The sequence below is a fragment of the Flavobacterium caseinilyticum genome (genome assembly GCF_004349085.1).
GTDB classification, from domain to species: domain Bacteria; phylum Bacteroidota; class Bacteroidia; order Flavobacteriales; family Flavobacteriaceae; genus Flavobacterium; species Flavobacterium caseinilyticum.
On sequence record NZ_SMFM01000007.1, the window covers coordinates 1 to 57,671 of the forward strand.

Genomic DNA, 57,671 nt, shown 5'->3' on the forward strand with positions numbered 1-57,671 from the left:
CAGACTTTCTACGGGTTGAACTTTATATTTTACCCAAAGAAATAATAAAAAGAAAACCAAGGTAGGACGTGCTGGATGAGCCTGTCCAAAAGACTACGGCATAATGGTTTGCTCGTTCCTCACAAACCACCCTTCGGGACTTATTCCGTTTCCTTTTGTCCTGTCTGCATCCCGTCCTTTGAAATTGCTTTCTTTTTCTTTTTTCCGATTTTCTGTTTTCTTTGGAAAAGATATTTTTATTGGTTTTGTGAGGCTCAATTATCTTTTCAAGGTTTGTCTGAAATAAAATCGCAAAGTTTTTTGAAAAACCATAAAAGCATTTTTACATTTTATGCTTTTAAAAACACTTATGCAAATAGGCAAATACCTGCAGGCTTGCACACCTGAATACCTGCAAGCCTGCAGTCCAACATACTTGCATGCTTGCATACTTGAATCCCTGCATACTTGCATACTTGTATACTTGAATGCCTGTATTTCCTCATGCTTGCTTACTTGCATCCCTGCATACTTGAGCCTTTTCTTGAAAGAAAATATTTTAAGATACAACTCAATTATTGCATCATATAACTCTCCGCAGTCTGCTGGCTTAAACAATAACACTGCCGTATGAGAAGGATCCGATTTATTTAGATATATCTTTAAAATAAATTACTTTATAACCATTACAATAAAAAAAGGGCCTCAAGCCCTTTCCATTAAAACCATATCCAATAATATTTTCGCAGGAAAATAGCAAGTTGTGTTTTGAGCTGCTTGAAATACTTTCCGCAGCTCAAAACCACTTGCCCTTGCAGGGAGCTGGAAGACGCCTCCAAAGTCGGCATTTTATTAAAATTATAAATGGAAACAGGTTAATTGGAAGCGTTATTATTGTTTTCATTTAAATGTTTTCTATAAAGTATGTCCAGTAGTTCTGCCTCTTCCAATGGAATCAGCATTTCTATTATTCTCAAAAGACTTCCAATATATCTTTCAATATTTACAGTACTCACTGTACTGAGCTCAATTCCGTCTACAGCTAATCTCGTTGTTTGAAGTAAATCCGATAGTATACAAAACAGGTCTCTATATCCTTCCACTTTTAATTCAATAGTGTGATTGTCATCTCTAGCTTCTAATGATGGCTTGAGTAGTACAAAATATTGCTCTGGGTTCTCTATGAGCTCATTTAATTTGATTTTATCATTTTCCATAATCTTTATTTTAACAATTAATTATTTATCCAGTGATAATGCATCAGTCTTTTCAAACTCTTTAGTTTTTAAAACAAACTTATGAACTGCATCAAATACCTCTCCTTCGTTAATCGGCAATAATTGCACTGCTATTTCCAACAGGGTTTTAAGATGCTTTATAGGATTTTCAACCTCTGTTGCGTTTCCATTCTCATCATTATAAATAGTATTAAGACAGGTTTTTAATAAATCCTGTACCGCAATAAGCATAGAAGAGTACCTATCAAAAATTATCTTTGCGTTGAAGAGATAATTTTTTCTATCATCAGGTTTCAAAGTAGTAAAGTAACCATATGTGGTTATTTCTTTAATAAAAGCGTCTAGTTCTTTATTTTTATGCGTTTCCATATTATTTATTTTATTTCTCGGCTTCATTTTCAACTTGGTTTTGTCGATTGATTTCATTTTGAATCAAAATTTCCGCTTGATTTTTAAAATTTTTACATCTTTCTTCCACTACCTGATAATATAAATAATCAACATCGTTAGTCTTACTAAAACGCAAAGTGTTGGGCTGTTGCTTAAGAAGTTTAAATATGGCTTTGTCTTCCCGTGTTTGTCGGGGGAAAAAATCTGCAGTTATGGTAGTAAAGTATTCGCAGAGATTAAATAAATATTCTAATGCAAAATGATTAGGAGTATAGCCTACAAAGACACGGATCAAAGACAAACAGATTTGCTCCACTATTTGATGAAGAGCGGACATTTTTACTTCATCCGAACTAGAAGCATCATCATCATTATATACCCAGCCCCAGATTGTAGCAATATTATTCCTCCTCCATGCTATGTAATGCGACGTTGATTTTAAATTTCTTTTTGGAGTTTCGCTAATATTTAAATAAGGAGGCTTGTTAATATCTTGAAATAATAGCTCTGCCTTCTGCATAATCTGCCAAAAGAAAAACTGCTGGTCTTGCCAGAGGTCTTTTAGACTCTGCACGTGGTGTATAAGAACAGTAGCGGTCAAAGTACCCTGAGTCTTTGCTATTATCTTATCACTTATATCACTGACAGCATTATCTTTGGTCTCCTGTACAAAAACTAAGAGGTATAAATGACTATGTTCTTTTTGCAGTTCTTTATCAGGATAAATTTTCCTGCTCGAACTATAAGCTGTTGCATGCCTGCCAAAACAATAAATCGCAGATGTTTTAATGTGGTCTGTAATTACTTCCTTCAATTCTTTTTGCTGTGAAAATTCAATTGCATTCATAATTTTGCTTTTTTAATTAATACTTATCCGAAAAATTGTATTTTTGTTTAAAACACATTGCAAGTAAACAATAGATTGTACCGTACCGAACTAATCGAAATTGTATCGTACTAATTCAAGCTTGTATTTTACCGATCTGAAAAAAATTAGAGAATTTTAAATATCTTTGAACTATGAGTACAGCAACAAAACCGAAACATATAGGCAGAAATATCAGCCGAATCAGAGAGCTTCGAGGAATGAAACAAGAAGCGTTGGCTATTGCAATTGGTGTAAGCCAGCAATCAGTTTCTAATATTGAGGGAAGTGAAATTGTAGAAGAAGAAAAATTACAGGTAATTGCTGAAGTTCTTGGAGTGTCTGCTGAAGCAATTAAAAATTATAGTGATGAAACGGTCTTAAATAATATTCAGAATAATTACGAAGGATCTGTTATTAATAGTGGTCCAACAGTAAACCATAATTGCACATTCAATCCCCTTGATAAAGTTGTAGAACTTTACGAACGTTTAGTTCAAGCCGAAAAAGATAAGGTTGAATATTTGGAAAAATTATTGAAGGCTAAATAAACCTTTTATAAAAGATATAATTAATTCCAAAAAGAGACCTCACAAGTCTCTTTTTTGTTTGTAGAATAGAAAGTAAATCAAGTTTTATTAATGCATCATATTATTATTGTGCGTTAAATGAAAATCAACAAATAAACCGATGGATAAAACTATTAAGCTAAGAGTTAAAAAAGAAATTGATAATAGCAGTGAGCTTAAAGTTTTGAAATTAAAAGGCACTCTAATTTCGAAAGGCTACACTGAAATTATTCATATTGCTGATGAAAATACAGAGTATTACCTCAACTCATTTTCCACTCCACCTGAGAATAAAAAAGAGGTAGAAGATTTTGTCTTAGACTATATCACAAACCATAATCTTGACGATATTATTACTCTCGTTAGCACAAAGAATTAAAGATTTTTTGATTGCGGTAATTTTTTTCAAATCATATGCAAGAACCTTCCTGAAAACAGTTAGAATTTTGCACATTAATTAAAAACTATTCTTTTGAAAAAGTACGCTCCCTTATTCAAGATCTGATAATTATTTAGGAAAATTTTCTTCCGTATAGGAATAAGGGAGCGTACACTTTCAAAGACCGCTTAAATAAGTATTCTTAAAGCAATATTTAATAAAAAAAAAATTATTAAATATATTTTTTACTTCAATTATGTTCATTACATTTGAATGTTCATTGCCAATGAACTATTAAAAAAAATGAACGCTATGTATAAAGACAATGATTTTATTTACGAAGCTTTTTCTAATTTACAAGAGTTAGTAAAAAGTGAAATTACAATTGATAGCAACAGAGAGCCTTATGATGCTGTAATACAAATAAACAATCAAACGTTTTATTGTGTTGCAAAGAAAAATGCACGCACATCTAATTTAGGAATAGTAATTAATCAAATTAATAACTTCCAAAATTCTCTTAAAAATGAAAAGAAAATACTTTTTGTTGGAGAATATATAGCTAAAGAAGTTGCAAATACATTAATTGAAAAAAAGATTAATTTTTTAGATGTAGCTGGTAATTGCTATATCAATACAAATGATTTAAAAATAATTATTGAAGGCAAAAAACAGGCAAAACAAAAAAATGTTAATCAAGCTAGAGCATTCCAAGAGGCAGGATTGAAACTCATTTTACTGCTTTTGACTGACAAAGATGCTTTAAAATACTCATATAGAGTACTTGCGGATAAATCTAATATTGCATTGGGTTCAGTAAGCCAAATAATGAAAGAATTAGAAGAAAATAACTACATCCTAAAGGCAGCAGATAAAAGAAATCTAAAAAACATCGATGATTTAATTGAAAGATGGGTTGTAGCTTACAATGATGTTTTGAAGCCTAGATTATTAAGGAAAACATATAAAGCATTAAATTATGATTTTTTGAGGAAAACCGTAATGAATAACGAGCAGAATGATATATTTTTCGGCGGTGAGCCTGCGGCAAAAATAATGACAGATTATCTTAAACCATTAGATTATACAATTTATTCAAATGATGATTTAAGCATATTGGGGAAAGAATTGATGTTGATCCCAGACAACAATGGAAATGTAAAAATTTTCAACACTTGTTGGTCAAATAGTATCACAAATAAATATAAAAATATTGCTCCACCATTAGTTGTGTATGCAGACTTAATAGGTAGTGGAAATAATCGAAATATCGAAACAGCTAAAATGATTTTAGAAAATGAGTTATAATATTAGTAGCGAAAAAATAGAGCATCCATTATTGAAGCCCTTATTAGAAGAATTGATTCCTTTTTTTGAAAAAAGAGGGGTTAAATTTTTTGTTATTGGTGCAACAGCAAGAGATATTATATTAGAAATTAACGGAGAACAATCAGGTAGAAGAACTCAAGATATTGATATAGCAATCACAATTAATAAATGGGAAGAATTTGAAAAAATTTCAGAAGAACTTACAGAACTCGAAAATTTCTCTAAGGATAAAGAACAAAAACAACGCTTTTTATATCTAGATAAATTTCAATTAGACATAGTTCCATATGGTGGCATTATGGATGAAAATGATAAAATTTATTGGCCTCCAGACCAAGACTTTGCAATGAATGTTTTGGGGTTTGAGGAAGTACAAAAAGAGACTATTTCTATAACATTAGACGAGAAAATTGAATTTGAGGTTGTAAGCCTTATAGGTATAGTACTTTTAAAAATTATAGCTTGGAAAGACAGAAATCATAAAGGAAATAAGGATGCAGATGATCTATTATTCATTTTGAAAAATTACTTAAATATTAATCTTGACAGAGCTGTAGAACAACATTATGAGGAAGTCTATCAAATTGAAAATTACACAGAGCTAAAGGCAAGTGCTAGTTTGATAGGAATTGATTTAATAGAATTAACATCGGATAATTCTAAGTTAAATGATTTTTTAATTCAAATACTAAACATAGAAATTGAAAAAAAGGAAACAAGTATCCTTTTAAATCAAATGATAGAAACACATACGGGTTCTAATTTTGACGAATTATACGAATGCGTTCAAATAATTGTAAATACACTAAAAAAATAATCAAACAATATATGTCATCAGAAGAAATAATTTTAGAAGACAATCAATTAGTATGTATATTAACTAATAAACATAAAAAAGCCACTTCACAAGAAAAAAGCATCCAGTCTATCATTAGAATGTTAAATGAAGAATACGATTTTGATTTAAAAAATATTGATAGAGATGTTAATATAACTTTTACAGATCCTGATACAGGAAAAGTGAAAAAACAAAAAATTGAAGTTGTCATTTATGAAGAAAACTCTAAACGAAATCAAGAAGATATAACCAGAATAGGGATTGTTCAAGATGAAAAGATTAAGGATAACGACAATAAAAAAGGAGTTACTATTACTTTAGAAAATGCTTTAGCTGCTCTTGATAACTGTGAATTTGGTTTATGGACAAATGGAAATGATCTTAAATATCTTCAAAAAGAAGATGATGAATATAACTTTGATTTTAAATTTTCTGATTTAGCTGATATTCCAGGATACGGAGAAACTATCGAAGATTTGGACCGTGCAGACCGTTCTAATAGTCGTAAACCTGCAAACGATTCATTAATTAAAGTTTTCAAGCGATCTCACGATTATATTTATGGAAATGAAGGACGAAAAAAAGATGCTTTTTGGCAACTTTTATATCTTATTTTTTGCAAGCTATATGATGAAAAAAGACGATTTATTTGCATAGAAAAGGGAGAATCATATCGTAGAAAATTTTGGGTAGGTATCAAAGAGAAGAATAGTGACGCAGGACGAAAAAATGTTGCAAAAAGAATTAAAGATATTTTTGAAGAACTTAAACAAGAAGGTACTTTTTCCGATGTTTTTGATGGCAATGAAGCCATAGACTTAACGGATAAAGGTATTGCATTTATTGCTGGAGAATTAGCCAAATATTCATTCCTTGATGCGACAGTTGATGTTAAAGGTATGGCTTATGAAACTATTGTAAGTAATACTTTAAAGCAAGAAGCAGGCCAGTTTTTTACACCTAGAAATATTGTAAAAGCAATGGTCGAAATGCTTAACCCAAATGAGAATACTAGGGTTTTGGATCCTGCCTGTGGTTCGGGAGGATTTTTAGTATTGGTATTGGATCATGTTAGAAAGCAAATTGCAAAAAAAATGTACCCCGATTTAGAAGATGTATTATTAGCTGAAAAGTTTAATACGTATGAAGTAAATGAAAAAGTGCGTCAATATGCTGAAACTAATATTTTCGGATTTGATTTTGATCCTGATCTAAAAAAAGCGGCTCGAATGAATATGGTGATGGCAGGAGATGGTCATGCTAATATTTTTCACGTTAACTCATTAGCTTATCCAAAATGGGAACACCCATCCGAAATTGAAAAGATAAATTTAGCTATAAATAACAGTTTAGCAAAAATGAAAGACATTGATAGTAATTATACTAACGATGCACGTGGTAAATTTGATATGATTTTTACAAATCCACCGTTTGGGGCAAAGGTAAAAGTGGAACAAGAAATAGCTGAAAAATATTTTCTATCCAAATATTCAGATGCTCCAGAAATTTTATTCATCGAAGCTTGTTACGATTTTTTAAAACCAGGTGGGAAAATGGCAATTGTATTGCCCGATGGAATTTTAGGCAATCCGAATACGTTTCCCGTAAGAGAATGGATTCTAGAAAATTTCAAAATATTAGCGTCCGTAGATTTGCCAGTAGAGGCTTTCCTTCCACAAGTAGGTGTTCAGGCATCATTATTATTTTTAGAAAAAAAGACTGATTTAGATAAAAATATAGCTCATGAAAGTGACGAAGATTATGATGTATTCATGGCGATTGCTGAAAAATTAGGTAAAGACCGTAGGGGGAATCCAGTTTATATTAGAGATGAAGAAGGAGCTGAAATGTTATTTACAATAGAAAATAAATACGTTTCTACTTCAAAAGATGGAACCCAAGAAGTTAAATCACGTGTTGAAAAACAAAAAATGGTAGATGATGATTTGCCAAAAATTGTTTCGGCTTTTCTTAGTAATAGCAAATAATATAATCTTTTATGAATACACAAATAGTATCAAGTAGGTGGTTAGTTGAGAATGACAAAAGATTAGACTCTAAATCTTATTTAAATGAAGGTAGATTATCACATATAAAAATGTTGAAATCTCCTTATAGAATTGAGAAATTAAATACTTTGGCAAAAGATATTTTCAATGGTGCAAGATTCAAGAGATATTATGTTGAAAATGAAGATCATGGAATTTCGTTCATGGGTAGTTCAGATATGCTTAAATTACATATTAATGATTTAAAAGATATATCAAAAAAATATACTAAAAACATTAATAAATTACTACTAGAAAAGGATTGGATATTAATTTCGTGTTCTGGAACTATTGGAAATACAGTATATACAAATCAAGATTTTGTAGGTAAAACGGCATCGCAACATGTTATGAGAGTGATTCCTAACAATATTGTAAAATCAGGTTTTTTGTATGCTTACTTAACATCAAAATACGGATACAGTTTTTTGACTCAAGGTACATATGGAGCAGTTATTCAACATATAGAACCACAGCATATTAAAAATATTCCTATTGCCGTTTTTCCAGAAAATAAACAACTTTTTATACATGATTTAATAAGTGAATCTTCTAATTTAAGAGTTGAAGCAAATAACTTACTACTCAATGTTATTTCAGTTTTTGAAGATAATCTTAATAAGCCAAAAGTTTTGAAGGGATTTAAATTTGATACAATTTCTTCAAAAAAAATATTTGAATTTCATAAAAGATTTGATAGTCAGTACCATGTACTATGGAAAAGCATTAAGGAAGAATATACTGACGTTCAGTATACAAGACTATCTGATTTAGCATCTAATATTTTTGTAGGAGGAAGAGGGAAAAGAATGTATGTTAAAAAAGGTGTTCCTTTTTTATCTTCCTCAGATATGATGCTATTTAATCCAGTTCGTTTATGTAAAAAGGTTAGTAGTAATACTCATGGAATAAATCAAATGAAAGTTAATAAATATGACATCCTTATATCAAGATCTGGAACAGTTGGAAATACCGTTTTGGTCGGAGATAGTTTAAAAGGAGTCGCTGTTTCCGAACATGCCTTAAGGCTGATAATAGATAAAAATAAAATTTCACCAAATTATGTTTACGCATATTTAAAAACAAAAATCGGGATAAAAAAAATGGAGGCTTCGTCTTTTGGTTCTGTTATAATCACTTTGAATGAAGACTTAATAGGAAATATTGAGATACCCATTTTTAGTATCGATATTCAAGCTTATATATGCGAAAAAATAGATTTATATCTTATGAAAATGGATTTAGCAACTATGAAGGAAAACCAAGCAATTGATTTAATCGAAAAAGAAATTGACTCATGGCAATAATCAAAAAACCAACCTATTTTGACTCTGTTGTTAATGCAGGCGAGCAAAAGCTACTAGATTTTTTAGAAGTTCATCTTCCTGATGATTTCTATTTAATTCCAAATGTCGAACTAATTTCGACCAATACGAAAAACAATCTCACGCAATATTGGGAATACGACCTTATTGTAGTAGCACCTCATGCAATCTTTAATATAGAAAATAAAGATTGGAGAGGTCGTATAGAAGGTGATGACAATGCTTGGTATTTAAACGACCAACCGCGTCGCAATCCCTTACGAACTAACCGTCAAAAATCTGCCATTTTAGCCTCTAAACTAAAAGAACATAATTTTAATTGGGGCAGAGCATGGATTCAAAATGTCGTTACACTTTCGTATGATAATTATGCAGTTCCTATAATTTCTCCTGAAGATAATAAATTAACCTTTCAATTAAACAAAAGGTTAATCAATTTTATAACAGATGCTGATGAGCTAAATAAAAAAGAAGATGCAATTGAAGATATTCAACAACCTATTCTAAATTATCTAACAGGTCAGCAAAACCAAAGAAGAGCTGAAGAAAAAAAACGTATTTATGAGTTTGAAATTGTTAAAATATTACATCAAGAAAACAATTTTGTAGAATATTTGGCAAAACAAATTGGAGCAACTTCCTCTAATAGAAGAATAAAAGAATACGCTTTACAAGTAGTTGGCTTATCTCCTTTAGAATTAAAAAACAGAGAAGATAAAATTAAAAACCAGTACAATGCACTCAGAAACATAAAAGGTAAACCTTTTATTCTTAATGTTGAATTTAGAATTGACGAGGAAAATCATTTATTCTACGAAATATCAGATTTCTTAGAAGAAAACTCACTTCGTTCAGAATCAAGAATTAAAACATTTACCTTCAAAGAAAAGGTTGATATTATAAAAAATATTATGGTTGCTTTAAAAGAAGCACATAAAGAAAACATTTACCATAGAGACATTAATCCTGATAACATCTATTTAAACAGTGGTTATGCTTATCTAGGAAACTTTGGGAAATCTTATTTTATGGATCACTCTGATGAAGGCTATACAGTGATGCCAACCATCAATCAAAGTAATGCTACAGCATACCATCCATTAGAGTTAACAATAGGAGATGCTTCTATAGCATCTGACATATACTCATTGGGTATACTAATTTATTGGCTTTTTACAGACAAAGAACCTTTTTCTTCTCCATTTGAATTAAACAATTTCGGAGGTAAATTACCGGAAACGCTTATCCCATCTCATACAAATACAAACCTTCCTAAATGGATTGATGAAATTTGTTCAAAAACTATAATTACAGACGAGTTTCAACGTATTGATAGCATTGAAAAAATTCAGGAAATAATTGATAATGCTATAACTTTAAATACAACGAAAGGTAGTAATGATCAGGAAAAAAACGAACCATCCAAGATAATATCTTTTGAAGAAATCAAAGAAGGAAATACAATTGGTGACTTTGCTATTCACAAGGTTTTAGGTAAAGGTGGTTATTCTAAAGTTTTTAAGGTAAAGCACCGCCTACAAGATAATTTTTATACGTTAAAACTTTTTAATGAAAGTGTAAATATAAATTCGGTAAAGGATGAATATGCAGCATTAATAGAATTACACCATCACAACATTGTAAAGTTTAGATGGAATGGCGAAACACCTTCAGGACAGTTTTATACTTTGATGGAATACTTAGAAGGTGAAAATTTAAGACAATATACTTCTACAGACATAAGTATTCCAATTCATCAAGTTTTTAACGTTGGTATAGATATACTCGCAGCATTGGTAGAAATGCAAAACAGGGAAAAACCAATAATTCACAGAGATATAAAACCTCAAAATATCATTTGGGATAATGGAGAACGTTTTGTATTGATAGATTTTAATGTTGCTTCTACTATAAATCAAAACAAAGATTTTGTTGGTACCAATCCATATTTGGCACCAGATTTAATCGAAAGTAATTATAAAGTGAACTGGGATTTATCAGGTGATTTATTTGCTTTAGGTGTTACTCTTTTCGAATTGATTTGCAAACAATATCCTTGGTATCCTAATAAAATGCCCATGAGAGATAGAAAAGCCAACAATCCAAAAACAATTGAGCCTCGTATTTCAAATAAATTTGCAGAATTTATTTTAAAAGCAATTGAAACAAATAAAGAGGATAGATTTAAGACTGCAGAAGAAATGTTATCGGCTTTGAAAGTTATTGAATCAAATTTATTAGAAGAAATTGCGTCAGATACAACCGAAGCAAGTTCTAGAAATAAATTATATCATACACAAATTTCCATCATTCAAGCACCTAATTTCAATCTAAAATTACATAATAGTAACAACACCTATGTAGATTTACATTCGGCTATAGAAAATGCTTTAGGACGTTTTAAAGTCAATATTGAAAAATACAAAACATCATTCGACTTAGGACAAAAGATTAAATTGGTTCTGAAAGTCGATGAAGAAATGATTATCAATGAGATCTTTTGGAATGGTGGTGCTCGCAATTTTAATCATGGCAATGTGGATAGGGTTTATAATGCAATTAAAGATTTATTTGAAAATAATAAAGATAAAATAAAGGCTCATAAAATTTCTGTTGAAGGAATAAATATGGTCGATTACGTCAATTCATTATATAGCCAATCCAAGTATGGAAATTTTGGAACAAGAGTAAATATCAAAACAAGTGAGTTGGATGACGAAACCTACACCCCAACAAAACTGGATAAAACTCTCTTACCTGCAATTATTGATGGTAAATATAAATTAGTAATTATTACTGGGAATGCAGGTGATGGAAAAACTGCCTTTGTAAAAAAAATTGAGCAAAATCCTTCCGTTAAAAATATTCAACATTTTGAACATAATAATGGTGCACGATTTATGATAAATGGTGTTTTTTATGAAAGTAATTATGATGGATCCCAAGATGAAAAAGATATAGATAATACTGCTGTTTTGGATAAATTTTTTAATCTATTCGAAAACTTAACAAATTACAACAGAGCACCTGAAGGAAGGATAATAGCAATTAATGAAGGTCGTTTAGTTGAGTTTTTAACGACATCAACTAAACATAAAAAATTATCAAAAAGTATTGAAGATTATTTCTACGAAGAAGGAAATGTAGATTTGCCAGATGGGATATTAGTAATAAACCTCAATCTTCGATCAGTTGTTTCAGATAATGATGAAATTGGTAGTTTATTTAAAAAACAAATAAAACAACTTACCAGAAAAGAACTTTGGAGAAATTGTGAAAGTTGTGAGATGGCAAACTCTTGTTTTATAAATTATAATGTAAAAACTTTTAACGATGATGTATCTGGTGAGGCTGTAATTAATAGATTAGAATGGCTATTAAGAACAGTAAGCTTAAAAAGGGAATTACACATCACAATGCGTGATGTAAGATCTTTTATTGCTTTTCTCTTAACAAGAGATATTTCTTGTGAAGAAATTCCAAATTTAATAGAAAACAATAAAAATGATAATGAAAAATTATGGCAATATTATTATTTCAATATTTCGAATCCTAAAATTATAGACTCGGGTAATAAAGACCGTCTTATCAAATTAATTAGAGAAACAGATATTGGTGAAGTTGCAATCCCAAAATTAGATAGAGAATTGTTTTTCAATAAGCATTTTCAAAAAAATTATTTGCTGTTTGAAGATAGAAATTATAATATTTTAGAAGAATTCAATGAAGTTAAAAATTATGTTCGAGCATTTGAGCAAGATGAAGATTATATTGAAAAAATAAGAAATAGGCAAAAAGTGTTTATTAGACATCAATTTTATGAGGGGAAATTATTGGCGCAGATAAATTCAGTAAATAATGAAAATAAAAACATAGCATTTGGCAAACCAGGATACTTACTAAGATTACCATACAAATCAGTTTACGATTTTGTAAACGTATTAGGTAACTCTGAATTAAATGATACAATAAAAAAATCTATCTCGCGCGCAGTTTCTTTAAATGAAGGTTGTAATAATCAAGATCTAGATGAAAAAAACTTGGTATTAGCTTCTACTGAAATTAAAGATCCTCATGGGAAATCTTTTAAACTTTTCCCTTTAGATGAATTTGACTTATTTGTAAATAAATCGGAACATCTAACTAAATATATAGAATATGAACCAGATAGTTTAATTTTTAGACATAAAAAGCATAAACATATTAGCTTAACAATATCCTTAGATTTATATGAAATGCTTCATTTCATTCAAAAAGGGTTCAGCCCATCATTGAATGACTTAAAAGGAAAATTTGTGGAACTTATAGTGTTTAAAAATTTATTAGAAAATCTTAAATATGATGAAATTGTAGTTACTCCAAATAACAAAGAGTTCTACTCCATCAAAAAAATAGGTTCTACTAAAATAGCAATTAATAAAGTAATAATATAGGTATGGCTATAAATTTAAATAAAGATGAAGGCATTTTTCGTAATGAATTAATATTTACAGCTGATGCCAAAGTAAACAATATTGATAGTACACTTGTAAACTTGTTTATGCTTTTAAAGCATAATGGAGTAAGGCCTAAACAAAGAACTAGAAGAGGTGAAAACGTATTCATTGAACTTGGAAAGCTAAAAAATATATTTCAAAAACTCGAGGAAGAAGGCGATTTATCTGGTTTCTCTGAGAACCCAGAGGCAGTTGAACTATGGTTAAGAACTAATCTAACAAATCTAGTAAATAGAGGTAATTCAGAAAAAGAAAAAGTATCTTCTTTAAGACCAATTCATCTTGAAAGTTATAGAGTTAGAAATGCACCAAACACAAGAGATTATTATAGTGCTGATCAAATCTATTTAATGTTAAGTCAAAAACCAGCAGTAAAAAATGAATTAAAAAACTTTTTGATGGAGGGTTGGGATGCGACTCAAAGTCAATTTCTTAATGGAAATAATTTAGATGTTGATAGTTTAGGAATATTACACTTGATAAAAAACATGAATCCTGGTTTTTTAGAAAGTTCATCAGAACTTAATAAAATAAGGCCGATAATAATGGAGCAAGCAGAACTATATTGCGATGATGTTCATAAATTATTAGTTTACAAAAATGAAATACCAAGGAATGTATTAATTGATTATCTTAAAACAATTACATCTTTTCATTTGTCTTTATACGTGAATAAAGTAATTTATTTTTTACCAAAAATGATTGAATCAGGTAGTTTTACAATAGAAAAGGATTGGAATATTGTCGTAGATGTCACTGATAATTTTGAAAGTAAAATATCGTCAATAGCTATTGAAGATGCAGCAAAAAATTATAACGCATTATATAATTATATAAAATCTACATTTCAAATAAATTCTGTAATTACAAGGTATAAATTAGATAAAACAGACTCTGATTCATTAATACAAGCATTAAAAATATTAGAGGAACGGAATGAATCGTTTGATTTAAAGTTTGAAACCCATTGGGATTATATTTTTGGGAATTTCGATGCAGAAGATAAAGATTTAGTATCTGAAATGGTAAAATATGAATCTACCTATTTTGATAGATATGTAGAACTTTTAATGAAAATAAAAGGACCGTATCAATTGAAATATTATCCTCAATTTATGGATAGTATTGCTCAAAAAAATAATGAAAGAGGGTACTTGGCACAAGGACGAAGTAAAAAACATCCAAGGAGATATGTTTTAGGAACTCGATTATTAGAAACACTAGTTCAAATTCAGGTTTTACATTTAGAAAATGATCATTTTGTTACAAAAAGCCTATCAATAGAAGAATTGACTCAAAATTTAAGAGAAAGATACGGATTAATTATAAACGGTTTAAATGAAGAAAGGTTTAGTAATGCAGACGTGAATACAATATTAGCATTCAAAGAAAATGTAGAAGCATTTAAATATAAATTGAGACAAATAGGTTTCTATAATGATTTAAGTGATGCCTATATTCTTCAAAAAGTTAGACCAAGATATCAAATGGATTAAATATTTGAAAAATGAAAAACAACTATAGAGAAATATATTATATAAGAATAGTAAGCTTAATAACTAAACTACACAACACTGAATTTGAAAGTGCAAAGCCAGGACACTGTATGAAAATTACAGGTCTAGGTGAAGATCAATTAAAAGTACTTTGGAAAGAACTTAAATTTAGTTTTCCTAACATTGATATTTTTATCATTAATGAATTTGAAGAACAAGAATGCTTTATTTCAGCAACTAAATTAATAGAGTTAAGAAATAATCAAAGTAAACCTCTTTTGATATTAATTCCAGCCAATAATCGAACTGCTGCTGAAGATTCTTACGGTAACGCTACTTTTAAAGAAATTGCTTTAGACAATATAGAAAATGAATTATTAAGAGAATTAGTATCTGACATTCCTTCTGAATTAAAAATTGTTATAAAGGCTATCGAAGACATAGTAAAGGCTTCAAAAAATAATAAATTTAATTATATATTATTTTTGATTGGGATTAAAGAGAACTCATATGACAAAATTTCATTTGGTAGACTTCTTAATTTCATTGAAATTTTACCCGATGAATTATTATTGGAGGATTATAATTTAATAAGATCAAGGCTTACTCTAAATTTGAAAAGTTGTCAGATATTATCAACTTTTAATAAAACCTTATATGAAAGAGTAGAAAGTTTAGAAATTGAAAAAGATTCTATTCAAAAGGACATTGTTGAAATGTTTAAAAAAGAAACAGAATTAAAATCTATTTCGGACTTAGTCAATATAATTTCTAGTAGGTATTCAAATCTGTGGTTTAATCATTGGAAAATTCCAAATTTAAATTTCGAGGAAATAAAACTAAAAGTGTTAGAAGTTCGTTCAACAGATTTTGCTGAGGAAGAAGGAAGCAAAGTCTTAAAAGCCAAAGAGAATTCCAATTCTAATATAACTATACGTTTTAGAACAACTCCACCACCAAATCAAGTAAATGATTTGAAATTCTTTAGGGTTATCTTAATGGCTGTAGACGGGTTTGCTGGCGTAGAAATAAATACGTTAAGAAAATTAGGAAATTCAAATGCTAAACAAGAATATCGTGAGGCTACTGTACAATTAAATCCAAATAATTTAGAAGAAGGTTCTTATTTTTTTAAAATAATTGCTGAAGGGGAGAATGGTAGTATTTTAAATACAAATGATGATTTTTTAAGTGACAAAGTCCAAGATGAATGGGAAAAATCTGGAAAATCTAAAGAAGCAAAACAGAATTTAAATTATAAATTAACTTCGGATACCGAAGATTTTATATATGAAATAAATGAAAATCCAGATAAAGAAGAAAATCAAAGAAAAGATAAATTAAACAATGTTCTTCAAGGTCACTTCAAATTTAATATTGAATTACTTAAGGATAGTGTAGAGTCAGATTTTCCAATGCCGAGTGAAACCTCAAATATTTGGTTAAATGATGAAAAGCAAAAAACAAATTCAATATTCCATATAAATTACAGTCAGAAACATAATTATCAAATAATAGTTTCTTCAAAACTTCGTCAAATCGAGGAAGAGTTTTTAAGAAACAGTAAATCTATTGGTTATGTAAACGCTAAGATTAGTAATAATCAAACTTCATTAGGGTTTGAAAAAATTGAATTTTTACAAAGTAATTTAAATGAAATTGCACCAAAAAAATTATTAATTGCAAGGGAAACTGTATTTAAAAAAATCTCAGAATCTAATAATAATTCAAATGGGATTTTTGAAACTGCAAATATCGCGGAGTTTAAACAAGAAATTAAAGAATATTTAGACAGATATAATAATTGGATTAATGATTTAAATAAAAAAATTAGCAAGACTGATTTTGAAGAAAGTGATAAAGAAAAACTTAAGCTTGTTTATTCAGAAATTCAGTTTTTAGATTTAGTAAAAGTTAAAACTAAGTTACCAAATAATGAAAGTGTCAGTGCAGTTTTAATATCGCCACTACATCCATTAAGACTAGCTTGGTTTTATAACTTAATTGAAGTCTTTGAAAGCTGGCATAGTAAAACTGTTAAGTATAACGATCACGCTAAGGATTGGAGTAGATTGCAAGATATTTTTCTAGGTAAAATACATCCTAACAATAATCCATATGTATTTGTTGATCCTTCAAATTTTACTAATTATGAATATGCTGGTGAAATGACTTTTGGGTGGGGGATTTATTTTAATATTGAAAATTTAAAAGGTAAAGACAACCTAGTGCCAGTGACTCATCAATTAAAAAATTATTATAAATCAATTCTAAATATATCTAAGGACAACTACACTGATAATGAAGTTAGTAGAGCTTTATTGGTAAAGCATCTTAAAAACTTTTTGTTCCAACATCCATACACGGATAAATTAGTTGTTAATTTATTTAATGTTGGAGATGCGGACAAATTTGCCGATGCTTTCGTGGATTTAAGTAGAATAAATGAATATTCAGATACTAAATTTGAAGTTCGTATTTTTATTGGAAACGTATCTCTCATTGAACCAGGAAACGCATTAAAAGAATTAATAAATCCCGAAACTAATATATCAGAAGAAGCCGAATTATTTTCGCAAGCTTCGGACAATAGACTCTTTCCCAAATTAAGATTTTCTATCAATAATATCGAAGATTTTCTAATTAATCCGGAAGAATTCAATGCTCACCTTAGTTTCTTAGTAAATCCTTTTACATCAAAAATCACATTAACAAAGCCAAATTTAGATTTTAAATCAAATTTCTTAAATGGTTTATTTACAATAAATACTACGGAAGCATTTTTTGATAAAAAAACAGATATAATGCGTTGGATAAATTATATTGATGTAACTAAAACAAAATCAAATCTTTCAGCATCAATTTTTACAAATTTCCAAAAAAATATTGCTTGTGCGTTAGCTTCTCATAATACAGATGCAATACCTGCAATTCAATTAGATTTAAATGATAGGGATAAAGTATTAATTTCTCATTTACATGAATACTCTGATTGGGTTATTACTTTTGATAAAAATTTAGGACCTCAAATTTTCGATCAACCTTCAGTTGACAATGAAATACCTTTTTTATTAGATTATATACCAAGTGAAAATATTTCTGGTATTTCCTCATACTTAACCACCAAACCTTCATCTGAAATTATAGGATTACTAAGTCCTCATTTTGAAGAGTTTGGTTTAGATATAGCAAATGAAAAAGATGTTTTATGTATTAAAACACTTTTAGAAGATTTAAGAGCAATAAGTAGTACTTTGGTACTTCAATTAAATTCTTCTAAGAATAAAGCATTTGAAGTTATTGGTTCTGCATTTTCAAAAAGAATCCTTCAAAAGAAAGGTCTTTTAGAAAATGCTTTTATAGTTCCGATAGATTTACATCAAGAATTATTTGAGAATTTAAGTTCTAATTCTAAAAGTAGAGCGGATAACTTAGTTTTTACTGTCAATACCCAGTCGAGAGAAATAAATATTTCTGTTTTAGAAATAAAATGCAGAACATATTTAAGTTCAAGTGAAAGGGAAGAACTTAAAAACAAAATGATAGAACAAATTGAAAACACAATACTTGCTTTAAAAACCCATTTTGATCCCAATAACTATAAATCAGAAGACAGATTAGATAGAGAAATAAAAAATTTAGAATTTAAAAGAATTTTGGAGTTTTACATTGAAAGAGCTTTTCGATACCAGTACCTTTCTTACAATGCATACAACTCCTACATCAATTTTATTCAAACTTTAAATGAAGGTTATATATTAAAATTTAATAAAGTTGGATTTATATTTGATTTTTCGTTTGACAAGAAACATTTAAAACAAGTTTTAGATGAAAACACTAATATTTTTACTTTTGGGCACTCATTAATAAAAGAAATTTTAGATACAGATTCGGACTTAAATACTCAAAGATTAGAAGATCTTGAATTATCTAAAGATTTAGCTATTAGTATTAACGCAAATGACAAGCTAAAGCCCTTTTTAAAAAAATATGAACCTAAATTAAAACCTTCTAACGATGAAGTTACTAAAACTAGTAACAATGAACTCGAAGTTAATGTTCCAACTTCAAAAAATCAAATAGTGAATAACGATGATACTATTGAAGAATTTGAAAAAACTGAAACTCTGGGATTAGAGAATGAAACTGATGTTAAAATTAATGAAATCAATAAACTTGATAACTCTACATCTCCCGAAGAAATTTTTATAGGAAATACAAATATTGAAACCTTTTTACCTCCAGCGTATGATCTATTGATAGGAAAATCATCTTCGTCAGAACAATTCGGTTTATTAGGTACATCAATACATAACAAAAAGATCGCCATTGATTTATCTGAAACAAATACTATAAGCTTGTTTGGAGTTCAAGGAGGGGGGAAAAGTTATACGATCGGAACAATTTCTGAAATGGTATTAAAACAAGTTCAAAATGTTAACATTTTAAATTCACCATTGGCAAGTGTTATTTTTCATTATAGTGAAAGTATGGATTATGAACCAGAATTCACTTCCATGATTTTTGAAAATGATGAAAAACGAGAACTTGCTATTTTAAAAGAAATATATGGTGCAAACCCAAGTTCCATCAAGGACGTTATCCTTCTCACTCCAATAGATAAAGTTGAAGAAAGAAGAATTGAATTTCCTTCAATAGAAGTATTGCCTATTTCATTTAATTCTCGTGAATTAAATGTCCAAGATTGGATGTTCCTTTTAGGTGCAATTGGAAATGATTCTGCGTATATCAGGCAACTTAAAGCTATAATGAGAGCACAGAGAAATAACCTTTCATTACTTGGCTTAAGGGAAAGCGTAGAAGAATCAGAATTACTCACATCTTCACAAAAAGCCTTAGCTCGTCAAAAATTAAACTTTGCACAAGAATACATCAATGATGAATTTTACATTAAAGATCTAATACGACCAGGTAGGTTAATTATTGTAGATTTAAGAGATGAGTTTATTGTAAAAGACGAAGCTTTAGGCTTGTTTGTTATTATGTTAAATATCTTCTCTGGAGTGAAAGTTTATAATGAAAAACCGTTTAATAAGTTTATTGTTTTTGATGAAGCTCACAAATATATGGACAACAAAGATTTGACAAATAATATAGTTACAGCGATAAGAGAAATGCGGCATAAGGGTGTAAGTATAATGATAGCAAGTCAAGATCCACCTAGTTTACCAAATGAAATTATTGAATTAAGTTCGATTGTATTGGTGCATAAATTTAATTCTCCGCAATGGTTGAAGCATATTCAGAAGTCAATAAATCAGTTAAGTAATTTATCAGCTAATGATCTTAGTATGCTAAAACCTGGAGAGGGTTTTCTTTGGGCTTCAAAAGCTACAGAAATAGGCATTACAAACAATCCAGTTAAAATTTTAACCAGACCTCGCTTTACAAAACATGGCGGGGCAACTTTAAAAGCTGATAGAAAATAATGAACATTATATCTCATACAGGAATTGGCAAAAGAAATGAAAATCAAGACATAATTCAAATTTCTGAATTACAAAATCATATGTCATTGTTTTTAGTTGTTGATGGTATGGGGGGGTACGAAAACGGGTATGCTGCCGCAAAAATTATAATAGAGAATATTGATTCGTATTTAAAAAGTTGTAAGGAAATAACCTCACTAGATATAGATGTAGCTCTTAAAAAAGCCAATTTGGCAATTAAACAATTTAATGAAGCTGAATTAGGTAAATCGGGAGCAACTTTAGCAGGATTAATTAGAAGTAAAGAAAAAACATTGATTTTTTGGCTAGGTGATGTTACAATTTGTCTCTTTAAAGATGATAATATTTCTTTTAAATCAAAAGCCCATACACTCATTAACTCATTAGTTGAAATAGGTAAAGTTATTTCTGCGGAAAATATAAATAAATACAAACATATAGTTACAAAATCAATATCTGGTAAAAGGGAAATTATTGAAAAAGGATTTTTTGAAATTTCAAATAATGATTATGAAAAGTTTGTAATTTGTTCAGACGGTGTCACAGAAACTATTTCATTAATTGACTTTATAAAAGTAGAAATAAGTGAACTAAATAATGTATTACAAAAAAGATCAAAAGACAATTACAGTTATATTATTGGAGAAAGGGAAGCTCACGGATAGCAAATTTAAAACGATAAGAAGAGGAAACATCTGATAAAAATTCAAAAACGCAGAAATGAAGAAGTAGTCAAATTCGCTAAACTTGTTGCGTTGTCAGAACAAAAAAACAAAACGCTTTTAGTCAGACAATATATAGAGGCAATCAAGCAGAAAGCCTTCCATTTATTGTAAATACAATCGAATAGCTGTCCATGCTGAACGGAACCGCTTTATATTATAGTTTTAAAGGCGCAAGATCTTCATAAAAGTAGCTATGATAATGATAGCTGGAGAAAGAAAGGTAAATAAGGAATACTATAAATTTAATCCAATACCACTGGGAAAAGATGCTGCAGCATCTTTTTTTTGTGGGTTGCTGTTAGGAATTTGTTGTAGAACAGCTGTATAGGTTAGCGTTTTAGTTTGAAAATATGTGGTAAAGGAAATACTTGTTTGGTGATTTGTAAAGGATTATTTATATATTTGAAATAAAATAATGCGTCACGTTTGTAACAAATACAAATGAGTTGTACGCAATATAAAACAACCGACACGAATGTTTAAAAATTTATTTTCTAAAAAAGAGTATAGCAGTAAAACAGGATTCTTTAAAGTTGAAGACAAGGAACTAATCCCAATAAATGATTTAGAAAAAGGTTCTATAAACGATTGTATCGAGAAAATAGGTTTTCCAACAAACCACATTTATACAATACATTCATTTGACTCAAACAAAATATCAGTATTAGGATTTAAAACCTTAACTAAAAGTCTTGAATTTGTATTGGCTGTAAATAGAACTAAAATTTCATTTTCGGATGTTTCAAAAGCTGTAAAAGGAATAGATTGGGAATTTGAATATTCTGATCTAAATGTTGAGGACATTTTACAAGAAGGTATTGATTATGAAAACTTTGACTTGGATTTTGTGAATTCTATTATTGACTTGACTAAAGAGGACAAAAATTTATATAAGTCACAAAAACTTGAACTTTATCTTCAGTTTGAAAAGGGAATACTCACAGCATTCACCTCGTCTGAATGGGAAAATTCATCTACGAAATGGCTAAAAAATATTAATCCAAATATGGTCGAAAGTATGGTTAGAGAAGCTAAACAACACCAAAGAAACGAAATTGAAGCTATGCAGGAAGTCAATAATCAAACAAAAGCTTTGATGAATGTGCCAGAAGCAATGAAAAATGAATTCTTACCATTACATAAAAACGGAAACGGAAATTTCAACTTCTACAATTTAGTAATAGCACATTATACTCAAGATTGTAATCTAGATGATTTTCTTTTTATGAACAAAGGAAGATATAAAAAGACCGATGATCGAACTTTTGGAGTTGGAAACTTCAACTATGAGTTTGGAAATAATAAAGAATTGAAAAATATTTACGAACAATAAATACTATGTACAACAACTAAGGGTTTCGTTACGTGAGAGTAGCACCAACAATTAAACTCGTGTTGAACGGAAGCGCTGAGATACCGCAACTATGTAGTTTTTAATAAAGTATAGAGTGAGAATATCAAGAGGATTTGAAGTCCTCTTTTTTTATACTTGTCTATTGGGGATTACTACTTGTCAAATCGGGAGTAACTGTTTTAAGAATGCCAACACTCCAATAGTTCTGTTCTTTTTTTGATGGATGGAATGGTATGAAATTTTAGGTTTTGTTGTAGCTTGGTTTTTAGGTCTTTATTTGAGAGGGAAGATTTATGAGCATGAGAATGGGTATAAGAGGAATGATAGTTGGAGGAATAGGAAGAAATAGATGCTTAGGCATCTTTTTTTGTTTATGAACTTGTCAATTCAGGATGGTTTGTAAGAAAAATAAATATATTTGATTATAATATAAAGGGAAACAAAGCTTCGTCAATGTACCTGATTTTGGGGATATATGCTAAGGTTTGTTTAGTCTATATGCTGCTTAGCACTAATTTTAAAAACCAATAATATGAACAGAAATAAAATTAACGAAGAAATGCAAGGATTTGCAGACCACTTGGAGAATCTCAAAATTAATTTCTCCGACACACCTCAATATTGCAATGGTAATTTAACCCCTTGGTCGGAAGTAAAAAAGGGAGAAATTGCCAGTGAAATAATTATGGCAGAAAAATATTATATGGATCCAAGAAATAATGAAGGAACATATGAAGAAAGAAGAGCAAAATTAAAAGAAATAATTAAGAGTGTCTTCACGAAATTTATAAGCGAAAGAACAAAAGAGTATGAATCGGTTGTTTGTCATTATAGAGGAATAGATTGGAATCAAGCGGGAAACTCGAGTTGGAAAGCATTAACTTGTAGAGAAGATTTAAGATTTGATCGTAATACTTTGGTACATACTACAAACGGTGATTGGAAAGGTGGTCCAAACTATTCAGACAACGATAGAGTAATAAGTTGGAAAACAGGTGGACATAGAAGAAGTGAAACTTTTGCCGAAATTGATGCTCGTTTTTATGAAATTGAAAAATTAGTTATTAACGAATTAAATACGGCAAGACAAGTATTACAAGAAAGAGGGATTTCAACAGATTTACCATAAAAACTAGTGCTAACAGCAAGAGTTTCGTTGCGTGCGTAGCACGAACAATGAAGCCCGTGTTGAACGGAACAGCTCTATATCATAGTTGTAAGGGGTCGAGATTTTCATAAAAAGAGGTACCCTAATGATAGCTGGAGGAAGAGAGCAAATGAGGAATACTATAAATTTAATCTAATACCACTGGGAAAAGATACTACGGCATCTTTTTTTGTTTTATAAGAAATTGAAAAATAGGTATTTATACGTAGTGGTAATGTTGTTTAAAAGGGTTGCTTTGGTTTTTTATAAATAAAAATTTTAGAATGTGGAAAGCCGTAAAATGGTTTTATTTGAAGTGGTTATTTTTGAAATTTCTTTAAGAATCAATATGTAACTATTAGTTTTTGTTATGAAGTAATTTAGAAAAAAATGATATTAGTTCGAAGAATCTAATCAATATTTGGCATTTAGTGTAATATTAAACTTTAAAAAAAGAAAACATGTATATAGACTTTCATAAATATAATTACAATTTGGTTCCAATCAGTAAAAGAGATGAATATATTGCACGAGATCAAGAAAGTTATAAGCAAATTTTGCGTAAGTGGTTTGAAAGTAACTTAGATAGCATTGTTGAAAGAAAATGGGAAGTTAGTGAAATTCATTATTTGAAGAACATTAGTGATTTTATAAAACTAATCCGTGAAGCTGAACAACTATTTGAGCTTGGCTTTTACACGGGATGCATAGCACTTGTTGGTGTTGCAAGTGAAGATTTTTTAAAATACTTAGCAATTACTTTAGGTAAACCACAGTATGAAAGCTTAACTCAGTTTAACAGATTGAATAGTTTGAAAGGAGACAATTTAATTTCTCCTTCAACACACACTTTGTTAGATAAGATTAGAGAAATCAGGAACGATTGTTTACATTATAATCAAAATTTTAAACAAAAATCAAATCTTGACTTAAAAGTAGATGCTTTAACTGCATTAAATAGCTTAAAGGAAACATTTAAAGATATTTTAGGTGATACAGTCGCAATTAATGCCAATGAATTCTCATCTATCATCACAGGAATTGGTTCAGGTGATGATATTAAAAATACAGACGAGATTGCTATTAAAGTCAAAAATGCTATTTCACACTTGTTGAAATTCCCAATTGCGTTTGACCCATCAACAAAAGTTCAGGTTAGAACCTCTATTTTTACAGTTAGAGAAGTAGATGAAGATTTTGATGAGATTTCTCTTCGAGATGATAGTAATGGATTTATTGTAATAGTAGAATTTCCTGAAACAGAAAGAAAATATTATCAAGATAAGAAACTAAAAGATAATGATACTGTAATTGCAACTTTATTTTCTTTAATTGACAAAAATGGCTTGACAGCTGAATGGAGACTTTTGGATATTGATACTTTATAAGAATTTAAAAACTTACTAAACTTTTTGTATTATGAAAATTTACTGTGATGAATCAGGTTTCACTGGAGATGATTTGCTAGAAACTAATCAACCTTATTTTGTTTATTCGGCAGTTTCTTTAACAGATGAAATATTGGATGAAATCATAAATTATATATATAATAATTATAATATACAGAATGGAGAAATTAAAGGTAAAAACTTGGTAAATAATAAAAAGGGGCAAAATGTTATAAAATACATATTTGAAAATTATAGTCAGTATGCAAGATTAGTTTATCACGATAAAAAATATGCACTAGCAGGAAAAATTGTTGAATATGCAGTAGAACCTTATTTAAAATCAAATTTTCAATTTTATCAAAGTAAGCTACATATATATTTAGCCTCAGGTTTCTATTTAGCTTTTTATACCAACGATTACTCAGCCGAGGCTTTATTTGAAGATTTTTTAGCTCTTGTAAGAAAAAAAAAGACTTACGAGGAGACTATATTTTATAGTTCTGAAAAAGAAAATGATTTTTTAAAATGGTTGTTTGATATAGTCTCACATTCTCCTGAAATAATGCTAAATGAAATTCAGCACCAAGACGAAAATCCACAAACGAAATGGATTTTAGATTTAACACTAACATCTTTATTTGGGTTACTTACGGAATGGTCTAAAAATGGGGAAGAACTCGAAGTAATTTGTGATGATTCAAAAGTTTTCAAAAATAGTAGTATTATTAAGTCATATAATTCTATGGGATTAAAAAATTCTAGAGCTGAATTTTTAGGGGCAACTATTGGTTTTAACTTAAAAAGAGACATTGTAAATTCAGATTCAAAATCTACAATAGGATTACAGATTGCAGATTTATTTTCTTCTACAATATTTTATTGTTTAAAAAATATGGATAGTGATTTTAGTAAATATATAATGGCAATTGTGTATAAAAAATGTTTATGTTCGCCAGAAACATTTTGTATAATGCCGACAATTATTGAAGACGTTAAAGAGTATGACAATGAAAAACTTTTATTCTATAGAAGGTTTATGGCTTTTATCTATAATGATGTAATGAATTCTTAACGATATTCAACCTTTATTATGATTTTAATAATATATTTGATAACAATATAAAGTGAAAGAACCTTCATTAATCTACTTATATTTGAGTGTATATGCAAGGTCCGTTTACATACAAGTTATAACTAATTTTAGACTACTTTAAAAATCATGAATCCATTATACAAGATAATTGAAAGAGAAAGTCTTTCTGACGTTGATAGAAATATTTTTGCAGAATTATTAAAAAAACAAGGAAAAGTAGAGGGAGATTTATCTTTAAAAGCAGACAGATGTAAAGAAATTTGTATTGCATATATTGATAATATTCCTGTTGCAATTGGAGGAATTAAGAAAAAAACGAAAAGTGATTTCGGAGAAAAAAAAGCGAATATTTTAATTTGCGAAAAAGATTTTGACTGGGAGCTTGGCTACATTTATACTGATGAAAATTATAGTGGGAAAGGAATATCAAGTTCAATCGTTAAGCAACTATTGGAAAGAAATGAGAATGAAAATTTGATGGCTTCAACAGAAGTGGAGGCAAATCCATTTATGGTTAAAATATTAGAAAAAAATGGGTTTATACAGAAAGGTAAAACTTGGAAAAGTGTAATACATGGAAAAAATCTTGGACTTTTTCTTAGAAATAAAACAATTATTAAATAACTAAAATTAATCATATGCAACCGAGAATAATTGCAGTTTCGCATAAAATGAATGGAGACTTAGATGATGATTATACTTTGTATGAAGATGGTAGTGTTCTTCATGAATATGATAGACATAGATACCCTGGAGGTTATAATCTTAAAGAGACATTAGAAGCGAAAAACATAATGGACAGTGCTAAAGAGCGTCTTCTTTATGAAAGTAGTGAAGAAGATAAAGAATTGGTAAAAGAACTCTTTGGACTTTAAAAAACTGGCTACATCAGCTAACGGATTTGCTGCATACGCAATATGAAGCATTAGAAAACTATGAATTGAGTTAGGAAATTAGTTATTATAGTTCTTCCCAAACTATGCTTAAAACAGTATTATAGGTAGGTGTGATTATACAGTATTCAAAAAATTTATAATTATTATCATTTTCCCAGTTTTTTAATTCGAACCATGTTGATTTCCAAATAGGCTGTTTACTTTGTTCTTTTGAATAAATTTTTCTTTTTTCAAAGAACTCAGTGGCAACTGAATCGTCTGGAGGAGTTAGTTTTGTTCTGTCATTGATAAAATGAGGATAATTATCCGGACGTTTCCAATATAAAACCTTATTGTTGTGTGAATAAAATAAGCATATAGGATGAGATCCTAATTCAAAGTATTTATATGCTACAGAAGTGATACTAGTTTTAAATCTATCCGAAAGCTGTCTGAGTAAATCAGGGCTGAATTTTTTACCGGCACATTCCTTCTTGAATAAGTGTTCAGGCATTAATAGTTCAGAGGCAAACTCATTAGCTTCGGTTTCCTGATGACCATTTTTAAAGAACTCCAAAGTAGCATCAGTATCGTTATGAACCGTAATTACATTTCGATGCATTTCAAAATGACCCAATTCATGTGCGGTAACAAAGCGTTTCTTGCCTTCATAAGGTATATCAGAGTTTATTGTAATAATAGCAGAATTTTTCCCGAAAACGATTCTTCCCTCAGAGTTTTTTAATGATTTTTCAACAAGTGTGGCACCTCTACCAAAGACAATTAAGTCCAGCGGGATTTCTGTCGGATCATCTATACCGCAGTCATTCATTAATCTTTGTGCAGCTAACTTACCTTTTGACATTGAAACTACTTTTATTTTTTTAATTCTTCGATTAGTTGAATTAAGTCAACATCGGACAATACATCTCGAATTTCATCATCAGACCAACTTTCTAATTTTCTATAATGAATAGCCGGTGTTTTTGTATGTAGTAAATTGATTAATGCTTCAGACGCTCTTTCAGAATTCTCTTTTAATACTTCTTTTAGCCTATCGAATGCAACATCAAGTAGTTTTAAATCACGTTGCTTATTTGACATACCTAATGCCATAAATCGGATTTTTTTCATGAATTGCCCTGAGAACTCGATTTCTTTATCTGGATCAATACCCTCTTCCATTAGAAACTGCTTAGCATATTCCGTATCATGCTGCAGCAACTCTAATTCAACTTTATCCAGTCTATCTAAGATGGTTTTGTTTTTTTTATTAGTATCCATTTGCCGCTAATTTTTGTTTTATTGTATTTCTTTTTCTTTTGAACCGCCTCCACGCATTATGAAATTCATCTTCATTAAGTCCAATAGTTGACCGTATATCTTCTGGTTTTTCTATACCATCACATAAACATTCAAATATAAGTAACTCGTCATCTGTTGCGTTGGCTTCTTCTAATAGCTTATAGAGCTGATTTTTTAATTCCTTTCCAATAATAATCTGTTCTATTGAATGGTCAAATTCTGCATTTTCAACAGGGAATAAATTTTCGTCGTCAACGCTTATTTCTTTTTTTGACTTCTTTAATGTGTTGTTTATATGACTGTCAATTGCACCTACTATAAAATCTTCAAAATCTGGATAGTGGTCAATATTCCACTTTCGACTTCTTTTTATAAAGATTTGGTTTATAACTTCACTTATTGCATCACGGGAAAATGACTTTAGTTCATCATTTGGCCATTTAACTTCGTAACGCTTACGTAATATCCATGCACATCGACCCATCAACCGCAACCAGAATTTATCCCAGTCACGATTACTTAGCTGTTCCATTAACAGCTCGTCAGAAGCAATAACTTTTATCTCCTCCATAAAGCCTTATATATATATAATGCTATTCAAATAAAAAAAAATACCATCTCGTGGTAAATTTTTAAAACTTAATAGCATTTATTACTAAATGATTTCAAGCAATGTAAAAATAATAAAAATTAAATAACAAAAAGGCACTTAAATATTTGAGGCTAAAATAATTAAAACTAAAGTAAAATGGCAAAAGGTAAAAATCAACATGTTGTTCCTAAAGGAGACGACTGGGCAGTAAGAGGGGCGGGTAACGAAAAGGCTACAAAAATAGTTTCAACACAAAAAGAAGCTATAAAGATTGCAAGGGATATTGCAATCAATCAAGGTTCAGAAATGTTTATTCATGGTGAAAATGGGCAAATACGAGAACGAAACACCTATGGTAAAGATAATTTTCCTCCTAAAGGCTAGAGCAAATGAATGTTAAAGGAAAAATAAGTTTTGTTCTTGGCTGTGTAGGGTTGCTCTCTTGTTTGTTTCTCTCTAGTGGTGACGTGCAAAGTACAATTTTTAAAGTTGCTCTAGGTCTTGTTATTGCAAGTGCAATTGAACTTATAGTATTCATTTATGAAAACAAAAAAAAGTGGAAACTATTGGTAACCAAAATATGGAAGTATAATAAACCCGTTCGTGTCACGGTAGCATATCTGTTCAGGATTGAAGACAATGGAAAGTACATGCTTATAAAACGACATAAGAAAGATTTTGTAGGTTTTCAACCTGTAGGCGGTGCTTATAAATACTTTAAAGAAGAAAATCGAGAGCTGTTTGAAAGCCTGGGAATAACACCTTGCAATAATGTTCCTCGTGATAATAATACTGATAACGATTTAAGAATAATAGTAAATAAACGTAAAAAACTAGTTGAATTCTTCAAATGGTTTAATAGTAGAAAAAATAGAGAGATTGATCCTTGGCGTGAGTTTTTTGAAGAATTAATAGAACCTGGTCTGTTACCGGCAGAACAATTTAGGCATATCAAATACGCATATATCTGTGGACACCAAGAAGGCATACTCAAGACAGATGACTATCCTATTGATCAATTTAGACATGCAGACATATTTGAATTACGCTTAGAAACTGATGCTCAAAAAAAGGCGATAAAAGATTTAATTACTAACGAAAGTATAGCCTTTGTAACAGCAGAAGAAATTAAAAAGGGAGCAACAAATTCAGGAGCCAGAATATTACCTCACACATTTAAAATATTACCAAAATGATACCATTTCAAAATAAATACGTTCAGTTGGACGACTTACTCGACAGGATGGCTGAATCTTTGCAACTGGATAAAACGCGTTATGAATTAATGATTCAGCATTATGAAGCAATAAAAAAATGGATAGAAGCAGATGAACTGTTTTTTAAACCATTTAAATATGAACTATATCCACATGGTTCAGTTAGGATCAAGACAACTGTAAAACCCATAGGTAAAGATGAGTTTGATTTGGACATTGCTTTACATTTGAAAATACAATGGAGCAACCATACTCCCGAAAAAATATATTCTGAATTAAAAAGACGACTTTCTGAACATTCTATTTACAAAGAAAAAATGGAATTGAAGAACAGATGTATCCGCTTGAACTATTCAGGAGATTTTCATATGGATATTCTGCCTGGCATTCAAGAAAATGAATGGGATGAAGATAAGTTGCAAATTCCAGACCGACTTTTAGGTTGTTGGGTAAGCTCTAATCCTAGGGGATATGCTAAATGGTTTTTAGACAAAACCAATACTGTAAAGATTAGCTTATTAGAAAAAGCATTACGAGCTGAAAATTTACCATCCAATGACTATGAAGATAAAAAGCCTCTTCAACGAGCTGTACAATTGATTAAAAGATATAGAGATATTTATTTTCAGGATAATGACACTTTTAAAACATCAAGTATTGTTTTAACAACTATTGCGGGCCTGAATTACAATGGGGAAGAAAGTATTTTTTTAGCTGTTGAAAATATTATAAATCAGATTCGCCAGCATACATTCTATAATTCCACAAGAATTAAAGTTTTAAATCCTGTAAATTCTGAAGAAGACTTTACAGATAAATGGGAAAAAGAACCGAGATATTATCAAGCATTTCGAGCATTTTGTGAGCATTTATATGAGCAATGGCAAGAACTCAAAAAGGATAAGGGAATTATTTCTGAAGGACACATACTTAAAGGCTTATTTGGTGATGATTTGTATTCAAGGGCACAAATTTCGCAAGCAGATATTATTGAGAAAGCCAGAAATGAAAATCAATTAGGAATAAATAGAAATTCAGGAGTAATTGGTGGAATTGGAGCAGCTACAACCACAACGGTTAAATCAAACACTTTTTTTGGTAATGATGCGGATTAAAAACCTAAACAGAAACAAAACTATTGTACAACAGGTAAATGCTATTAGAGTAAAATATCCTGATTGGAAAGTAAATTTTGACTCATATCAACTTAAGGCCGCAGGCACATTACAACCTACACCTCGAAGTGAAATATACACTATTGAAATTAAGTTCCATATTTTGAAACCAATTCAAATTCGGGTACTTAATCCAGTTTTGATAAAAAATGAAAGAGGCAAGAAAATACCACATATGTATTCGCAGGAAACATTATGCTTATTTATGCCTAAATATGCAGAATTTACAAGAAAAATGTACATTAGTGACACAATTATTCCATGGACTTCTTTATGGCTATACTATTATGAAGTCTGGCATGCTACTGATAAATGGTTGGGTGGTGGTGAACATCCTGAATAAAATTCTAATTATGAGAAAACAAGACAAATATATTTTTACCGGAGTTACTATAGCAGCTGGAATTGTTGGGCTTATTGATTATTTTCAACAAAAAGAAAAGCTTAAGCTAATTGGTCTAAAGATGAATTGGGAAAATTATAATGCCCTCCATGCATTCAAGAAAATAACTATTTTTGGAATGGTAGGAGGAATTACAGGGAATGAAATATATAAATGGGAATTTAGAGAAGAGGGTAAGAAAGATTTTTCGAGCGATAATTTTCTTAGAAATTTGGTAAGGGAAGAGAATCCAAATTTAAACCCCATGAAATTGCAGGAATTAAAATCAATAACTAAAGGAGTTAAAGACAAACTTTATAATGAATTTTCAGATCAACTTGTGTGCTACCCTGAAAGCGTTGGTTCATTGAGTAAAAAGATAGCCATTTCCAATAACTATGACTCTGATATAGTCATGCCTGTTAAACAAAATAACCATTTCGGTAATATGCGAAATTTATCAAATGAAATTCATGATAAAATAGAAGATTTATTTGAAGGTAACGCAAAAGTGATAAAAAAAACACGAGCTACAAGTCTACTATTCCAGGGAAATGAAGGTACTCATAAAATTGATATAGTATATGGTAGAGAAATTGGAAACTATAAAGAAGATAAAAACTTAAATTTATACATTCGTCGCCCATTTTTTTGGCAAAAAGGGAAAACTTTTAAAACAAACATTGATATTCAGAAAAATCTACTCAGAAACAAGCCGAAAATTAGAGAGATAATAAAGTTATTAAAATCTTATAGAGATAAGAACAGGTTACTTATAGAGAACACACTTCTAGAACAGTTAGCTCTTGAATCTCTATCTGTTAATAATTATGGTAAAGAATTTTCCGTTACCGAAAACTTACTAGAATGCATGGATTATATTGTAGAAAGATTATCTGGAACACGAATTTTAGACTATGCGAATTCAAATAATAATCTATTAAACAGAATACATCTAACGGAGAGACAAATAGCTATTGAGCAGATTAATAATGATCTAATAAAGATAAAATCTACTCCCTATTACATTAAAGAAATGTTGCATCGATAATATTTTGCCATAATGCACCAAAGAATGATTCAAAATTAAATACTTAAAATTCAACTTATTTTTACATTTAGATTTTTAGGAGTAAACTTATTCCTAATTAAGAGCATATCTTCACTTACTTTTCTATCCAGGACTTTTCATAATGTTGGCTGATTCTTAAAAATATACTTTATGATATCTTCTTATCAGCCTTTGATTTTTCTAGTAGCGAGAACCGTACTCTAACCAAATTTAGTATAATCTAAATAGTCTGCTGTAGGACAGACTAAATTAATCATGAAAATTGTTTTACTATAATTGTGATTTGATTAACAGTATTATTTAAAGGTATCAAAAAATGTCAAAATAGGTATCATGTGTTCGATTGTAAACCCTGACAGCCCACAAAAAACTCCATTAGAAATAATGGAGTTTTTTTATGTCTTATAGTCTATGGAACGCGTTACTTACATCCTTTTTAGCGGAATTAAAAACAGATATTACATTGGTTTTACTTCTAATTTAGAAGAACGTATTGTTCGGCACAATCAAAAAAGCAAAGGATTTACCGGTAATGTAAATGATTGGAAAGTCGTTTATATCAAAAAACACGAAACAAAAGAATTAGCTCAACAAAGAGAATTACAAATCAAATCTTGGAAAAGCAGGATTAAAATTCAGGAACTAATTTCAAAAAAAGAGTAGTTCAGCTGGTTCTGAGCATTCCGATTCTATCGGAAGCGGTCGGGGGTTCGAACCTTCCGAAATTCGGAACAGGCTATCATCGCCCACCAATAATTACAAACCTCCAAAGTCATTTGATTTTGGAGGTTTTTTTTCGTTCGAAAAATTGACAGATATTTTATAAAATCTCTCAACACCATTGATTGCTATAATGGCAGGTTCGAATTGCGTAAGGTCCTAAGAAATAATCTAAATCAATAAAAAGCCCTACGGGAAGCAAAAATTTAGAATAAAAATGAAAAAGCCAAACAGTTGTTTAAAACAGGAATTTTTATTTTCAACGATGCAGCATATCACAGGAATTTACCGATTATAGGATTTGAAAACTATTTAGGTAAATAGACAATATTTCCTTTTTTCTAAAACGGAAGATTTTATTTTGATGCGTAGGTTGTTGTAATAATTGTTTATCGTTGAATTGCAACCAATTGAATTGTAAATTATCAATATTGAAGTTTTCCATTTTTATTTCATAGCTGGCAACAAACCCAATAGCTTTTTTTTCTACATAAATTCGGGACTGTAATCGTTTATAATTTCAGTTTTATTAATATTTTTTCAAGTTTTCACTAAATGTATTTATTTTAGTTTATTTAATTCTGGATATAGTACTTTAAATCTCCACTCCTTATAACCATAATTTGGCAGCCCTATTGACTTTCTTCTTTCTTTCAATATCCCTTCTTCGAAACCTAAACTGTTATCATAAGAACCATAATATTGCGGCTTGTCTTTATACAGTAAATATTGATCATATAAAGAGGCATACGTTTCCGGAAGAGCTTCACCAGTCTTAACAAATTCCAATATTTTTGGCATAAAGTAATTTAATCTAATAGAATCCTTTGTATGCAGTAACATTGCGTCCACATCAATAGGTTTGTTATCGACCGAAAAATTCCCAAGAATTCTTTCATTTGGAAAACCAAAAACATCAATAATTTTTTTTAATTTCTCCGCATTAATTGAATCTAAGCGATTCTGCAGAGTTATTTTTTTGGTGTAATTTTTATTTCTGTAAAGTTGATCGTCATTTTTCATTTGTATTATGGTATCTCGTAATTTTTTATTTATTCGTGACAAATACTGTTTTCTCAGTTGTAAATAATTATCATTTTCACTTAAAAATATAAAATATTTAGAAGTACTAAAATAGGAATCATTATTTATGTACTCGTCTGTATATCCAAATTCGGTTACCAATTTTTCAACTTCTTCTTTACTGATTGTATGATTAGTTTCTATTTTGCATTTTAAATATGTAGCAAATTCATTATAAATCTGCATATTTATTGGTTTATAGATCTTAAATAGACTATCAAGCTTTTCATAACTACGTTGATAGTTTCTTGTGATAAATAAACTATCAGCTTCATAAACTTTGAGATAATAAGGGATATAGTTCGCTTCTTGTTTTTGAGTAAAGTCGGTAACTTTTTCTGTTTTACATGAAGAAAATATTATACTAATAATTAAAATCATCAGAAATGATGAAATTACCTTAAATTTTTTTTTCATGTGATAATCAAGTTATATTTATCAAATATATAAATATATTCTTATATCGCGTTTTCTTTTTATAATAGATTACTTACGGTAATGTCATTTTTGATTATAAGACTTTCTAGCTGTATTATTATTTATATCAAATTGATTAATACTTGCGTACGCTTATAATATAATAATTCCAACATCGGCTACTGATCTAAAGAATAGCAATTTTCAGATGAAATATAGATCCTTTATATACATATGATTCTACTACGTGTTCATCAAAAAGCGCTATTTGTTTTGTACTGATCTCTTTCGGTGATTATGCTAACTAGATAAAACCAAATATGTTTAACATACAAATAAATTTGACTTGTTATTGAGTAATTCCAAAAACGAATAAAAAAAACAACTCACAGCAACTTTCAATTCTTACTCCTCCGAGTGCCATTATGACTGATTTTTTAAAACTTAGCAAACAGATTGGGACACTCTAATTACCTTTTTACTTAATTATCGATACATTTGATTTTTACTTAATATAACGATCCCGTAAACTCTATGACCAAGCTTTTAAATAGAAGGCAGTTCGACTTAATTATGACCATTATAATAAAATATGTACAATCCAGTAAACAGATAATTACAGCAAGTCAGGTTTATAAAAGTCTTAAAGAATATAGGAAATTTAACATATTTTCATTAGGCTCACTACAGCGTACTATTTTTATAAAATTTTCTTCGAATCCATTTTTCAATGCTAATAATTATCAGAATAGAAAAAGCTACTGAGGCAGAAACCACCCAAGCCTCGACTTTTAATGGAGAGGAATGAAACCAACGATTCATAAATGGAAAATAAACAAAAGCGGAATGAACAAATAGTACTGTTGCAATTCCGATATAAATTGATGGATTCGAGAAAAGCCCAATTTTATGAGCTGAAAAATGTAGAGATCTGCAATCAATAAGATAAAACACCTGAAATAAAACCATTGCTGTAACAGCCATTGTTTGAGCTTCAGAAATAGCTTGTGAATGTCCAATTCCTCTGGATAGTTCAATATTATATTCCCAGAGGAATAGTCCAATCGTTCCACCTGCCATCACGAAAGAAACCAAAACCATTCTGAAAATTATTAGGGAACTTAACAATGGTTTATTGGGCTTACGTGGCGGACGATTCATTACATTGGGTTCCATAGCTTCAAGCGCAAGTGGTAATGACAGGGCAACAGCAGTAATAAGATTAATCCATAATACCTGAACTGGCTGCATTGGAATAAGAAGAATTCCCCTTTCTGTTGGGAAAAATAACACAGCAATAAAAATAACCAATCCCAATCCTATACTTGTTGGCAGAAGAAATACAATAGATTTCTGAAGGTTATCAAATACTCTGCGTCCTTCTTCAACAGCAGCTTTAATACTTTCAAAATTATCATCAGCCAGGATCATGTCTGCAGCTTCTTTGGCAACAGCCGTTCCACTGATACCCATGGCTACGCCAATATCTGCACGTTTAAGTGCTGGCGCATCATTTACGCCATCTCCGGTCATAGCTACCACTTCGCCGTTGGCCTGAAGGGCTTTTACTAGATTTAATTTATCTTCGGGAGATACCCGTGCGAAAATATTTGTATTTTTTACTACTTCCTGAAGTTCCTCGGCATTCAAATTCTGAAGTTCCTTTCCGGTGATCACTCTTTCTGCATTTTTAAACCCAAGTTCCCTGCCTATTGCAGCGGCTGTCGAAGGATGATCTCCGGTAATCATTTTCACAGTAATACCAGCTTTATGACAGGTATCTATCGCTTCTTTCACTTCTATTCTAGGTGGGTCACTCATGGCTTGTAACCCCAAAAAATAAAAATCGCAAAGATCATCTTCGGTAATGAGTGATGAATGTTCAATATCTACCTTTTTGGAAGCAAAAGCCAACACTCTCATTCCTGTTTCTGCCATTTGTAAACCCTCTGTTCGTACCTGTTCCGTGTCAACTAAAGTGGATGAATTATCGCTATTTAATAAAAGGGAAATAACTGATTCAGGCGCACCTTTAAGGTATATTATTTTTTCTCCAAAAGGGGATAGATAGAGCGTAGCCATTATTTTTTTTTCAGAATCAAAGGGCAATTCATCAAGCCTTTGCCATTTGCTTCTTAGTTCGTCCTCGTTTATGCCAAATTTTCCGGCTACCGCGATAAGAGCAACCTCTGTAGGGTCGCCAACTGCTTTCCAATGTCCCTCTTTATGGTGAAGTGTTGCATCATTGCACAACGCAGCAGCCCTTATTAGTTCTCCAATTTCATCATCCGTTCCTTCATCATCAGAATCGTTTTTTAAAATTTTACCATTAGTATTAATGCCTACTCCTGTAACATTGAATTTTTGCTTTCCATTCCAAAGTAGCTTAACCGTCATTTCGTTAAGGGTAAGTGTTCCCGTTTTGTCTGTACAGATTACAGTGGTGCTGCCCAAGGTCTCTACCGCAGATAAGTGCCTGATAATAGCCCGTCGATTTGCCATCCGCTTAACACCTATAGCTGAGGCGATAGTAATAACAGCAGGTAATCCTTCGGGGATAGCTGCAACTGCAAGAGTAATGGCAGAAAAAATTGCATCTAGCGTAGCATAATTACGAAACATGCCTATTAGAAAAACTAAAATTCCAACAGAGATGATGGAGAAGGTAATTCCCCTTGCAATTTTTTCAAGAGATTTCGTAAGTGGAGATTTGACAGAGATTGTGGTTTGCAGCAGGGCGGAAATTTTACCGATCTCGGTTTTTATACCTGTTAAAACAACAACACCTTCCGCTTTTCCTGAAGTAATTAATGTACCGCTAAAGATCATATTCTTACGGTCAGCAATTCCTGTTTCCATGGCAATAATATCCGTGTTTTTTTCTACCGGTAAAGATTCTCCTGTAAGAACAGATTCATTGCACTGCATATTTTTTACGAAAGTAAGCCGCATATCTGCTGACACTTTGTCTCCAGCCTGAAGCAATACATAATCCCCGGGAACAAGATCAGCAGCTGGGATGGTTTTTTGCTTTCGATCTCGCATTACTGTAGCATTTTCAGGCATTAATTGGAGAAGTCCCTGAATGGTTTTCCCTGCCTGATATTCCTGAATAAAACCAATGATAGCATTAATGACTATTACACTAAACACTACTATACCATCGGTTATTTTACCCATGGCTATGGCAAGGATGGTAGCAGCAAGAAGAACATATATTAGCGGGTTAAGAAATTGCCTCAGCAAAATTTTAAAGGCACTCTCTCTAGTTTGCCGATCCAATATATTTGGTCCTGCGATTTTCAGTCGCTTCGCGGCCTCTGCTGCACTAAGACCCTCAGAAGAAGCATTAAGACTCTTTAATACATTATTGCAAGAAACGGAATGCCAATCATTATTTTGTGTTAAGTTATCCATTATACCTACAATTTATAGTTATTAGATTTTTTTTAAATACAATTACAGCATTCACAAAAATGGTGTCACTAAATTCCTTTAGCGTTTGTTTTGTGGTTTCGCAAAGTATTTCAACAAAAAATAAGCAAGACCGAGTGCGGCAATCAATAATGCTAAACCTATAATAACAGCACTATTTGTTTGTTTTACATCTAACGTAATTATTTTAGTAGAAATAGCAATAATTGAGATTTCGATAATTTGGATAGTAGGAATTGTATCGGATGAAATAATTAATAAAAGTGCTTTTATAAGTTCATATCCAACTGCAATAATCAAAATCAAATTAAATACTTCTAATAAAGTGGAAACATCAATCAATAAATAAGGAGGAGCAGTAATTTTTTTAAATTCTAAATAGATAAGATGTAACGTTCCCAGTACTAACATTAAAGTCATTATAGCAATTAAAACACGAATTATATTTTTATTGATGACTATGATTTTTCTTGCAAAATTATCTTCGTTACTCATACTTTTTTTTTTAAAAGATTAAAGTCACATTTTAATTAATTATTTTTTAAAAGTTAATATTTTAATAATTGAAATAATCTCTCCAAAAACTGTTAAGAAGTTCTTGATTCTTACTTACTATCTATTTTATTAGGGTTGTCTTTTATGTTATGAAAGTTCACTTATGGCCAAGTAAATTTAGTAATAAAATTGTATCCCGTAATCAATATAATGATTTTTTTAATTTGATTATAATAAAAAAATACAAGGTTTATATCTATGAATATCAAAAAGTTAAGTATATTTTTTTCATTAAAAAACAATGGCTATTTGGTGTAGTTTTTATTTTTTTCTGGAGTAAACTTTTTTCTTATTTTTCACAATTTAAATGTCATATCAAACTGCAGTACGGCAAACGACGGCTTGCTCAGTATTTGAAGAACCTGGAAAAATAAAAAGCGAACTATTCACTATTAGATTTATATTGAAAGCTAGAAAGTTCCTATTTATTTTAAGATTCTTTTTTGCCAGTATTTTGTATTTTTTTTACATAAAATACATAAACTCACTTTCGTGCTAAAGCAAAGAAAATAGGGAACTTCAAAAAATAATCAGTGCCATGTACTTCTACTATAAATGTCTTGAGTATCGGTGTGACAATTACATTAAAGAATCTTCATTAATAGAATTTTTTCTCCCAAAGCGAAAAAATAAAAAAAGGCATGCAGAAACAAGATGAATTTAAACTTCAGTTTATTAACCCAACGACTGTGCGCATTGACAAGAATCATATAAAATTCAGAGGATTCTCTTGCAATCGAAATGCAAAAAACTATTTGTATCCCATTAGTTAGGTAAAATCACCAGTTGCTGTAGGATATTGGAGAAGTCCAACTAATCCAATGTCAAGGCACCGAGAATTTCTTCAGACATGAAAGGTCCTCCGGGATATTTGGCCGTATAATCCAGATTCATCCAAATTTGGCCGCGCTCATCCACATGATAATGAAGTTTGTTTTCATTGCTTTCATTGACAAATAATACGTTTTTGATTAGAAAATTGACTTTTTCTAAATCAGTTTGAGATCCGATCAGTATTTCTGGATAAATATGTCCCGTGGTATGGATTAGACGTGGAGTTCCACCAATAGACTTAACCGCGGCAGCCATTAATATCGAATGATCATCACAATCCCCAGAAAAATAAAGCAGCGATTCCGTGGCCGTAGCGATATAATCACGTGCTTTTGGATCGCTTACATAGTTCCATCTGCTATTTATTTCCTTGAAAACGGCAAAGCATTGGATTATCGTTCTGTAATCCGAATATCCTTTTATGTCTTTAAAATGTTTTGTAGTTGCCATAACTGCAAAATTCCTGATTTTAGGATTTTGGTATTCTATGGCATTGATAATTTTTGATTTATTGGGAAACGGAAGCAACTTTGCAATAATAATATCTTGTGGATATGGATTATCTGACATCGTGTACAAAATTGAATTATAATCTTCAAATACGCTGTTAAATCCATAGTTTCCAATAGTAGAACCATAAATTAAAACCAATAAATACAAAATGATACAAAATAGAATAATTGTTCTCAAGAATCTAAGGATGATTTGAATGACAACAATCATCACTAAAAATAAAACTACCCTGTCAATGTTCAGAAACCAATTGGGATTGATTAAATTCTGATGTACAATAATAAAAAGTGGAATAGCAATTAATATGTTCAGGATAAAAATCATAACGTCATCCCAAGGTTTTTTGACCCGGAAGCGTTGCTTAATACCCTGAAAATTAATTTCTTTTATTTTTATCATAGTAAAAATAAAAACAGTACTCTAGACTGTTTTCACAATATCTTCAAAAGTACCTTTTTTATCGATAATTTTAAGTTGAAAAAGTTGATTTTGAACTTTGTTTAACATTTCAGCTGATAATGGTTTATGTGACCAATGCGTTAACGACAACCATTCTTGAATATCTTCAACTTTTTGATGGAAATTTAAAGCCAGAGTTTTGTCAATACTCGGAATTTCTTTAAAATCTTCTGTAGTTTGATTGATGATTTCCAGAATTTTTGAAATAAGCTCTGGATTATTTTCCAAAACTTCCTTTCGAACCGCAATTACAAAACAAGGCCAAGGCGTTGGGCAATCAGCGATTCTTCGAAAAATTCCTTTATCGACTAATGGTTTGGTCATGAAACGTTCCCACATAAAATAATCTGCGGTTCCGTTTGTCAAAGCTTCAACTGCGCCATCGATAGTATTTACGATTTCAAATTGAAGATTATCCGTTTTCCATCCTTCGTTATCCGCGTTGACATACGCCATAAGTTGCGAACCAGAACCCAATCTGGAAATAGCAACTTTTTTATTTTCTAAATCAGCTAATGTCTTGTAATTGGAGTTTGCCGCTACGTGAATTCCCCAAATCAAAGGACTTTCTACATACATCTGAACTATTTTACTCGGGTTTCCGGCAACGATATCTTTTACAATTCCTTCGGTTAGGATTACCGCAATATCAGTTTCACCATCACGAAGCATTTGGCACATTTTTCCAGTTCCTTCGGGAACATCAGTCCATTGTAAATCGATATTTTCTTTTTCGAAATCACCGTTTTCTATGGCTAAATGCCAAGGAAGATTGAAATGTTCAGGAACTCCGGCTATTTTTATTGTTTTCATTATAAATTAGGATTTTTTAATTCGTACCAATTCCAAGAAACACCGTCTTCCAGATATTTTTCAGTTATTTTCAGTCCAATTTTTTGTAATATTCTGTTTGAAGCGATATTATCGGTATGCGCTGCGGCGTCCATGATTTTGATTTTCATTACTTTAAAACCATAATCCAGCCATGCAAAACTGGCCTCAGTAGCATATCCTTTGCCCCAAAATTTTTCATTTAATCTATAGCCAATATCATAGAAATGAATTTTATTATTCACCATTTCGGTGTTATATTTTAATCCGGCCCAACCAATTAATTCATTGGTTTCTTTCAAAACAAGCACAAATCGCCCAATATTATTTTGAACATACTGCGCTCTAACAGATTCGATATACGAATGTACTTCGCTAATATCCGTTAATGGTTTGTTCCAAAGATATTGATGTACCCTAGGATTGCTGTCCATTTCAAATAAAGCTTCGACATCAGAAATTTGCATTTGCCTTAAAATCAATCGGTCGGTTTCTAAAATAAGATTCATTTTTTATTTAAAATTTCATGGTTAACGATTTAGCCCTGATAGCAGTGAAAATCCTTTTTCTTTTTTCTTTAAAAAGGAAAAGATTGCAACGTATAGCAGGAAATAGCTCCTAAAATTACACATTAATATCTTTAAAATTATTCAATTTTGCATACCGAATCATATTAGTAAAGGCCTCTTCATCCAGTTTTGGTATTTCCAGAATGGAGTCCAACAAAGTGGTATCGTATTCATTCGCAGCTGTCGTAAAATAAGGGCTTAAGTGTTTTCCAATACTTTCGTAATACAGTTTTTCGATTGTGTTTTTGTATACAAAATCCAGTGAATTTTGTATTAAAGTAAAATTAGTATAGCCAACTTCTTTCATAATCAAGCGCAATCCATTTACCATATTGAAGCTCTTATTATGTACAATATTAAGCTGTTCAATATCTTCTCTTTCGAATGTATTTACAATCACTTTTGCAACATAATCGACAGGAATAATGTTCAAAACGGTGTCTTCATTGACTATAAAACGCACATTTTCTTGATCTCCTTTTCGTTGGGAAGTGAAGTGAAAGAATTTAGCCAAAAGATAAAAAACCATATATTTCGAAATAAAATACGGATTTTCTGTTCCTAACATTTTGCCTCCAATCACACTTGGACGTAAAATTTGAAAGGATAAGCCTACTTTCTTACATTCTTGTGCTATAAAATTTTCCGAGTGGAATTTGGCATTCTCATACGCATTGCGGTGCTCCGGTTGGAAGCCTAAACTATGAAAATCATTGTCAATTAATCCTTTTCGGTTTCCCGATGAAAAAGCAGTTCCAATGTAAACAAACTTTTTTATAAAAGGATGAAAGAGATTGAAAAGCGTTTTTGTGATTTTGGTATTTTCGTGAAAAATCTTTTCGCGTTGTTCTTCATCAGTAGATAAATTTACGAATCCCGCCGAATGGATAAAATAAGCATCTTTTATTTGACTTGAAAAAGTATCCTGAATTTCAGCCAAATCAGTATCTATGATTTCAATGTATTCATGCAGTTTTGCGATGCCTTTCTCTTTTATGATTTTTGGTGAATAACTACTGGATAAGAGCTCGTTTATGCGATCTAAAGCAGATTTTTTGCCTTTATTTCGAGCAATTATAAAAAGTTTACCATCAATTTTAGTGTTTATGAAAAGCTCCAGAATTTCATACATGATGTGAGATCCCAGAACTCCTGTTGCACCTGTAAGTATTATTTTCATTATCGTTTTGTTCTAAAAACAAATGTAGTTTTAAAAAAATTAAAAGCACTTTTTTAAAACTACAAATGGGTACGGTTTTGAAAATTAATTTCTCTATCCTAAAGCAATTTTTTCTAATGTATACGCAATCAATTCATCAACTGCTTTGTATGGATCTTCGCTAAAAGTTCCCGAAGCACGATTCGCAATGATAGCGTTAAGTGATAATGCATTGTGTCCTAAAAGTGCCGAAAGTCCATAAATTGCTGCGGTTTCCATCTCTAAATTTGTAATTTGGTTGTCACCAAATATAAAATTATCCATTTTAGAATTCAATTCTTCATCTTGAATATTCAAACGCAACACGCGACCTTGTGGACCGTAAAAGCCACCTGCAGTTGCGGTAATTCCTTTGTGCATTTTGTCGCTTTCAATTATTTTTTCCAGTTTTTCGGAACAAGCAATTACGTATGGTTTTCCTTTTTTTAAATCCCAATTGGTGTGTTTCACAAAAGCATCTTCCATCTCCAGATTCGAAACTTCGTCAATCAAATAGGAGCGGAGCATGTTATCCAATCCTAATCCGAATTTTGATAGTACAAAACTGTCCACAGGAATATCCGCTTGCAAAGAACCCGAAGTTCCAATTCGGATAATGTTTAAAGAAATCAGCTTTTCTTTTGGTTTGCGGGTTTCCAAATCGATATTGACCAATGCATCCAGTTCGTTGATGACGATATCAATATTGTCAGGACCAATTCCTGTAGACATTACTGTAATTCGTTTGCCTTTGAAAATACCGGTTTGGGTCTTGAATTCTCTTTTTTGAGTCGAAAATTCAATGCTGTCAAAAAACTGTGTAATTTTTTCCACACGATTTTGATCTCCAACAAAGATGATGTCGTGTGCAATATGTTCTGGTTTTAAATTCAAATGGTAAACGCTACCGTCTGGATTTAATATTAATTCTGATGATTGTATCATTGTTTTTTTTGTTTAATGTTTAAGGTTTAAAGTTGCTCAACTGAATACTAATAGCTAAAAACTGATCACTTTTTCTAACCTCCAACTCGTTTTACTTTAAAGCCTTTTTCTTTTAAAATAGTCATTATTTTATCGCGATAATCGCCTTGAATAATGATAGAATCATCTTTAAAAGTTCCGCCAACACTCAATTTGGTTTTGATTTCCTTGGCAAGAATTTTAAAATCGGCGTCGGTTCCTTCATAACCTTCAATTATAGTGGTCGCTTTTCCTTTTCGCTTTTCGAATTTGCAAATCATAGGCTCTTTTTGAACGTATAATTCGTGTGCCTCTTCTATAATTTGCTCTTCAGGCGATGGTTCGTGATCTGGAAAAAGGTTTTTTAACTGGTCTTGTAAGTCCATAATTTTATATATTTTGAACGCGGATAACACGGATTTTACGGATTAACGCGGATTTTTTATTTTCTATTATTTTGATATACTTTTCTAATAAATTCTGGTTTTTTACCAAAGTTAAGAAGCAATCCTACTTCGCATGGAGTAGATTTCAAATAATTGATTAATTGAAATTCATTTGCTTCCACTAAATAATCCTGAGCCTTTAATTCTAAAATCACTAAATCATTTACAATAATATCGGCAAAGTAATCACCAACTTCAATTTCTTTATAATAAACTTTAATTTTTTTCTGTGCTTCAACATGAAAACCATTTGCTTTAAGCTCATAATACAATGCATTTTGATATACTCTTTCGAGAAAATCATATCCTAATTCATTATAGACTTCAAAAAATATCTTTATTATTGACTATGTTAATTCTTGATGTAAAATGCTACTCATAAATAATTATATCAGTGTAAATCTGTGAAATCTGCGTTATCCGCGTTCCAATTCTATAAAAGCAAAAAGACATCAAGCGAACTCGATGTCTTTCTTGAACTATTTATTAAGAATTATTTTTTAATAAGCCCTAAATCTACTAAACGCTCGTATAAATAAGCTCCTGCGGTAATATCTTCGAATTGTTTTGGATGTTCTGCATCAATACAGTTTTCCAAACAATCCAATTTCATATCACTCACCGGATGCATAAAAAACGGAATAGAATAACGTGAAGTTCCCCATAATTCTCTTGGTGGGTTTACCACTTGGTGAATCGTAGATTTCAATTTGTTATTCGTATGACGCGACAACATATCACCCACATTAATTACTAATTCATCTTGTTCAGCAATGGCATCAATCCATTCTCCGTTATGATTTTGCACTTGCAAACCTTTTCCTTGCGCACCCATCAACAAAGTAATCAAATTGATATCACCGTGAGCAGCAGCACGAATTGCGTTTGCCGGTTCAGATGTGATTGGTGGGTAATGAATAGGTCTTAAGATTGAATTTCCGTCTTTGGCATACTTGTCAAAATAAAATTCATCCAAACCGAGGTGCAAAGCCAAAGCTCTTAAAACATAAACTCCTGTTTTTTCAAGCATTTGGTAGGCTTCTTTACCTACCACATTAAAACGGGGAAGTTCTTTAACTTCAACATTCTCTGGGTACTCTGAAGCATATTTTGAATCTTCAGACACATATTGTCCAAAATGCCAAAACTCCTTCAAATCACCTTCTTTTCTGCCTTTGGCATGTTCTGTTCCAAAAGAAACATAGCCTCTTTGTCCGCCAATTCCAGGGATTTCGTAACTGTGTTTTGTTTCTAAAGGTAAAGCGAAAAAATTTCTGATTTCACCATACAATTCATCAACCAACTGGTCGTTTAAAAAATGCCCTTTGAGTGCTACGAAGCCAATATCTTCAAATGCACTTCCGATTTCATTTACAAATTTTTGTTTACGTTTCGGGTCGTCCGAAAGGAAATCACGCAAGTCAACACTAGGAATGTTTTGCATACTTTTAAATATTTTTTAATAACTTGAAGGTAAAAACCTTGCAGATACAAATGTAAAGAATAATTTTATATCTGAATTTTAAAACTTATAAAGAATGTGAAAATTTATAACAATATAATACTAAACTGTTATATTTTTTTATCTTTGAACCATACAATAAAATCGCAAAAATGATCTTCGACAGAAAAAATCTTACTGACAATCAATTATTAGATTTATATAAAAGAATACTGAAACCAAGGCTGATAGAAGAGAAAATGTTGATTCTTATTCGTCAGGGAAAAGTATCCAAATGGTTTTCTGGAATTGGTCAAGAGGCTATTTCTGTAGGTGTTACTGCGGTTTTAGATTCGGATGAGTACATTTTGCCAATGCACAGAAACTTGGGAGTTTTTACTGGAAGAGACATTCCGCTGTACCGCCTTTTTTCGCAATGGCAAGGCAAAGCCAATGGTTTTACCAAGGGTCGCGATCGCAGTTTTCACTTTGGAACACAACAATACAAGATTATAGGAATGATTTCGCATTTAGGTCCGCAATTAGGCGTTGCTGACGGAATCGCTTTGGCCAATAAACTCAAGAAAAACGGAAAAATTACTGCAGTTTTTACTGGCGAAGGTGCTACAAGTGAAGGAGATTTTCACGAAGCGCTGAATATTGCTTCGGTTTGGGAATTGCCGGTGCTGTTTGTGATAGAAAATAACGGTTATGGACTTTCTACGCCAACCAATGAACAATACCGCTGTGAAAACCTAGCTGATAAAGGAAAAGGCTACGGAATGGAAAGTCATATAGTTGATGGAAATAATATTCTGGAAGTGTTTAATTTATTATCTGAATTGAAGGCTTCGATGAAAGAAAATCCACGTCCGGTTTTATTGGAATTTAAAACCTTCAGAATGCGAGGGCACGAAGAGGCGAGTGGGACCAAATACGTTCCACAGGAATTAATGGACATGTGGGCGATTAAAGATCCAGTAGAAAATTATAAAAAATACTTGGCAGAAAACGGAGTTCTTACCGCTGATTTTGACGCTGCTTTACATACTGAAATAAAAAAAGATATTGATGAAAGTCTGGCTATTGCCAATGCGGAACCGGAAATTGAAGCTACTTTAAGTGAAGAGCTAAATGATGTTTATAAACCGCATGTATTTGAACACGTTAAACCTTCAGAAGAAAAAGAAAACATTCGTTTTATAGATGCGATTTCTACCAGTTTGAGACAATCAATGGAACGCCATGAAAACTCCGTAATCATGGGTCAGGATATTGCTGAATATGGCGGTGCTTTCAAAATCACGGATGGTTTTGTCGCCCAGTTTGGCAAAGAGCGTGTCATCAATACGCCAATTTGCGAAAGTGCAGTGGTTTCGGCAGGAATGGGATTATCAATCAATGGATACAAAGCGATTGTGGAAATGCAGTTTGCCGATTTTGTTTCCACAGGATTTAATCCCATTGTGAATTTATTAGCCAAATCGCATTACCGCTGGTTAGAAAAAGCCGATGTTGTAGTTCGAATGCCTTGTGGTGGAGGAACTCAAGCGGGGCCTTTTCACTCGCAAACCAATGAAGCTTGGTTTACTAAAACTCCGGGATTAAAAGTGGTTTATCCGGCATTTCCTTATGATGCCAAAGGATTATTGAATACTTCTATAAACGATCCAAATCCTGTTTTGTTTTTTGAGCACAAGCAATTGTACAGAAGCGTGTACCAGGATGTACCTAAAGACTATTACACGATTCCACTAGGAAAAGCGGCTTTGTTGAAAGAAGGAGCTGATGTTACTATCATTTCGTTTGGGGCAGCAGTGCATTGGGCTTTGGATACTTTAGCAAAAAAACCTGAAATTTCAGCTGATTTGTTGGATTTAAGAACCTTACAGCCTTTGGATACTGAAGCTATTTTTACATCGGTAAAGAAAACAGGAAGAGTAATTATTTATCAGGAAGACAGTATGTTTGGAGGAATTGCCAGCGATATATCGGCAATGATAATGGAGAATTGTTTCAAATACCTTGATGCGCCAGTAAAAAGAGTGGCAAGTTTAGACAGTCCAATTCCTTTTACAAAAGCTTTGGAAGATCAATATTTGCCAAAAGGCAGGTTTGAAAATGAATTAAATCTGCTTTTGGCATATTAAAGTCTTGAATTTATAATTAGCTTATTTTCAGTATGTAAATCCTAAAAATAACCTAATATCCAATAGATTATTATAAATAAAATAATTGTACCAAAGCAGCCACCGCCCAATTTTTTGGCGCCATATCCTGCTATTATTGTTTTGAAAAATCCGTTCATAAATTTTAGTTTTAAGTATTTTATAAAAGTAATAATTATTTGAACACTTGCAAATTTAAGTTCAGTTCTTACAATATTTTTTAATTCGAGCAATTTATTCCAGGAATACAGTTTTGTAATTAACTGCGATATAAAGTGTTTTAATAATTATCTTTTCGAAAAAGGAGAAATTAGATGCCAAGAGCAAATAATGACATTGGTTCTTGGCTCAAATAACAAAATTAAATTAGTCCGAATTTAACAAAGTGTAATCAGCTAAAAAAAAATTAGCGATTACTCAATTTTGCTTTTTCTTTGATAATATCACTGATTTTTCGATTCTCTATTTTACTTTCTAACCATGAAATAATATCCAGATAAAGAAATGCTCTTTTTTCGTACGTGTTTTTTTCTAATTCGATAAAACGTTCTCTCATTTTCACAAATTCCTTTTTAATGTCACCTGGATAAATGGAATTTAAGTTTTTCAAAAACTTAATTATTTCTTTTTGCACTTCATGCAAATCGTTCATTTTTAATAAAAATTTATAGGTATTTCTCAATTGATTTTCTAAATAATAATCATTACCCAACTCGTAATGCGCAATCAAACTCAGTAATCGGGCAAAACACATCAAATCTTCTCGCATAGAAAGATTTTTGTTGTTTATAATTTTCTCCAAGTAGAATATCGATTCAACATATTTTTCATTTCCAAAATAAATACTGGCAATTTTGTAAAAAAACATCATTTCGTGATGACCATCAAGATGGTCCGTGTGAATTTTTAATTTACTTAATACTTCGGGAATTAAGTATTCGCTTTCGGCAAAAGTACCTTCAAGAATATGGTAATTCAATTTATTATTATAGACATATAAAAATGATAAAGACGCAATGTTGTCATTCACCGGGAAATGGGAATCTTTGATGGTATCTTCCAGCAGCTCTAAATACTTTTTAAATTTAGATTTGTACTTCAACATATATAAAGATTCTAATAAATAATGATTTCCTTTTAGGAAAAACACAGGATTTAAATGAATCATACTTGGATTATCGTAAAAAAGAGTCACCCATTTTAAAGAGTATTTATAACAGGAAAGAAAATCCTGAACTAAAAAGCTTCTCCAAAGATTAGCATTGTAAAACCAATATTTTTCTCTAAATCCAAATTTTTTCTCATCTAATTTAGAAATGTGTTTTTTGAAATAATCGTCTATATATTTATATTCTTCATCACTTTTTACATAACCCGTCTTTAACATTATACCATACAACTGCAGCGATAAATTAGACAATTTGCTTGAAATCGTATTGCGATAATTCAGTTCTTTGGCTTGCACCACTAACTCATCGGCACGACCTTGAATACTTCTTGTGATATACTGTGATTCAATAAGTTTTTCAAATTCTACAATTTCATAGGCCATGAGTTTTTCGTCATTTTCTAAAGCTAAAATCTTTGTTTTATCTAAAATTTTTAAACTCTGCTTGTACAATCCTTTATTGTACAAAATAGTAGCAAAATCAATTTGTTCTCTCAGCTGATACCTCATATTCTGACTGGGAATATTCAAGCGAATACTGACCAAAATTTGCTTGTACAGATAAGATTTTAGATTTGATAACTGCACTTTTTTTATAATCCCACTTTTTAAAATGAGTTTCTCATCATAGCCTTCTGATTTGTCCAAAATATTAAATAATTCAATGAATTTTGTATTGGAACTGGTTTCCAATCGGCTTGCAAAAATCTTGAATTGTCTTTTTTCAGATTTTGAAAGGGATTTTATCAATACAAACAAGAAATCTTTTTGATGGTTAGCCATTGTAAAATTTAGAAGTGTAATACGTTGTAAATAAGTCGATTAAGTATTATTTAGTTCTTTTATGAGCAGTATATTTGATTAAAATGCATTTTTTGTATAAACTCTTGAAATCTATTTTTGCTATCAAGATGTGAAATTACATTAAATAAATGAAAATGGATAGGGAGAAAGTTCAAATTTTTGATACTACGTTGCGAGATGGTGAACAAGTACCAGGATGTAAATTAGACACTGGTCAGAAACTTATTATAGCAAATCGATTAGATCAAATGGGTGTAGATATTATAGAAGCCGGTTTTCCTGTCTCTAGTCCTGGTGATTTTTTATCTGTTGTAGAAATAAGCAAAATTGTAAAGAACGCAATAGTTTGTGGATTGACCAGAGCAGTAAAAAACGATATCGATGTTGCAGCTCAAGCTTTAAAATATGCAAAGAGACCGCGTATTCACACTGGTATCGGAACTTCAGATTCTCATATAATTTATAAGCTAAACACAACTAGGAAAGATATTATTGAAAGAGCAAAATATGCTGTTTCTTATGCTAAATCTTTTGTAGAAGACGTCGAGTTTTACGCCGAAGATGCCGGAAGAACCGATAATGAATTCTTGGCAAAAGTATGTGAGGAAGCAATAAAATCAGGTGCTACGGTACTAAATATTCCTGATACAACGGGGTATTGTTTGCCGGAAGAATACGGTGCAAAAATTAAATATTTAAAAGAAAACGTCAAAGGAATTGATAACGTAATCCTGTCTTGCCATTGTCATAATGATCTAGGAATGGCTACTGCCAATTCTATTGCCGGAGCGGTACATGGAGCCCGACAAATAGAATGTACTATTAATGGCGTAGGCGAAAGAGCAGGAAACACGGCACTTGAAGAAGTCGTTATGATTTTCAAACAACATCCCTATTTAAATTTATATACAGATATTAATTCAAAGCAATTAAGCGAAATGAGTCGGTTGGTTTCAGAAAGTATGGGCATGATGGTGCAACCCAATAAGGCGATTGTAGGCGCTAATGCCTTTGCGCACAGTTCCGGTATTCATCAGGATGGCGTTATAAAAAACAGATCAACTTACGAAATTATGGATCCGTTGGATGTGGGTGTAAATGAATCTTCAATCGTTCTTACGGCCAGAAGCGGCAGAGCAGCATTAGCTTACAGAGCAAAAAAAGTAGGTTATGAACTTACAAAAGTACAATTAGATATCGTTTATGTGGAGTTTCTAAAATTCGCAGATATCAAAAAAGAAGTAGTCAATGACGATATTCATCAAATTATAGAATGTTGCAAAATACAGAGTGAATTAATTAGAAGTTAAATATATATTTTGGTTTAACAATTACCAGACAATTAAAAAAATCAAACACATGAACTTAAAAATAGCATTATTGGCAGGAGACGGAATAGGACCGGAGGTAATTTTACAAGCGAAAAAAGCATTATACGCCATTGGTGTCGTTTATGACCATGAGTTTGTTTTTGAAGATGCCTTTGTTGGCGCTATTGCCATTGAAAAAACAGGAAATCCGCTTCCCGAACAAACACTGAATCTTTGCCTTAATACCGATGCTGTTTTATTTGGTGCAATCGGTGATCCGAAATATGATAACGATCCGGATTCCAAAGTCCGTCCCGAACAAGGTTTGTTAAAATTGAGAAAAGAATTAGGTCTTTTTGCAAATATCCGGCCTATAAAACCATACGATTCATTATTAGATTCTTCCCCTTTAAAAAGAAAAATAATTGAGGGCGCTGACTTCATTATTTTTAGAGAGCTGACAGGCGGAGTCTATTTTGGCGAAAAAAAATTAAATGAGGCGGGAACATTTGCATCGGACTTGTGTGAATATTCAGAAGAAGAAATTTCCCGTATCACCCACCTTGCATTTAAAAGTGCCCAAAAAAGAAGGAAAAAAGTAACCCTGGTGGATAAAGCTAACGTTCTTGAAACATCCAGATTATGGAGGAAAGTCGTAAAAAAAGTTGCTGAGGATTACCCGGAGGTAATTTTAGATTTCCTTTTTGTTGATAACGCAGCAATGCAAATCATTCTCAATCCAAAACAATTTGATGTGATTTTAACCGAGAATTTATTTGGGGATATATTATCTGATGAAGCCAGTGTAATTACAGGATCTATTGGCTTATTGGCATCCGCATCTTTGGGTCATACTAACGCACTTTTCGAGCCTATACATGGTTCTTACCCACAAGCTACAGGAAAAAATATAGCAAATCCTATTGCGTCAATATTATCTGCAGCAATGTTATTAGAACATTTTGGACTTCATAAAGAGGCTAAAAAAGTATATGAAGCAGTGGAAAAAGCTATCGAAGATAATGCGGTTACTGTTGATTTGAAATCGGATTCAAAATTTGGAACCAATGAAGTCGGTGATTTTATTGCGAATTTCATATTAAATAAGGATGATTTATATTTTAAAATTGATAATGTAAAAATAGGACAGTCGACGATTGTATAGCAAAAAAAGATAAAAGTAGAAACGACAAGAATAGAACCGAAACAACCAATAATGGAATTAAATAAATACAGCAAGACTATTACTCAAGATGAAACACAACCAGCTTCTCAGGCCATGTTGTACGGAATTGGATTAACGGAAGAAGATCTTAAAAAAGCGCAGGTTGGAATCGTGAGCATGGGTTATGATGGAAACCCTTGCAATATGCACTTAAACGATTTGGCTAAAGATATCAAGACTGGAGTCTGGGCAGTAGATTTAGTTGGTTTGATTTTTAATACTATTGGTGTCAGTGATGGAATTTCAAATGGTAATGATGGAATGCGTTTTTCTTTGGTTTCCCGTGATGTTATTGCAGATTCTATTGAAACAGTTATGGGAGCACAGTGGTATGATGGAATGATTGCTGTTCCAGGTTGCGATAAAAATATGCCAGGAGCGCTGATGGCTATGGGCAGAGTCAATCGCCCTTCTATTATGGTTTATGGAGGTTCGATTCACCCGGGAAAATGGAAAGGGGAAGATTTGAATATTGTTTCTGCTTTTGAAGCATTAGGGAAAAAATTCAACAACGCTATTACTCCTGAAGATTTCAAAGGTGTGATACAAAACGCTTGTCCGGGTGCAGGTGCTTGTGGCGGAATGTATACAGCAAATACCATGTCATCTGCCATTGAAGCATTAGGAATGAGTTTACCATACAGTTCTTCTAATCCTGCTTTGAGTCCAGAAAAAAAACAAGAATGTGCTGATGCTGGTAAAGCCATCAGAATATTATTAGAAAAAGATATTAAGCCTAGAGATATTATGACTCGCAAAGCATTCGAAAATGCGATTACAATTGTGGCTGTCTTAGGCGGTTCCACTAATGCGGTAATGCACTTAATTGCAATGGCACACTCAGTAGGTGTTGATCTTACCTTAAAAGATTTCCAAGATATTAGTGATAAAACACCATTACTTGCTGACTTGAAGCCAAGCGGTAAATACTTAATGGAAGACTTGCATAATGTTGGTGGAGTACCAGGCGTAATGAAATATTTATTGAAAGAAGGTTTCTTACACGGAGATTGTTTAACGGTAACCGGAAAAACAATTGCTGAAAACTTAGCTTCTGTACCTGATTTGAATGATGGACAAGAAGTGATTCATGAAATCCAAAAAGCATTAAAAGCTACTGGAAATATTCAAATTTTATACGGAAACATAGCTTCAGAGGGTTGTGTGGCAAAAATTAGTGGTAAAGAAGGTGAGTTTTTTGAAGGCACAGCAGTAGTTTTTGAAAACGAACATGATGTAATTAAAGGAATTAGAGCAGACCAGGTAAAACCAGGAAATGTCGTTGTTATTCGGTATTGTGGTCCAAAAGGAGGTCCGGGAATGCCTGAAATGCTTAAACCAACATCCGCAATTATGGGAGCTGGCTTAGGAAGTACCGTCGCTTTAATTACGGACGGACGTTTTTCTGGAGGTTCTCACGGTTTCGTAGTAGGTCACGTTACTCCAGAAGCCTATGAAGGTGGAGGAATTGCTTTAATAGAAAACGGTGATGTAATTTCAATTGATGCTGTGAAAAATACGATCAATATGAAAATATCCGACGAAGAATTTGCAAAACGTAAAGCCAATTGGAAAAAACCAGAATCATCAATTAAACAAGGAGTGTTACTTAAATATATTCGTTCGGTCACCAGTGCCTCTGAAGGATGTGTAACTGATAAATAATCCCAACCCCAGTCCTCCCCAAAGGGGTGGGAGTTGAGAAACAAATAATAAATATAAATTCCCCTATGCCAGTTTCGGCTCTCCCTTCTTCGGAGGGGGTTGGGGGGAGGAAAAATAATAAACGTACCCATGGGAACAAATAAAATATCCGGCGCCGAAGCCGTAATAAGATGCTTATTAGAAGAAGGAGTAGATTTGGTTTATGGCTATCCAGGTGGAGCTATAATGCCTGTTTACGACGAATTATATAAATTTAAAGACCAGTTACACCACGTTTTAGTACGTCATGAACAAGGCGCTACACATGCTGCACAAGGTTTTGCAAGAGCAACAGGAAAAGTGGGAGTGGCGATTGCAACTTCGGGGCCGGGAGCAACAAATTTAGTCACAGGAATTGCTGATGCTCAAATCGATTCGACTCCAATGGTTTGTATCACAGGACAAGTAGGGAAGCATTTACTAGGGTCTGATGCTTTTCAAGAAACAGATATCATCGGAATTTCGACTCCGGTAACCAAATGGAATTATCAAATTACGGAAGCTTCAGAAATTCCTGAAATCATTGCAAAAGCATTTTATATTGCCAAATCTGGTCGTCCGGGTCCCGTATTAATTGATATTACAAAAAATGCTCAGTTTGACGAAATTGAATTCAGTTATAAAAAATGTACCAGCATTAGAAGTTACAATCCAAAACCAACTTTAAATCTAGAAAAAGTTAAGGAAGCGGCAGAATTAATTAATAATGCAAAAAAACCATTTATCATATTTGGTCAGGGAGTAATCCTTGGCGAAGCCGAAGAACAATTAAAAGCATTAGTGGAAAAATCAGGAATTCCGGCTGCGTGGACGATTTTAGGACTTTCGGCAATGCCAACAGATCATCCGTTGAATGTGGGGATGTTAGGAATGCACGGAAATTACGGACCTAATGTTTTGACGAATGAATGTGATGTTTTAATTGCTCTTGGAATGCGTTTTGACGATCGTGTTACAGGTAATTTAGCCACTTATGCGAAACAAGCCAAAGTAATTCACTTTGAAATTGATCCTGCAGAAATAGATAAAAATGTAAAAACTACGGTTGCTGTTTTGGCTGATGTAAAAGAATCTTTGACCGCTTTACTTCCTTTTATCGAAAGTAAAACGCATGAATCCTGGCATAACAAATTCAAAGAATTATATAAAATTGAATTAGAATCAGTAATCAATGAGGAATTAAAACCTACAAATGACAAGGGAATTTCGATGGGTGAAACGATCGAAATGATCAACAAACACTCAAAAGGAGATGCGATAATGGTTTCGGATGTGGGGCAACACCAAATGTTTGCGTGTCGGTATGCCAAATTCAATTCGACAAAAAGTAATGTGACATCTGGTGGATTAGGAACTATGGGATTTGCTTTACCGGCTGCGATTGGTGCCAAAATGGGAATGCCAGATCGCGAAGTCGTAGCCATAATTGGCGATGGAGGTTTTCAAATGACGATTCAGGAATTAGGAACTATTTTTCAAACCAAAGTTCCTGTGAAAATTGTGGTCCTAAACAATGAATTTTTAGGAATGGTTCGTCAGTGGCAACAATTGTTTTTTGATAAAAGATACGCTTCTACGGAAATGATCAATCCTAATTTTATAGCCATTGCTGAAGGCTATTATATCAAAGCTAAAAAAGTAACCAAAAGAGAAGATCTTGATGCTGCCGTTGCCGAAATGATGGCTTCAAAAGAATCCTATTTCCTTGAAGTTATGGTGGAAAAAGAAAATAACGTATTCCCAATGATTCCAACAGGAGCATCGGTTTCTGATATAAGATTGAGTTAATCCCCACCCCAACCCTCCCCGAAGGGGAGGGAGATTGGAAGAGAAATTGTTAAAAGATTATATTTTTTTGAATTAGTAGTAAAAATTATAAACATCCCCTATGCCAGTTACGGCTCCCCCTCCTTCGGAGGGGGTTGGGGGGAGGACATAAAAAAATGGAAAATAAAACATTCACCATTTCTGTTTATTCAGAAAACAACGTTGGCTTACTAAACAGAATATCTGGAATATTCTTGAAACGCCACATCAATATTTTGAGTTTAAATGTATCCGAATCTGAAATAGAAAATGTTTCCAGATTTATAATTGTTGTTAATACAACCGAAAAATGGGTACAAAATATAGTAGGACAAATCGAAAAACAAATCGAAGTCATCAAAGCGTTTTATCATATCGATGAAGAAACTATTTTCTTGGAAAATGCATTATTCAAAATTGAGTCAAGCTTGCTTTTTGATGAAAAACAAATTCAGAATATAATTAAGGAAAGTCACTCTGAAATAGTTACGGTTGCAAGAGACTTTTTTGTGATTTCAAAATCAGGACAACGTGCTGAAATAGAATCGTTATATGAAAAATTGAAACCTTTTGGAATAATGCAATTTGTACGATCCGGCAGAATATCGGTATCCAAAGCAAAAATGGAAATTTCAACATTATTAGAAGAACTTTCATAGAGTATTCAGTTTGCAGTGCTCAAACGCTTTGCAGTTTGTCATTCCGACGAAGGAGGAATCTCAACCTTATCAGCATTAATTATTACAATTATTAAATTTTACATTCATTAAATATAAAAAAATGGCAAATTATTTCAATTCATTACCACTTAGATTACAATTAGAACAATTAGGCGTTTGCGAATTCATGGATCAATCTGAATTTGTAAATGGAATAAAAGCTTTAGCAGGAAAAAAAGTAGTCATTGTAGGTTGTGGTGCACAAGGTTTGAACCAAGGATTGAACATGAGAGATTCTGGATTGGATATTTCTTATGCATTGCGCGCAGATGCAATTTCAGAGCAAAGAGCTTCGTTTAAAAATGCTTCTGATAATGGATTCAAAGTTGGAACGTATGAAGAATTAATCCCAACAGCTGATTTGGTTTGTAACCTTACGCCAGACAAGCAACATACTGCTGTAGTTACCGCAATCATGCCTTTGATGAAAAACGGATCAACTTTGGCTTATTCTCACGGATTTAATATTGTCGAGGAAGGAATGCAAATTCGTAAAGACATCACTGTAATTATGTGTGCGCCAAAATGTCCCGGATCTGAAGTACGTGAAGA

Annotated in this window: 48 protein-coding genes (1 of these 48 running past the window's edge); 29 read left to right on the forward strand and 19 right to left on the reverse strand. The window is 31.5% G+C overall.

Features of this window, described 5'->3' with window-relative positions; translation table 11 throughout:
• Positions 1-93: 93 nt before the first annotated feature.
• From E0F89_RS17160 to E0F89_RS13145, 4 genes are all read right to left on the reverse strand, one after another.
• Positions 94-258, reverse strand: coding sequence for a hypothetical protein (locus tag E0F89_RS17160; RefSeq protein ID WP_165930014.1), 165 nt, complete (start codon positions 256-258; stop codon positions 94-96).
• A 596-nt stretch (positions 259-854) separates the two neighbouring features.
• Positions 855-1,196, reverse strand: a complete 342-nt coding sequence (locus tag E0F89_RS13135) for a hypothetical protein (protein WP_131910233.1) — start codon at positions 1,194-1,196, stop codon at positions 855-857.
• 21 nt (positions 1,197-1,217) lie between these two features.
• Positions 1,218-1,586, reverse strand: coding sequence for a hypothetical protein (locus tag E0F89_RS13140; protein ID WP_165930032.1), 369 nt, complete (start codon positions 1,584-1,586; stop codon positions 1,218-1,220).
• 10 nt (positions 1,587-1,596) lie between these two features.
• Positions 1,597-2,454: a hypothetical protein gene (locus E0F89_RS13145; protein WP_131910235.1), complete on the reverse strand. Its 858-nt coding sequence runs from the start codon at positions 2,452-2,454 to the stop codon at positions 1,597-1,599.
• A 173-nt stretch (positions 2,455-2,627) separates the two neighbouring features.
• On the opposite strand from E0F89_RS13145, the gene E0F89_RS13150 reads away from it, so the two are divergent.
• The 16 genes from E0F89_RS13150 (at position 2,628) to E0F89_RS13225 (ending at position 27,008) form a co-directional block, all read left to right on the forward strand.
• Positions 2,628-3,023 (forward strand): helix-turn-helix domain-containing protein, encoded by a 396-nt coding sequence (locus tag E0F89_RS13150; RefSeq protein ID WP_131910236.1) that lies wholly within the window; start codon positions 2,628-2,630, stop codon positions 3,021-3,023.
• A gap of 139 nt (positions 3,024-3,162) precedes the next feature.
• On the forward strand, positions 3,163-3,420 hold the full coding sequence (locus E0F89_RS13155) for a hypothetical protein (RefSeq protein ID WP_131910237.1): 258 nt from the start codon (positions 3,163-3,165) through the stop codon (positions 3,418-3,420).
• Positions 3,421-3,732: 312 nt separating this feature from the next.
• Complete coding sequence (locus E0F89_RS13160) at positions 3,733-4,728, forward strand: type IV toxin-antitoxin system AbiEi family antitoxin (RefSeq protein WP_165930033.1); 996 nt, start codon at positions 3,733-3,735, stop codon at positions 4,726-4,728.
• Positions 4,718-5,566 carry a nucleotidyl transferase AbiEii/AbiGii toxin family protein gene (locus E0F89_RS13165; protein ID WP_243699524.1) on the forward strand — a complete coding sequence of 283 codons (849 nt, stop codon included), beginning with the start codon at positions 4,718-4,720 and terminating at the stop codon, positions 5,564-5,566. The genes E0F89_RS13160 and E0F89_RS13165 overlap by 11 nt, the downstream gene beginning before the upstream one ends.
• An 11-nt stretch (positions 5,567-5,577) precedes the next feature.
• Complete coding sequence (gene mads2 / locus E0F89_RS13170; protein ID WP_131910239.1) at positions 5,578-7,575, forward strand: methylation-associated defense system DNA methyltransferase MAD2; 1,998 nt, start codon at positions 5,578-5,580, stop codon at positions 7,573-7,575.
• 11 nt (positions 7,576-7,586) lie between these two features.
• A complete protein-coding gene (mads5, locus tag E0F89_RS13175) occupies positions 7,587-8,942 on the forward strand; it encodes a methylation-associated defense system restriction endonuclease subunit S MAD5 (protein WP_131910240.1) in 1,356 nt (451 codons plus the stop codon).
• The gene (gene mads6 / locus E0F89_RS13180; protein WP_131910241.1) at positions 8,933-13,393 is read left to right on the forward strand and encodes a methylation-associated defense system protein kinase MAD6; all 4,461 of its coding nucleotides are present in this window, start codon (positions 8,933-8,935) and stop codon (positions 13,391-13,393) included. The genes mads5 and mads6 overlap by 10 nt, the downstream gene beginning before the upstream one ends.
• A gap of 2 nt (positions 13,394-13,395) precedes the next feature.
• Entirely contained in the window at positions 13,396-14,952 is a 1,557-nt protein-coding gene (gene mads7 / locus E0F89_RS13185; RefSeq protein WP_131910242.1) for a methylation-associated defense system protein MAD7, read from the forward strand.
• 11 nt (positions 14,953-14,963) lie between these two features.
• Positions 14,964-20,402, forward strand: coding sequence for a methylation-associated defense system ATP-binding protein MAD8 (gene mads8 / locus E0F89_RS13190; RefSeq protein ID WP_131910243.1), 5,439 nt, complete (start codon positions 14,964-14,966; stop codon positions 20,400-20,402).
• Complete coding sequence (locus E0F89_RS13195; RefSeq protein WP_131910244.1) at positions 20,402-21,088, forward strand: PP2C family protein-serine/threonine phosphatase; 687 nt, start codon at positions 20,402-20,404, stop codon at positions 21,086-21,088. Before mads8 ends, E0F89_RS13195 begins: the two co-directional genes overlap by 1 nt.
• A 535-nt stretch (positions 21,089-21,623) precedes the next feature.
• Positions 21,624-22,481: a hypothetical protein gene (locus E0F89_RS13200; RefSeq protein WP_131910245.1), complete on the forward strand. Its 858-nt coding sequence runs from the start codon at positions 21,624-21,626 to the stop codon at positions 22,479-22,481.
• Between the two features lie 553 nt (positions 22,482-23,034).
• Positions 23,035-23,631: a hypothetical protein gene (locus tag E0F89_RS13205; protein ID WP_131910246.1), complete on the forward strand. Its 597-nt coding sequence runs from the start codon at positions 23,035-23,037 to the stop codon at positions 23,629-23,631.
• A gap of 479 nt (positions 23,632-24,110) precedes the next feature.
• Positions 24,111-25,037 carry a DUF4145 domain-containing protein gene (locus tag E0F89_RS13210; RefSeq protein ID WP_131910247.1) on the forward strand — a complete coding sequence of 309 codons (927 nt, stop codon included), beginning with the start codon at positions 24,111-24,113 and terminating at the stop codon, positions 25,035-25,037.
• A 31-nt stretch (positions 25,038-25,068) separates the two neighbouring features.
• Entirely contained in the window at positions 25,069-26,112 is a 1,044-nt protein-coding gene (locus E0F89_RS13215; protein ID WP_131910248.1) for a DUF3800 domain-containing protein, read from the forward strand.
• A 147-nt stretch (positions 26,113-26,259) separates the two neighbouring features.
• On the forward strand, positions 26,260-26,757 hold the full coding sequence (locus E0F89_RS13220; RefSeq protein WP_131910249.1) for a GNAT family N-acetyltransferase: 498 nt from the start codon (positions 26,260-26,262) through the stop codon (positions 26,755-26,757).
• A 14-nt stretch (positions 26,758-26,771) separates the two neighbouring features.
• A complete protein-coding gene (locus E0F89_RS13225; protein WP_131910250.1) occupies positions 26,772-27,008 on the forward strand; it encodes a hypothetical protein in 237 nt (78 codons plus the stop codon).
• Positions 27,009-27,093: 85 nt separating this feature from the next.
• Here the strand turns inward: E0F89_RS13225 and E0F89_RS13230 are convergent, their stop codons facing one another.
• The 3 genes from E0F89_RS13230 to E0F89_RS13240 are packed head-to-tail and all read right to left on the reverse strand — an operon-like array spanning position 27,094 to position 28,884.
• On the reverse strand, positions 27,094-27,873 hold the full coding sequence (locus E0F89_RS13230; protein ID WP_131910251.1) for an ImmA/IrrE family metallo-endopeptidase: 780 nt from the start codon (positions 27,871-27,873) through the stop codon (positions 27,094-27,096).
• An 11-nt stretch (positions 27,874-27,884) separates the two neighbouring features.
• The gene (locus tag E0F89_RS13235; RefSeq protein WP_131910252.1) at positions 27,885-28,292 is read right to left on the reverse strand and encodes a hypothetical protein; all 408 of its coding nucleotides are present in this window, start codon (positions 28,290-28,292) and stop codon (positions 27,885-27,887) included.
• A complete protein-coding gene (locus E0F89_RS13240; protein ID WP_131910253.1) occupies positions 28,282-28,884 on the reverse strand; it encodes a hypothetical protein in 603 nt (200 codons plus the stop codon). The genes E0F89_RS13235 and E0F89_RS13240 overlap by 11 nt, the downstream gene beginning before the upstream one ends.
• Before the next feature lie 177 nt (positions 28,885-29,061).
• Between E0F89_RS13240 and E0F89_RS13245 the strand changes: the two genes are divergently transcribed.
• The 6 genes from E0F89_RS13245 to E0F89_RS13270 all read left to right on the forward strand — a co-directional run bounded on the left by E0F89_RS13245 (position 29,062) and on the right by E0F89_RS13270 (position 33,414).
• On the forward strand, positions 29,062-29,289 hold the full coding sequence (locus E0F89_RS13245; protein ID WP_131910254.1) for a DUF2188 domain-containing protein: 228 nt from the start codon (positions 29,062-29,064) through the stop codon (positions 29,287-29,289).
• Positions 29,290-29,294: 5 nt separating this feature from the next.
• Entirely contained in the window at positions 29,295-30,101 is an 807-nt protein-coding gene (locus tag E0F89_RS13250; RefSeq protein ID WP_131910255.1) for an SMODS-associated NUDIX domain-containing protein, read from the forward strand.
• Positions 30,098-31,237, forward strand: a complete 1,140-nt coding sequence (locus E0F89_RS13255; RefSeq protein ID WP_131910256.1) for a nucleotidyltransferase domain-containing protein — start codon at positions 30,098-30,100, stop codon at positions 31,235-31,237. The genes E0F89_RS13250 and E0F89_RS13255 overlap by 4 nt, the downstream gene beginning before the upstream one ends.
• Positions 31,224-31,640 carry a hypothetical protein gene (locus E0F89_RS13260; protein ID WP_131910257.1) on the forward strand — a complete coding sequence of 139 codons (417 nt, stop codon included), beginning with the start codon at positions 31,224-31,226 and terminating at the stop codon, positions 31,638-31,640. Before E0F89_RS13255 ends, E0F89_RS13260 begins: the two co-directional genes overlap by 14 nt.
• Positions 31,641-31,650: 10 nt before the next feature.
• Entirely contained in the window at positions 31,651-32,730 is a 1,080-nt protein-coding gene (locus E0F89_RS13265) for a nucleotidyltransferase family protein (protein ID WP_131910258.1), read from the forward strand.
• 432 nt (positions 32,731-33,162) lie between these two features.
• A complete protein-coding gene (locus E0F89_RS13270; RefSeq protein ID WP_131910259.1) occupies positions 33,163-33,414 on the forward strand; it encodes a GIY-YIG nuclease family protein in 252 nt (83 codons plus the stop codon).
• 618 nt (positions 33,415-34,032) lie between these two features.
• Here the strand turns inward: E0F89_RS13270 and E0F89_RS13275 are convergent.
• The 11 genes from E0F89_RS13275 to E0F89_RS13325 all read right to left on the reverse strand — a co-directional run bounded on the left by E0F89_RS13275 (position 34,033) and on the right by E0F89_RS13325 (position 46,218).
• Entirely contained in the window at positions 34,033-34,971 is a 939-nt protein-coding gene (locus E0F89_RS13275) for a hypothetical protein (protein WP_131910260.1), read from the reverse strand.
• A 684-nt stretch (positions 34,972-35,655) separates the two neighbouring features.
• Complete coding sequence (locus E0F89_RS13280) at positions 35,656-38,388, reverse strand: cation-translocating P-type ATPase (RefSeq protein ID WP_131910261.1); 2,733 nt, start codon at positions 38,386-38,388, stop codon at positions 35,656-35,658.
• Between the two features lie 78 nt (positions 38,389-38,466).
• Positions 38,467-38,901 (reverse strand): phosphate-starvation-inducible PsiE family protein, encoded by a 435-nt coding sequence (locus E0F89_RS13285; protein ID WP_131910262.1) that lies wholly within the window; start codon positions 38,899-38,901, stop codon positions 38,467-38,469.
• A gap of 873 nt (positions 38,902-39,774) precedes the next feature.
• A complete protein-coding gene (locus E0F89_RS13290; protein ID WP_131910263.1) occupies positions 39,775-40,707 on the reverse strand; it encodes a transglutaminase in 933 nt (310 codons plus the stop codon).
• A gap of 21 nt (positions 40,708-40,728) precedes the next feature.
• Positions 40,729-41,580, reverse strand: coding sequence for a substrate-binding domain-containing protein (locus E0F89_RS13295; protein WP_131910264.1), 852 nt, complete (start codon positions 41,578-41,580; stop codon positions 40,729-40,731).
• On the reverse strand, positions 41,580-42,107 hold the full coding sequence (locus tag E0F89_RS13300) for a GNAT family N-acetyltransferase (protein ID WP_131910265.1): 528 nt from the start codon (positions 42,105-42,107) through the stop codon (positions 41,580-41,582). The genes E0F89_RS13295 and E0F89_RS13300 overlap by 1 nt, the downstream gene beginning before the upstream one ends.
• A 115-nt stretch (positions 42,108-42,222) precedes the next feature.
• Positions 42,223-43,347 (reverse strand): SDR family oxidoreductase, encoded by a 1,125-nt coding sequence (locus E0F89_RS13305; RefSeq protein ID WP_131910266.1) that lies wholly within the window; start codon positions 43,345-43,347, stop codon positions 42,223-42,225.
• Positions 43,348-43,440: 93 nt separating this feature from the next.
• Positions 43,441-44,310 (reverse strand): nucleoside phosphorylase, encoded by an 870-nt coding sequence (locus E0F89_RS13310; protein ID WP_131910267.1) that lies wholly within the window; start codon positions 44,308-44,310, stop codon positions 43,441-43,443.
• A 74-nt stretch (positions 44,311-44,384) separates the two neighbouring features.
• A complete protein-coding gene (locus E0F89_RS13315) occupies positions 44,385-44,714 on the reverse strand; it encodes a translation initiation factor (RefSeq protein ID WP_131910268.1) in 330 nt (109 codons plus the stop codon).
• Between the two features lie 56 nt (positions 44,715-44,770).
• Positions 44,771-45,118: a GxxExxY protein gene (locus E0F89_RS13320; RefSeq protein ID WP_317126101.1), complete on the reverse strand. Its 348-nt coding sequence runs from the start codon at positions 45,116-45,118 to the stop codon at positions 44,771-44,773.
• A gap of 149 nt (positions 45,119-45,267) precedes the next feature.
• Positions 45,268-46,218, reverse strand: coding sequence for an isopenicillin N synthase family dioxygenase (locus E0F89_RS13325; RefSeq protein ID WP_131910269.1), 951 nt, complete (start codon positions 46,216-46,218; stop codon positions 45,268-45,270).
• 170 nt (positions 46,219-46,388) lie between these two features.
• On the opposite strand from E0F89_RS13325, the gene E0F89_RS13330 reads away from it, so the two are divergent.
• Positions 46,389-48,365, forward strand: a complete 1,977-nt coding sequence (locus tag E0F89_RS13330; protein WP_131910270.1) for an alpha-ketoacid dehydrogenase subunit alpha/beta — start codon at positions 46,389-46,391, stop codon at positions 48,363-48,365.
• A gap of 424 nt (positions 48,366-48,789) precedes the next feature.
• Here E0F89_RS13330 and E0F89_RS13335 read toward each other — a convergent pair whose 3' ends face one another.
• A complete protein-coding gene (locus E0F89_RS13335) occupies positions 48,790-50,334 on the reverse strand; it encodes a hypothetical protein (RefSeq protein ID WP_131910271.1) in 1,545 nt (514 codons plus the stop codon).
• A gap of 155 nt (positions 50,335-50,489) precedes the next feature.
• Here E0F89_RS13335 and E0F89_RS13340 point away from each other — a divergent pair, with 155 nt between their 5' ends.
• From E0F89_RS13340 to ilvC, 6 genes are all read left to right on the forward strand, one after another.
• Positions 50,490-51,665 (forward strand): 2-isopropylmalate synthase, encoded by a 1,176-nt coding sequence (locus tag E0F89_RS13340; RefSeq protein WP_131910272.1) that lies wholly within the window; start codon positions 50,490-50,492, stop codon positions 51,663-51,665.
• Positions 51,666-51,714: 49 nt separating this feature from the next.
• Entirely contained in the window at positions 51,715-52,830 is a 1,116-nt protein-coding gene (leuB, locus tag E0F89_RS13345; protein ID WP_131910273.1) for a 3-isopropylmalate dehydrogenase, read from the forward strand.
• A gap of 51 nt (positions 52,831-52,881) precedes the next feature.
• Positions 52,882-54,555 carry a dihydroxy-acid dehydratase gene (gene ilvD / locus E0F89_RS13350; RefSeq protein WP_131910274.1) on the forward strand — a complete coding sequence of 558 codons (1,674 nt, stop codon included), beginning with the start codon at positions 52,882-52,884 and terminating at the stop codon, positions 54,553-54,555.
• A gap of 129 nt (positions 54,556-54,684) precedes the next feature.
• The gene (ilvB, locus tag E0F89_RS13355) at positions 54,685-56,382 is read left to right on the forward strand and encodes a biosynthetic-type acetolactate synthase large subunit (protein ID WP_131910275.1); all 1,698 of its coding nucleotides are present in this window, start codon (positions 54,685-54,687) and stop codon (positions 56,380-56,382) included.
• A 155-nt stretch (positions 56,383-56,537) separates the two neighbouring features.
• Positions 56,538-57,059 (forward strand): acetolactate synthase small subunit, encoded by a 522-nt coding sequence (gene ilvN, locus E0F89_RS13360; protein WP_131910276.1) that lies wholly within the window; start codon positions 56,538-56,540, stop codon positions 57,057-57,059.
• Positions 57,060-57,180: 121 nt separating this feature from the next.
• Positions 57,181-57,671: the 5' end (the start) of a ketol-acid reductoisomerase gene (ilvC, locus tag E0F89_RS13365; protein ID WP_131910277.1), read on the forward strand. Its footprint extends 979 nt past the window's final position; only the first 491 of its 1,470 coding nucleotides appear in the window; its start codon is at positions 57,181-57,183; its stop codon lies beyond the right edge, outside the window.

Excerpts from the sequence above, each read along its gene's own strand:
- E0F89_RS13135 (WP_131910233.1), bottom strand. The coding sequence starts at position 1,196 with ATGGAAAATGATAAAATCAAATTAAATGAGCTCATAGAGAACCCAGAG.
- E0F89_RS13140 (WP_165930032.1), bottom strand. The coding sequence starts at position 1,586 with ATGGAAACGCATAAAAATAAAGAACTAGACGCTTTTATTAAAGAAATA.
- E0F89_RS13145 (WP_131910235.1), bottom strand. The coding sequence starts at position 2,454 with ATGAATGCAATTGAATTTTCACAGCAAAAAGAATTGAAGGAAGTAATT.
- E0F89_RS13150 (WP_131910236.1), top strand. The coding sequence starts at position 2,628 with ATGAGTACAGCAACAAAACCGAAACATATAGGCAGAAATATCAGCCGA.
- E0F89_RS13155 (WP_131910237.1), top strand. The coding sequence starts at position 3,163 with ATGGATAAAACTATTAAGCTAAGAGTTAAAAAAGAAATTGATAATAGC.
- E0F89_RS13160 (WP_165930033.1), top strand. The coding sequence starts at position 3,733 with ATGTATAAAGACAATGATTTTATTTACGAAGCTTTTTCTAATTTACAA.
- E0F89_RS13165 (WP_243699524.1), top strand. The coding sequence starts at position 4,718 with ATGAGTTATAATATTAGTAGCGAAAAAATAGAGCATCCATTATTGAAG.
- mads2 (WP_131910239.1), top strand. The coding sequence starts at position 5,578 with ATGTCATCAGAAGAAATAATTTTAGAAGACAATCAATTAGTATGTATA.
- mads5 (WP_131910240.1), top strand. The coding sequence starts at position 7,587 with ATGAATACACAAATAGTATCAAGTAGGTGGTTAGTTGAGAATGACAAA.
- mads6 (WP_131910241.1), top strand. The coding sequence starts at position 8,933 with ATGGCAATAATCAAAAAACCAACCTATTTTGACTCTGTTGTTAATGCA.
- mads7 (WP_131910242.1), top strand. The coding sequence starts at position 13,396 with ATGGCTATAAATTTAAATAAAGATGAAGGCATTTTTCGTAATGAATTA.
- mads8 (WP_131910243.1), top strand. The coding sequence starts at position 14,964 with ATGAAAAACAACTATAGAGAAATATATTATATAAGAATAGTAAGCTTA.
- E0F89_RS13195 (WP_131910244.1), top strand. The coding sequence starts at position 20,402 with ATGAACATTATATCTCATACAGGAATTGGCAAAAGAAATGAAAATCAA.
- E0F89_RS13200 (WP_131910245.1), top strand. The coding sequence starts at position 21,624 with ATGTTTAAAAATTTATTTTCTAAAAAAGAGTATAGCAGTAAAACAGGA.
- E0F89_RS13205 (WP_131910246.1), top strand. The coding sequence starts at position 23,035 with ATGAACAGAAATAAAATTAACGAAGAAATGCAAGGATTTGCAGACCAC.
- E0F89_RS13210 (WP_131910247.1), top strand. The coding sequence starts at position 24,111 with ATGTATATAGACTTTCATAAATATAATTACAATTTGGTTCCAATCAGT.
- E0F89_RS13215 (WP_131910248.1), top strand. The coding sequence starts at position 25,069 with ATGAAAATTTACTGTGATGAATCAGGTTTCACTGGAGATGATTTGCTA.
- E0F89_RS13220 (WP_131910249.1), top strand. The coding sequence starts at position 26,260 with ATGAATCCATTATACAAGATAATTGAAAGAGAAAGTCTTTCTGACGTT.
- E0F89_RS13225 (WP_131910250.1), top strand. The coding sequence starts at position 26,772 with ATGCAACCGAGAATAATTGCAGTTTCGCATAAAATGAATGGAGACTTA.
- E0F89_RS13230 (WP_131910251.1), bottom strand. The coding sequence starts at position 27,873 with ATGTCAAAAGGTAAGTTAGCTGCACAAAGATTAATGAATGACTGCGGT.
- E0F89_RS13235 (WP_131910252.1), bottom strand. The coding sequence starts at position 28,292 with ATGGATACTAATAAAAAAAACAAAACCATCTTAGATAGACTGGATAAA.
- E0F89_RS13240 (WP_131910253.1), bottom strand. The coding sequence starts at position 28,884 with ATGGAGGAGATAAAAGTTATTGCTTCTGACGAGCTGTTAATGGAACAG.
- E0F89_RS13245 (WP_131910254.1), top strand. The coding sequence starts at position 29,062 with ATGGCAAAAGGTAAAAATCAACATGTTGTTCCTAAAGGAGACGACTGG.
- E0F89_RS13250 (WP_131910255.1), top strand. The coding sequence starts at position 29,295 with ATGAATGTTAAAGGAAAAATAAGTTTTGTTCTTGGCTGTGTAGGGTTG.
- E0F89_RS13255 (WP_131910256.1), top strand. The coding sequence starts at position 30,098 with ATGATACCATTTCAAAATAAATACGTTCAGTTGGACGACTTACTCGAC.
- E0F89_RS13260 (WP_131910257.1), top strand. The coding sequence starts at position 31,224 with ATGATGCGGATTAAAAACCTAAACAGAAACAAAACTATTGTACAACAG.
- E0F89_RS13265 (WP_131910258.1), top strand. The coding sequence starts at position 31,651 with ATGAGAAAACAAGACAAATATATTTTTACCGGAGTTACTATAGCAGCT.
- E0F89_RS13270 (WP_131910259.1), top strand. The coding sequence starts at position 33,163 with ATGGAACGCGTTACTTACATCCTTTTTAGCGGAATTAAAAACAGATAT.
- E0F89_RS13275 (WP_131910260.1), bottom strand. The coding sequence starts at position 34,971 with ATGAAAAAAAAATTTAAGGTAATTTCATCATTTCTGATGATTTTAATT.
- E0F89_RS13280 (WP_131910261.1), bottom strand. The coding sequence starts at position 38,388 with ATGGATAACTTAACACAAAATAATGATTGGCATTCCGTTTCTTGCAAT.
- E0F89_RS13285 (WP_131910262.1), bottom strand. The coding sequence starts at position 38,901 with ATGAGTAACGAAGATAATTTTGCAAGAAAAATCATAGTCATCAATAAA.
- E0F89_RS13290 (WP_131910263.1), bottom strand. The coding sequence starts at position 40,707 with ATGATAAAAATAAAAGAAATTAATTTTCAGGGTATTAAGCAACGCTTC.
- E0F89_RS13295 (WP_131910264.1), bottom strand. The coding sequence starts at position 41,580 with ATGAAAACAATAAAAATAGCCGGAGTTCCTGAACATTTCAATCTTCCT.
- E0F89_RS13300 (WP_131910265.1), bottom strand. The coding sequence starts at position 42,107 with ATGAATCTTATTTTAGAAACCGACCGATTGATTTTAAGGCAAATGCAA.
- E0F89_RS13305 (WP_131910266.1), bottom strand. The coding sequence starts at position 43,347 with ATGAAAATAATACTTACAGGTGCAACAGGAGTTCTGGGATCTCACATC.
- E0F89_RS13310 (WP_131910267.1), bottom strand. The coding sequence starts at position 44,310 with ATGATACAATCATCAGAATTAATATTAAATCCAGACGGTAGCGTTTAC.
- E0F89_RS13315 (WP_131910268.1), bottom strand. The coding sequence starts at position 44,714 with ATGGACTTACAAGACCAGTTAAAAAACCTTTTTCCAGATCACGAACCA.
- E0F89_RS13325 (WP_131910269.1), bottom strand. The coding sequence starts at position 46,218 with ATGCAAAACATTCCTAGTGTTGACTTGCGTGATTTCCTTTCGGACGAC.
- E0F89_RS13330 (WP_131910270.1), top strand. The coding sequence starts at position 46,389 with ATGATCTTCGACAGAAAAAATCTTACTGACAATCAATTATTAGATTTA.
- E0F89_RS13335 (WP_131910271.1), bottom strand. The coding sequence starts at position 50,334 with ATGGCTAACCATCAAAAAGATTTCTTGTTTGTATTGATAAAATCCCTT.
- E0F89_RS13340 (WP_131910272.1), top strand. The coding sequence starts at position 50,490 with ATGGATAGGGAGAAAGTTCAAATTTTTGATACTACGTTGCGAGATGGT.
- leuB (WP_131910273.1), top strand. The coding sequence starts at position 51,715 with ATGAACTTAAAAATAGCATTATTGGCAGGAGACGGAATAGGACCGGAG.
- ilvD (WP_131910274.1), top strand. The coding sequence starts at position 52,882 with ATGGAATTAAATAAATACAGCAAGACTATTACTCAAGATGAAACACAA.
- ilvB (WP_131910275.1), top strand. The coding sequence starts at position 54,685 with ATGGGAACAAATAAAATATCCGGCGCCGAAGCCGTAATAAGATGCTTA.
- ilvN (WP_131910276.1), top strand. The coding sequence starts at position 56,538 with ATGGAAAATAAAACATTCACCATTTCTGTTTATTCAGAAAACAACGTT.